Source organism: Nocardioides psychrotolerans (genome assembly GCF_943371775.1).
Lineage (GTDB): Bacteria > Actinomycetota > Actinomycetes > Propionibacteriales > Nocardioidaceae > Nocardioides > Nocardioides psychrotolerans_A.
In genome coordinates, this window is record NZ_CALRWD010000037.1 from 1 (window position 1) to 42,087 (window position 42,087).

Consider the following 42,087-nt stretch of genomic DNA (forward strand, 5'->3'; position numbering starts at 1 on the left):
GCGGCGCGGTCCGGGCCTCCGGCGAGCGCACCGACCTGTCGGCCCACCTGCCCCTGGGGTGAGGTCGGGGTGACTGGATAGGTTGGCGCTCATGACTGCAGAGATCCGTGCCCAGGTCACCGCCCTCCTCCCCGCGATCCGCCAGGACCTCGAGGACCTCGTCCGGATCGAGTCCGTCAGCGCCGACCCGGCGCGCGCCGGCGAGGTGCAGCGCAGCGCCGAGGCCGTGGCCGAGCTCTTCCGGGCCGAGGCGTTCGACTCCGTCGAGATCGTCTCCGCCGACGGCGGCGCCCCGGCCGTCATCGCGCACAAGAAGGGCCCGGAGGGGGCGCCGACCGTGCTGCTCTACGCGCACCACGACGTGCAGCCGGAGAACGATCACGCCGAGTGGGACTCACCGCCCTTCGAGCCGACCGAGCGCGACGGTCGCCTCTACGCCCGCGGTGCCGCCGACGACAAGGCCGGCATCGCCGCGCACCTCGGGGCGCTGCGCGTCTTCGGCGACGACCTGCCGGTCAGCGTCACGATGTTCATCGAGGGCGAGGAGGAGGTCGGCTCCGACACCCTCCCGGCCCTGCTGAAGGAGCACCACGACGCCCTGCGTGCCGACGTCATCGTCATCGCCGACTCCGGCAACTGGGACATCGGCGAGCCCGCCCTCACCACGAGCCTGCGCGGCCTGGTGCGCGTCGACGTCGAGGTCCGCACGCTCACCCACGCCGTCCACTCCGGCATGTGGGGCGGTCTCGCCCCCGACGCGCTGATCACCCTCAGTCGGCTCATCGCGAGCCTCCACGACGACACCGGCGACGTGGCGATCGCCGGGCTGCACGCGGGTCCCGCCGCCGACGTGACCTACCCCGAGGAGCGCCTGCGCGCCGAGTCCGGTGCCGTCCCCGGGCTCGAGTGGATCGGCACGGGATCGGCCGTCGAGCGCCTGTGGACCAAGCCCGCGCTCTCCATCACCGGGCTCGACGCCCCCAAGGTCGACGGCGCCAGCAACACCCTCGTCGCCTCGGCCCGTGCCAAGATCAGCCTGCGCATCGCCCCCGGCGACACCACCGCCAACGCGCTGGCCTGCCTCCAGCAGCACCTCGAGGCCAACGTCCCGTGGGGAGCCCAGCTCACCGTCACGGTCGTCGACACCGGCGAGGCCACGCAGATCGACGCCACCGGTCCGGCGTACGACGCGGCACGCGCGGCGTTCCAGGAGGCCTGGGACGGCACCGCCCCGGTCGACATGGGCGTCGGCGGGTCGATCCCCTTCATCGCGGAGTTCCTCGACGCGTTCCCGGAGGCCAGCGTGCTGGTGACAGGCGTCGAGGACCCCGACACCCGTGCCCACGGCGCCAACGAGGGCCTGCACCTGGCGGAGTTCGAGCGGGTGGTCCTGGCCGAGGCGCTGCTGCTCAAGAACCTCTCCGAGCTCTGAGCCCGAGCCCGTGCGCGCCGACACCCTCGCCTTCCTCGCCGAGCACCGGCGCGCCAGCCTCGACACCCTGACCGAGCGCCTCGTCGTCACGATCGAGGAGGACAACCCGGGCTACCGCGCGACCGGGCTGGTCCCGCGCACCGACCTGTGGCGCTCGTGCCACGACAACATCAGCCGCATCCTCGAGCTGCTCGCCGAGTCGCTGGAGCGCGACGCGCGGCACGGGCGTGCCGATGACAACCCCGCCTACGACGCGGCCCGGGCGACCGGTCGCCGGCGGGCCGAGCAGGGCCTGCCGCTCGACGTCGTGCTGCGCTCCTTCCGGATCGGCGGTCGGCTGATCTGGGACGACCTGGTCGCCGCGGGGGAGGAGGCGCTCGACGCCGTGGAGCTGCGCGAGATCGGCACCCTGCTGTGGGAGGTCGTCGACGAGACGTCGGCCCAGGTGGCGACGAGCTACCACCTCTACGAGCGGGCCGCCGTGCGTGCCGACGAGCAGCTGCGCGCCCAGCTCTGGGAGGGCCTGATCAACGGCCGCGCCAAGGAGCCGGGCTTCGCCCACGAGGTGTCGCGGCTGCTCGACCTCCCGGTGTCGGGCGACTACCTCGTCGTCGTCGCCGGTGTCGGCCTGGACCTAGCCGCGGTCGACCGGCACCTGGCGCCCCACGCCACCGGGTGGGTGCGTCGTGCGGGCGGCCTGGTGGGTCTCGTCGCCCTGCGCGACGACCGCCCCGACGAGGCGCTGGGTGCCCTGGCCGTGCTGGCGACGGCCGCCCGTGCGGCGCTCGGGGTCTCGGTGGTCGTGCACGGCCTGGCCGGGATCGACCAGGGCTACCGGCAGGCGTCGCTGGCGCTCCGGGTGCAGGAGGAGCGGCCGGGGCTGGCCTCCTTCGACCAGCAGCTTCCCGAGGTCCTGCTGCTCAGCTCGCCCGAGGTCGCGGCCCTGATCGTCTCGGTGTGGCTCGACCCGGTGCTCGCCCTGCCCGACGCCGAGGCCCGGATCCTGGTCGACACCCTGCGTGCCTGGGTGGCGCACGCAGGATCCGCGACCCGCACCGCCGAGGCCGCGCACTGCCACCGCAACACCGTCATCAACCGGCTGCGCCGCACGGAGGAGCTGATCGGGCGCTCCTTCGCCGACGGGGCGCCTCCGGTGGAGCTCGACCTGGCCCTGCGCGCCCTGCGTCTCGAGCCGCAGTGATTGTGCACTCTGCACAGGTGACGTGTCCCATTACTGGTGCTATGTCCCTTTCGTGACGAGGTGACGCCTGTCACGCTGGAGGCAAGCACGACGCACGTACCTCGGGGTCCACCTCGAGGCGTCGCGCACACATGGGGTGTACATGTCTCTCTCTTCGTCCGACCACGCGCACAGCACGCCCGACACCGCCGCCACTCCCGCCGGCCTCGGTCGTCGGTCGTTCCTGGGCTACGTCATGGCCGGCAGCACGCTCGTCGTGGCCGCCGACCTCAACCTCGCCCGCCCGGCCCGTGCCGCCATCCCGTCCGGCGTGCAGATCCCCGAGCTCTACGACCTCGAGGACCTCCAGACCGACTCCGCGCTGCCGACCTCGCAGCTGATCACGGTCACGATCAACCGTGACGGCACCGCGTCGTTCGCGCTGCCGCGCGCCGAGGTCGGCCAGGGCATCCTGACCTCGACCACGATGATCCTGGCCGAGGAGCTCGACCTGCCGATGAGCAAGGTCAAGGTCACGCTGGCCAAGGCCCGCCCCGAGCTGCTGCTCAACCAGCTGACCGGCGGCTCCAACTCGACGTTCTCCACCTACACACCCATCCGCGTGGCCGGCGCCCTCGCGCGCCAGCGACTCCTCGAGGCCGCCGCGATCCTGTTCGGCACGACCGCCGACCGGCTCACGACCACGGGCGGGGTCATCAGTGACGGTCTCGGCAACAACGCGACGTACGGCGACCTCGCCTCCGACGCCGCGAGCCAGGTCGTGGAGGCGGTCGAGGTGCTCCTGCGTCCCCCCAGCGACTTCAAGGTGATCGGCAAGCCGAAGGACCGTCTCGACGCGCGCGACGCGGTGACGGGCAAGAAGAAGTTCACGACCGACCTCGACGTGCCCGGTGCCCTGCCGACCATGGTGTGCCGCGCGCCCGAGCACCAGGGCACGCCCAAGCGGCTCAAGAACCGTGCCCGGATCCTGAAGATGGACGGCGTCACGCACGTGGCGATCGTCCCGACGGGCGTGGCTGTGCGGGCGCGCACCTTCGGGCAGTGCATCGACGCCATCCGCGCGATGGACGTCGAGTGGAACCCCGGCACGGCCTCGGGCGAGTCCGACAGCACGATCCTGGCCAAGCTGAGGGGCCAGGAGATCCCGCTGGTCGTCCCCAACGTGCCGATCCTGGCCGAGACGGTCGAGACCAACGTCGCATTCGCGTTCCGCAGCAGCGCCGCGCTCGAGCCCTACGCCGCCATCGCCGACGTCCGTGACGACAAGGCGACGATCTGGGCCGGTCTGAAGGTCCCGATCCTCGCCCAGCAGCGCGTCGCCGAGGCGGTCGGGCTGCGTCAGGACCAGGTCGAGGTCAACGTGATCACCTCGGGCGGGTCCTTCGGTCACAAGCTCTTCGGCGACCACGCCATCGAGGCCGCCACGATCTCCAAGGCGATGGGCAAGCCCGTCAAGCTGATGTGGCACCGCGCCGACGAGCCCCGCCAGGGACGCCTGCACCCGATGGCCACCACCCGGGTCCGCGCCACTGTCCTCAACGGACAGGTGCTCAGCTTCGAGCAGCGCCACACCAGCGTCACGACCGACTTCAGCCACGGCCTCGGCGAGATGATCACCTCGCAGGCCGACGAGCTCGACCCCTTGGGCCTCGGTGGGCTCGGCTTCGCCGAGTCGATCTTCACCCTCACCCAGGAGCTGCCCTACAACTTCGGGGTCCTGACCCAGCTCCTCAACGAGCCCCTGGAGTTCGAGGACCAGTTCAGCACCGGGTCGATGCGCAACATCTACTCGCCCGACGTGTGCACCTCCGCTGAGCTGACGATCGACCAGATCGCCAAGAAGGTCGGCAAGGACCCCTTGGAGTTCCGCCTGGAGTTCCTCAAGAACGAGCGGGTCAAGACGGCGCTGCGCAAGGTGGCCAAGGAGGGCAACTGGGGCCGCAAGATGCCCAAGGGCACGGCCCAGGGCATCGCGATCCACAAGGAGTACAAGGGCTGCACGGCCGTCCTCGTCGAGATCGACTGCCGCCCGCAGACCGTCAACCGCGACCTCGGCAAGGAGACCGTCACCGGCCCTCGCGTGACCAAGGTCGTCATCGCCGTCGACGCCGGCCTGGTCATCAACCCCCGTGGCCTCGAGGCGCAGATGCAGGGTGGCGCCATGGACGGCATCGCGATGACGCTGACCAGCTCCTGCCACCTGCGCGACGGCAAGTTCCTCGAGGCGAGCTGGGATAACTACTTCTACACCCGCCAGTGGAACGTCCCGAAGGACATGGAGATCCACATCATCAAGTCCGACTCCGACACCCCCGGTGGTGCCGGGGAGGCCGCCGTGGGCTCCACCGCCGCCGCCGTGGCCTGTGCCTACGTGCGGGCCACCGGCGAGATCCCGAAGTACTTCCCGATCAACCATGGCCAGATCTCGTTCAAGCCCAAGTCGTTCATCCCGCCGGTGCCGCCCTCGCCGACCAACGGCCTCAAGCTCACCCGCTGAGGAAGAAGAGAGACAGACATGCCCAAGCAGACCTTCATCCTCAACGGCAAGCCCGTGACCGTGAACGTCAACGACGACGTCCGTGTCCTGTGGGTCCTGCGTGACCTGCTCGGTGTCACCGGTCCCAAGTACGGCTGTGGCATCAACGTGTGCAAGGCGTGCACGTCCCACATCAACGGCAAGGCCTTCAACCCGTGCGCCGTGCGGGTGGGCGACCTCAAGCCCCAGGACCGGCTCACCACCATCGAGGGCCTCAACGAGACCGTCGGCAAGGACCTCCACCCGATGCAGAAGGCCTGGCTCGACCAGGACGTGTCGCAGTGCGGCTACTGCCAGCCCGGCCAGATCATGGCCGCGGTGGCGTTGGTCAAGAAGGTCCGTCGGGAGGGGCGTGAGATCCGGGACTCCGACCTCGACCAGATCCGCAACATCTGCCGCTGCGGGACCTACTTCCGCATCCGTGAGGCCATCGAGCAGGGCGCCCGCAACATGCGCTGACCCTCACGACCCGCTAAGCCGCCTGTTCGCCTTAAGTCACTAGAAACAGTAGACTTCACGGGTGGCTACCTCATCCTCGACCTCACCCACCGCTCCGCACGCGCCCGCGACCCGGGTCGCGGTGATCGGTGGGGGAGCGAGCGGGGTCCTCACCGCGATCAACCTGCTCACCACCCCCGGCGGTGAGCAGGTCGCGGTGACGATCCACGAGGCCAGCGGCATCATCGGTCGCGGTGTCGCCTACGGCACGTGCGACCCCCGGCACCTGCTCAACGTGCGGGCGCGGCACATGAGCGCGTGGCCCGACGTGCCCTCCGACCTGCTGGAGTGGGCGGCCCGCACGGGCCGCGACGTCGACCCGCAGGGCTTCCTGCCCCGGCGTGACTTCGCCGCCTACCTCCAGGACTCGCTGGCCTCGGTCGCCGACCACCGCCTCACCGTCCGTGCGGGGCGCGTCGACGACGTCGTCCCGCTCGAGGGCGGGGGCTACGAGATCCACGCCGCCGGCACCGTGTCGGTGGCCGACTCGGTGGTGCTGGCCTACGGCAACCAGGAGCCGCGCGCGCTGGTCGTGGACGGTGACGTGCTGCCGCCTGCCTCCTGGCACGTCGCCAACCCGTGGGACCTCGCCTCGCTGCACCTGCTGCCCGGTGACTCCACGGCCGTCGTCGTCGGCACCGGGCTGACGGCGATCGACACCGCGATCACCTTCCTCGAGGAGCACCCCGCGCGGCGTGTGGTGATGGTCAGCCGCCACGGCCTCCTGCCCGAGACCCACGTGGGTCAGCAGTCCACCGCGTGGGTGAGCCCGACGATCACGGGGCCGCTCTCCGCCGATGCCCTCGCCGACTTCTTCTCCGGGCAGGTCGCCGCGGCCGACGAGCAGGGGGTCGACTGGCGCGCCGTCGTCGACGGGCTGCGCCCCCAGGCACAGGCCGTCTGGCAGCTGCTCGACCTCGACGAGCGTCGGCGCTTCCTGGCGAAGCACGCCCGTCACTGGGAGGTCCGCCGGCACCGGATGGCGCCGGAGGTCGCAGCCCTGCTCGGGGGCTACCAGGCGGAGGGACGCCTCGCGGTCCTCGCGGGCGGCATCCACCGCGTGGTCGACCGCGGTGAGCGCTGCGAGGTGCACCTCGGCCGGGGACACGTGCCCGTCGTGGCCGACGCGCTGGTCAACTGCACCGGTCCCTCCACCGACATCACCCGCAGCGGGGACCCCCTGCTGCTCGCGCTCCGCGAGCGGGGTCTCGCCTCGCCGGACCCGCTGTGCCTCGGCCTGTCCACCACGACCGACGGCGTGCTCCTCGACCCGCACGGCCAGCCCGTGCCCGGGATGTACGCCGTGGGCCCGCCGCGCAAGGGCGTCCTGTGGGAGTCGACGGCCATCCCCGAGATCCGCACCCAGGCGGCCGAGGTGGCCCGGGCTCAGGTGGCCTCGGTGCCGCACGACGCGCTGGGAGTCGGTTGATCAGCCCTCTCGGGTTGCTGCCGGGAGCCGCACGACGAACGTGCTGCCCTCGCCGAGCGAGGAGGACACGCTGATCGACCCGTGGTGACGCTCGACGATCCTGGCCACGATCGCCAGCCCCAGCCCGGTGCCCGGCTGGGCGCGCGCGGCCGGATCGGCGGAGCGGAAGAACTCGCTGAAGAGCTGCTCCTGGTCCTCGGGGGAGATGCCGATGCCCTGGTCCCGGCAGGTGACGACGATCTGGTCGTCGTCGCGATGGACCGACAGGGAGACGGTCGTGTCCGCCGGGCTGTACTTGACGGCGTTGCTGAGCAGGTTGGTCAGCAGGCAGTCGATCTCCTCGGCGTCGCCGGCGGCCACCATCGGCTCGCGGGGCAGGTCGAGGTCGACCCGCACCCCCCCCACGACTGGCCGAGATGGCGGTGAGGTCGCGCACGTCCTCGACGATCGGCTGCAGGTGCACCGGCGCCGGGATGATGGGGTTGTCGGGGTCACCCACCTTGGAGAGCAGCAGCAGGTCCTCGATCACGCGCTGGAGCCGCAGCGCGCCCCGGCCGATCGCGGAGACGGAGCTGCGGCTCGCGGCGCTGAGCTCCGGGGCGGCATCGAGCAACTCGAGGTGGCCGACGATGGCCGTGAGCGGGTTCTTCAGCTCGTGCGACACCGTCGCGATCAGCTGGCCCTTGTAGACGTCGAGCGCGGTGAGCTCGGCCACGAGCCGGTGCTCGTGGGCGAAGGTGCGCGCGTTGAGGATGGCGCGGCCGAGGTCGTGGCCGATGTCGAGCGCCGCGTCGGCCTCGGTGGACGTCCAGGCCGGCTGGCCCTCGACCCGGGTCAGCACCAGGTTGCCGACACAGGTCGACCCCGCACCTAGCGGGACGAAGAGGAGGTAGTCGGCCCCGATGCGCTCCATGAACGCCGTGATCTCGTCGTACTGCTCCTGGGTCAGGACGCCGAGCGACGTGGGCTCGCGCTCCAGCACGGCCGACTGCTGCATCGCCCAGAGCTGGCGGGCGGCGACCTCGGCCATCTCGATCAGCTCCTCGGGGAGCCAGATGTCGGCTCCCTGGGCGCTGTGCAGCGCACCGGAGCCGCTCACCTCCTCGTCAAAGGTCTGGACCCAGCTCCCTCCGGCGCGGAAGCCGGCGGTGAGCGCCTCGCCGCACTGGGCCAGGAGGTCGTCGATGTGCAGCTGCACGCTGGCGTTGCGCACGATCTCGCGCGCCGCCGTGGCGAGGCGGATCTGCTCCGACAGGGCCTCGCGCTCCAGCGCGACCAGGACGGCGCGCTCCGCCTGCGCGGCATAGCGCTCCAGCAGCGTGCGCTGGTCGGTGTCGGGGCGCCGGCCGTTGACCGGCAGGTCGATCGAGAGCAGCCCGACGATCTCGTCGGAGGCGTTGTGGAGCGGCGCGACGAGCAGGTCCAGGGCCTGCCAGGAGTGGGGATCGTCGCTGGGCTCGAGCTCGGGCACCCAGCCCCACTCGGAGGTCTCGGCCGGTGCCCGCTCCGCGGGGACGAACTTGAAGCGCCCCCAGTCGTCGGCGACGGCGAGGTCCTGGTGGATGACCTCGATCGGGGTCACGGCACCCATGAGCTGGGCGCGGGCGGCCTCGCTGCCGGCGATCGCCACGGAGCGGAGCCCGTGCTCCTTCACGACGCTGATCGTCGCGACCTGGAAGCCGACCATCTCGGTGACGCCCTCGGCGATCAGCTGGAGGGCGTCGCGGGAGAGGGCATCGGCCCACTCCGTGCGGCCCTCGCGCACGGGGGCTTGCTGGGCCTCGAGAGCCATCTCACCTCTTAGGTCTTCTACCTACGTTCCAGCCACCTTACGACCGGCGTCGCCCGTCGGGGCCGGGATCTCCTAGAATCAGTGCGTGCCCTACCTCAGCAGCAGTGGCCAGAGACGCGGCGGTGACGGGCGCCTGACCGCGGCGCTCGACCCGCACGACCAGGGACCGCAGGACGCCTGCGGCGTCTTCGGGGTCTGGGCGCCTGGTGAGGACGTTGCCAAGCTCACCTACTTCGGGCTCTACGCGCTGCAGCACCGCGGCCAGGAGTCGGCCGGCATCGCGGTGAGCAACGGCCGCCAGATCCTGGTCTACAAGGACATGGGCCTGGTCTCGCAGGTCTTCGACGAGACCACCCTCGACTCCCTCAAGGGCCACCTCGCGATCGGCCACTCGCGCTACTCCACCACCGGGGCGAGCACCTGGCAGAACGCCCAGCCGACCTTCCGCCCCACGGTCGACGGCTCCATCGCCCTGGGTCACAACGGCAACCTGATCAACACCCACGACCTGCGCGAGCTGGTCGACGCGCTCCCCGCCGACCCCGGTGAGCTGGACCTCCACGCCCGCAACGTCGAGTCCTCCACCAACGACACCGGCCTGGTGACGGCGCTGCTGGCCCACCACCCCGACACGAGCCTCGAGCAGCGCGCGCTCGAGGTGCTGCCCCTGCTCCAGGGCGCCTTCTCCTTCGTCTGGATGAACGAGAACACCCTCTACGCCGCCCGCGACCCCCAGGGCATCCGGCCCCTGGTGCTCGGTCGTCTCGATCGCGGCTGGGTGGTCGCCTCCGAGGACGCCGCGCTCGCCACGATCGGCGCGAGCGTGGTGCGTGAGGTCGAGCCGGGCGAGATGCTCGTCATCGACGACCAGGGCCTGCGCTCGCACACCTTCGCCCAGCCCGACCCCAAGGGCTGCGTGTTCGAGTACGTCTACCTCGCCCGCCCCGACGCCACCATCGCCGGTCGCAGCGTCCACGAGTCGCGTGTCGAGATGGGTCGTGAGCTGGCCCGCCAGTTCCCCGTCGAGGCCGACCTGGTGATCCCGGTCCCCGAGTCGGGCACCCCGGCCGCCGCCGGCTACGCCGAGGAGAGCGGGATCCCCTTCGGTCAGGGCTTCGTCAAGAACGCCTACGTCGGCCGCACGTTCATCCAGCCCAGCCAGACCCTGCGTCAGCTCGGCATCCGGCTCAAGCTCAACGCGCTCGAGCACATGATCCGCGGCAAGAAGATCGTCGTGGTCGACGACTCGATCGTGCGCGGCAACACCCAGCGGGCCCAGGTGCGGATGCTGCGCGAGGCCGGCGCCCTGGAGGTCCACGTCCGGATCTCCAGCCCGCCCGTGAAGTGGCCGTGCTTCTACGGCATCGACTTCGCGACCCGGGCCGAGCTGATCGCCAACGGGCTGACGCCCGAGGAGATCGCCGCCAGCGTGGGGGCCGACAGCCTCGGCTACATCTCCCTCGACGGCATGATCGAGTCCACCAAGCAGGAGAAGACCAGGCTCTGCACCGCCTGCTTCACCGGCGACTACCCCATCGAGCTGCCCGACGAGAGCCTCCTCGGCAAGCACCTGCTCGAGGCGACGCTGCAGTCGCCGACGCTGGGCAAGGCGCTCCCCGTCCTCAACAACCCCTGATCGCGAGCCACCTGTGAGCCAGACCCCCTCCCCGTCCGGGAGCACCCACGTCGGCAACGCCTACGCCGAGGCCGGCGTCAGCATCGAGGCGGCGGACACCGCCATCGAGCTGATGAAGGGCTGGGTCGAGAAGGCCCGCCGGCCCGAGATGATCGGGGGGCTGGGCGGTTTCGCCGGGCTCTTCGACGCCAGCGCCCTCACGTCGTACAAACGGCCGCTGCTCGCGACCTCGACCGACGGCGTCGGCACCAAGGTCGCCATCGCGCAGGCGATGGACGTCCACGACACCATCGGCTACGACCTGGTCGGCATGGTGGTCGACGACCTGGTCGTGTGTGGCGCCGAGCCGCTCTTCATGACCGACTACATCGCGTGCGGACGCGTGGTCCCCGAGCGCATCGCGGCCATCGTCAAGGGCATCGCGGAGGCCTGCGTCGAGGCCGGCTGCGCCCTGATCGGCGGTGAGACCGCCGAGCACCCCGGGCTCCTCGACCCCGACGACTACGACGTCGCCGGTGCCACCACCGGTGTCGTGGAGGCCGACAAGCTGCTCGGTCCCGGTCGGGTCCGTCCCGGTGACGCCGTCATCGCGATGGAGGCCAGCGGGCTGCACTCCAACGGCTACTCGCTGGTGCGCCACGTGCTCCTCAACACAGCCGGCTGGCAGCTCGACCGCGACGTCCCCGAGCTCGGTCGCACCCTGGGTGCGGAGCTGTTGGAGCCGACCCGCATCTATGCCAAGGCCTGCCTGGAGCTCGCCGACCAGGTCGAGGTGCACGCCATGTCGCACGTGACCGGTGGCGGCCTCGCGGCCAACCTGGCCCGGGTCATGCCCGAGGAGCTCATGGCGACCCTCGAGCGGGGCACCTGGACGCCGCAGCCGATCTTCGACGTCGTGCGCCGGGTGGGCTCGCTGTCGCAGGCCGACCTCGAGATGACGCTCAACTGCGGCGTGGGCATGGTGGCGATCACCGCACCCGCCGCCATGGACCGCGCGATCGAGGTGCTGGCCGGCTTCGGGATCCGCGCCTGGGTGGTCGGGGAGGTCTCCGTCGACCCCGAGCAGCGGGGTCGGGTCGTCCTGGAAGGCCAGCACCCGGGCTGGTGAGGGCTGGTGATGGGTGATTTCGCCCAGGGCGTAGTCCAAATCGCCGCGACATTGACCCTCGGCGTGCGGGAACACCCAGCCAGCAGGTAGCGTTGCCCTCACGAGAAATCTTTGAGACAGCCCGGGAGCCATGGTGCCCCGGCCGACTTGCGAGGGGGCTGACCCTATGGGGCGCGGCCGAGCTAAAGCCAAGCAGACGAAGGTCGCTCGCGACCTGAAGTACCGGACGCACGACACGGACTTCGGGGCGCTGGCCAGCGAGCTGCACGGCGGTGACAACAGTCAGACCGAGGAAGTCGATCCCGAGGTGCTCGAGAAGTGGTCCGACGTCATCGAGCCGACACGGCGAGACTGACCCTCCACTGACACACGAAGGGCCCCCCGGCATGCCGGGGGACCCTCGTGTGCGTGTGGGCGGAGACGGGGCTCAGGCGTCGAGCCAGATCCCCCGGAGACGACCCACGTCGCGCATGCGTCGCTCGGCCAACCGGTCCGCGGCGATCGCCGGCGGCACGCCGTCGGAGGCCGCGAGCTCGAAGACGCGCAACGTCGTGTCGAAGATGCCCGTGGCGCGCTGCTCGGCGCGCTCGAAGACGAAGCCCTCGAGCTCGTCGGCGACCTGGATCAAGCCGCCGGCGTTGACGCAGTAGTCGGGGGCGTAGAGCACGCCGCGGTCCTCCAGCGCCTTCTCGATGCCGGGGTGCGCGAGCTGGTTGTTGGCGGCGCCGCAGACGATGCGGGCCGACAGCACGTCGAGCACGGCGTCGTCGAGCGCGCCACCCATGGCGCACGGGGCGTAGACGTCGAGCGCGCTGGCGACCAGGTCCTGGGTCGATCCGACGACGGTGACCCCGGGCAGCTCGTCGCGCACCCGCTCGAGCGCCGCGGCCGCGACGTCGGTCACGACGACCTGGGCGCCGTCCTCGACGAGGTGGCGCGCCAGGTGCCGGCCGACCTTGCCGACCCCGGCGATGCCGACGGTGCGACCGGCCAGCGAGTCGGTGCCCCACGCGACGGTGGCAGCGGCCCGCATGCCCTGGAACACGCCGTAGGCCGTGAGGACCGAGCTGTCGCCGGCCCCGCCGTGGGCGGTGGTGCGCCCCGTGACGTAGTCGCACTCGCGGGCGATGTCGTCCATGTCGGCCGAGAAGGTGCCGACGTCGCAGGCGGTGTAGTAGCGCCCGCCGAGCGACTGCACGAAGCGACCGTAGGCGCGCAGCAGGGCCTCGCCCTTGAGCGCGGAGGGGTCGCCGATGATGACGGCCTTGCCGCCGCCGAGGTCCAGGCCGGCGAGCGCGGCCTTGTAGGACATCCCGCGCGACAGGTCGAGCACGTCGCGGACGGCGTCGGCCGTGCTGGCGTAGGGGTAGAAGCGGGTGCCGCCGAGGGCGGGTCCGAGGGCCGTCGAGTGGATCGCGATGATCGCCTGGAGGCCGGTCGCGGCGTCGTTGGCGAAGACGACCTGCTCATGCTCGGAGCCGAGGTCGAACACGTCGACCGAGGGGGTTGCAGACATGGGTGATGTCCTCATTCGTGGGTGTCGCGGGCCGCGTGGGTGTGGCGGCCCTGGTCGGTGAGCCGCAGGGGTGGCGCGGCTCACACCCAGCCTAACGCCGCTCAGACCAGCGTGGTGACCACGTAGGCGATCCCGAAGGCCGCGATGAACGCGAGCAGGCTGATCAGCGCGGTCGTCCACGAGGGGCCGGGGCCGGAGGGGACCTGAGCGCGGGGACGGTCGGGGAGCTGCCAGAGCGTCAGCTGCTCGGCGCCGGCTGCCGCGGGGACGGCGGCGCGCAGCGCGGCGACGTACGACGCCACGTCGGTCCAGCGGTCCTCGGGGTCGGGCTCGAGGGCGCGGAGCAGCACGTCGTCGACCGCCGACGGCAGGTCGGCGAGCGAGGACGGCGCCGGGGGGAGCGTCGCGTGCATGAGCTCACCCATGGTGCCGGTGCGGACGAGTCGACCGGTGAGGAGCTGGTAGGTCACGGCCGCGAGGGCGTGGACGTCGGCGCGCACGTCGACCCCGATGCCGGTGGCCTGCTCGGGCGCCATGTAGGAGGGGGTCCCGACCACCTGGGTCAGCCCCGATGCGTGCAGCATCGCCTTGGCGACGCCGAGGTCGGCCACCAGGATCCTGTCGCCGGCGCTGCCGCCACTGCGGACCAGGAGGTTCTGCGGCTTGATGTCGCGGTGGACCACACCGTGCTCGTGCAGCACCGAGAGACCGGCGCCGGCCTGGCGCACCATGTCGACGGCGGCGGCCAGCGGGGGGAGGGCGTCGCGCTCGAGCACGTCACCGAGCGAGCCGAGGTCGGCGTAGGTCATGACGAAGTAGGGCGTGCCGTCGGCTTCGCCGACGTCGTAGACGCGCACGATGTGGTCGGAGTCGGCCCGGCGCAGGATCCGCGCCTCCTCCAGGAAGCGCTCGCGCACGTCGAGCCGCTGCGCCCAGTTCTCCGCGAGCGCCTTCACGGCGACGTCCGACTGGAGCTCCTCGTCGTGGTAGAGCCAGACCGTGGCGAACCCGCCCACCCCGAGCCGCCTCACCTGCTGGAGTCGTCCGAGCCGTTCCGGGAGGGCCATGAAAGGTAGTGTGCCGCAGGTGATCTCGGACGACGGGGGCCCCACGCTCGAGGAGCTGGCGACGCGAGCGGCGGCGGGTGACCGCGACGCCCTCGAGGAGCTCCTGGCGCAGATCCAGCCACGCGTACGACGGATCTGCGGGCGGATGCTCATCTACCCGGAGGACGCCGAGGAGGCCACGCAGGACGCGCTGCTCCTCGTGGCGACCAAGATCGGCGGGTTCGCCGGACGGAGCAAGTTCACCACCTGGCTGCACGCGGTCGCCTCCAACAGCGCCCGCTCGACTTACCGCACCCTCAAGCGACGGGCTGCGGAGCGACTCACCGACGAGCTGCCCGCCGCCCCCGACCCGCGCACCACGAGCGTCATCGCCGGCAGCCGGCTCGACCTGCTCGACGCGCTGGAGATCCTCGGGGCCGACCGCCCCGAGCTCGTGGAGCCACTGGTGCTGCGCGACGTGCAGCAGCTGGACTACAACGAGATCGCGCGACTGCTCGACGTGCCGCTCGGCACGGTCAAGTCGCGCATCCACACCGCCCGCCACGCGGTGCGACCGCTGCTGGCTGTCCACGACTGAGGCGCCGCGGGTCTGGGGCGACCCTCAGGACGGCGCCCGCGCGAACACGACCCGGCCGTGGCTGCCGTAGCCCACCAGCCGGCCGCCGTGCGGCCGCCCGTCGAAGCCGATCATCAGCCAGCCGTCGTCCTCCTCGAGGAGGGTGGGCCACGGGATGTTCGTGCCGTACGGCGCGTCCAGCGCGCCGACCTCGGCGAGACGTCGCTCCGGGGCCAGGTCGGGGCGCAGGTCGAGCACGGGGTAGCGCCGTCGCTGGCCGGGCCGACCGTCGCGGCCGTCGCTGGCGAGGACCCGCCACCCACCGTCGGCGCCGCCGATCCGGGCCAGGACCGGGCCCTCGGTGGCGCGCCGGTCGCCCGCGGCCCCCAGCAGCGTGAGGTCGTCGAGGGCGGGGCCTCCGGCCAGCACGGGGTGGAACCGGAAGAAGCGGCGGGCGCTGACGTAGGCGACCAGCCAGCCGTCGGTGGTGCGCACCAGGTGCGGGTCCCAGACCCCCACGGAGCGCAGCCCGGTGGTGGGCAGGGCCAGCGGTCGGGTGTCCAGCACGTGGCGGCCCCGAGTGAGGTCGGCACCGGACGCGGCGAGCGTGACCTCGACGGAGGCGTCGGGGGCGCGCTTGTCGAAGTCACCCCAGGTGCTGGTGGTGAGCAGCCAGGTGTCACCGTCGCGGAGCAGGTGGCTGGCGTGGTCGCCGAAGACCCCGGGCCGGTCGGGTCGTCGGAAGAACAGGTCGCTGCGGTGCTCCAGCGTGAGGCTGCACGGGTCGAGGGACCAGACCGAGGTGTGGGCGGTGTCGAAGAACCCGGGCCCGGCGCTGGTGGCGGTCAGCAGGACCCGCTCGCCGTCGGGTCCGGCCTCGCGCCACGGTGATCCGTCGGCGTGGCTGACCAGGCGCAGGTCGCGCAGCCCGAGCTGGCCGAAGGCCCCGGCGCGCACCTCGCCGACCGGGCCGGTGGTGCCGTGGGTCAGCCCGGCGAGCCAGGCCTCGTCGCGGGTGTCGACGCGCTCGAGGAGGTCCACCCGGCCCCGCACCGTCCAGCCTCCGGCAGGCCCGGCTGCCTCGCGGGTCAGGATCGACAGGTGGGTGCCCGTCAGGGCGAGACCCACGGTCGTCACGGCGGACTCCGGTCGTCCGCTGCGCCGGCTCTGGTGCCGCGTGGTCCGCGACCCGGTGGCGACCGTCAGGCCCAGCGTGCCGTCGTACGTGCCGGTGAGAGTGACGTCGCCGCTCACCAGGCTCAGGGTCACGGGACCGGCGTCCGTCACGTCCGCCTCCACCGCGACCGAGGGAACGAGCGGCGCGGTGAGGTCGGTGCCCGGCTGGACGAGCACGACGGGGCGCGCGTGGCCGACCGTCTCGAAGCGCTGCATCACCCGCCCATCCTGTCGGACCCGCCTGCGCCCGAGGGGCGTGACCGGTGACGCACCCCGTGCGCGCTTGCCGTCGGTGGTCTCCGGGCACCGGTCCGGTGGTCGCACGTGCGGCCGCGACGAACGGGGTGGGACATGCAGGTGCTCGTGACCGGAGCGACGGGCTTCGTGGGGTCGGCGCTGGTGCAGGCGCTGGTCGACGGGGGACACCGGGTGCGGGCCATGACGCGCCGCCCCGACGACTACGACGGCCCGGGCACGCCCGTGCAGGGCGACATGGGCGACGAGGCCAGCCTGCGCGAGGCCCTCGCGGGCGTCGACGTGGCCTACTACCTGATCCACTCGCTCTCCTCGAAGGACTTCGAGGAGGAGGACGCCGCCGGCGCCACCGCCTTCAGCGCCGCCGCTGCGGCGCAGGGCGTGGGACGGATCGTCTACCTCGGGGGACTCGGCGACGAGGCCGACGGGCTGTCCCCGCACCTGCGGTCGCGGCGCGAGGTCGAGTCGCTGCTGGGGAGCGACGGCGTGCCCGTCACCGTGCTGCGCGCCGCGGTCGTCGTCGGCCACGGCGGGATCTCGTGGGAGATGACGCGCCAGCTCGTCGACCGGCTGCCGCTGCTCGCCGCCCCGCCGTGGGCCAAGACGCGGACGCAGCCGATCGCCCTGGCCGACGCCGTCACCTACCTCGTCGGTGTGCTCGACGAACCCCGTGCGCGGTGGCGGGTGTTCGAGATCGGCGGTGCCGACGTGCTGACCTACGAGGACATGCTCGTGCGCGCGGCCAAGATCCAGAACGGCGAGGACGTGACCCTCGTGTCCGTGCCGCTGCCCCAGACCGACCTCGTGGACACCGCGGTGGCCCGGGCGTCCTCCCTCGGGCTGGCGGCGTTGACCGAGGTCGACGTCGACACGGCCAAGAACCTCGTCGAGTCGATGAGCACCGAGGTCGTCGTCTCCGACCAGTCGATCCGCGAGCTGGTCGACCTCGAGCCGATGGGCTACGACGAGATGGTCCGCGTCGCACTCGGCGACCGGCTGCGCGAGGGCGAGTCGGCCTGAGCCTGCTACATCTCTTCCTTCGGGCAGTCGGGGATCCCGGAGGTCGAGTGGTAGACGTGGCCGTAGGCGTGGCCGACCGCTCCGGCCGTGCAGAGGAGCGGCCCGAGGGTGTGCTGACAGGTGGGTGCTCTCATGGCGTGCCTCCGTGGGGGATCGTGCCCTTCCCATCGGCAGCCCTTCCCCGAGCCTGAGCCCTCGGGCTCGGGGATCAGCCGACCCGGACCTGCGCGACGGCGATCGGGTGGTCGGTGATGCGACGCACCTCGGAGTCCTCGAGGTAGCCGAAGCCGGTCCACGTCAGCGCCGGTGACCCGAAGATCCAGTCGATGCGGGCGCGCGGCGGGCGGCAGCCACCGACGACCGAGCCTCCGTTGGCCGCGGTGAGGCCGGTGTTGAGGGCGAGGTCGCAGAAGATCTCGCCCTTCTCGTTCATGTCGCCGGTGACGACCACGGGCAGGCCGGTGGTCTGGAGGTCGTGGATCTGCGCGATCAGCAGCGCCGTGGCCGCGTTGCGCTCGCCCTCCGCGTCGCGCTTCGGGCGTCGCGGCGACAGGTGCACGTTGATGAACCACACCTGCTGGCCCGAGGCCTTGTGCTGCAGCAGGACGACCGTCTGGGCGCGCTGCTGCCCGACGAAGGGGATGGTGAACGTCGTCGCCGCCAGGACGTCCCAGGTGTCGACGCGCCACATGATCGCCTGGGGCACCGAGGTCCCACGCTGGCCGAGGGGCGGGTACGACGTGAACGCGCCGCCCGTCGCCGCCATCACGGTCGCCAGCTGGTCGACCTGGATCTCCTGGAGACCGACCACGTCGAAGCCGCGCCGCACCACCAGCTCGCTGGCCCACCGGGCCCGGGTCACCCCGTCGGCCCAGCCGGAGCCGCGGGGGGTGTGGTTGGAGCCCAGCACGTTGAAGGACGCGACGGTGAAGTCGGCCGCCGCCGGCAGCGGTGACGGAGGGAGCGTCGGGAGGGATGCCGGCGGCGGGACGACCTGCTCGAGGAGTGGCTGCTCGACGGGCTCCACGGGTGGCACGACGGGCGGGGTCGGCGGGCTCGCCCGTCGGCCGGAGCGCGAGGTCTGCTCCGTGCGGTCGGCCTCCTCGGCCCTCGCTTCCTGCGCTGCCTGCTCCTGGGCGGGTCGAAGCGTCTTCCCCGTGCCTCCGGGCTCGACCGGGAGGCTGCCGGCGGTCGCGGCGGGGGTCCCCGCCACCGCGAGGACGAGCGCGAGGAGGCACCCGACCGTCGCCGCACGTCGCCCGGCCCCCAGCACAGCCACACCCACCACCATCGTCCTCGGAGCTCTCGTCAGGACAGCGATCGGCCGTGACGGTCGGCACCTGAGCACTCCGAGGTGGGAGAAGGGTGCACGCCGCTGGGGTCGGCGGGCTAGCGTCGGGGTCGCCGTGTCCGTCTGCCTGTCACGTCGCCGGTCCCGAGGAGGTGCCTGTGTCGCGTCGAGAGCCCCACGAGAACGTCGCCACCGTGCTGGTCGACCCGGCGGCGCTGCGCGACCTCGAGCTCGACCTGGTGACGCAGGACCTGTGGGTGTGGCCGGTCGCCACGGCGCCGGTCTACCCCGACGCGCCGCGCGCGGCCTTCCAGCTGCGTCGCCGCATGGTCGAGGCCCGTCGTGGTGCCTGGGACCTGGCCGCCGACTGGACCCCGGTGTGGATCTCGTTCGGTGACGGCTGGCGCCGCGGGGACGACCCGCTGCCCTGGGCCGCGCACGTCGCGCTCTACGACACCCTCGAGCACCACGCCGCCCACGTCCGCTACCGCCGCGGCCTCGGCGGCGTCCCCCGCCTCTCGGTCGCCCGCGAGACCGAGCCTCGCTAGTGGACCCCGACGTGGGCGACGCTCCGGCCCCCGACCGTCCCCTCAACCTGCGCCCCAGCCGTCGTCCGGCCCTGGTGCGGGTGCTCCTGGCGCTGCTGCTCGGCGGCGGCATCCTGGTGGTGCTGGGCGCACCGGTCTGGTTCTTCATGCACTCCTCCGCCACGGGCTGGCAGGAGGACCGTCGCGTCGTCGCCTCGGTCGCTGACGACACCCGGTGTCGCGTCGGGCCGCCCCCGGGCGAGCCGACGACCTGCGCGGGCACCTGGTCCGGCGGAGCCGGTGACGTCAGCAACCGCTACGGCGGTCCGCCGCCCGTGCCCGGCGGGCGGATCGACGCCCGCGAGGTCGGGGACGACCTGGCCCTCACCGGCTACCACCCGGTGCTGCTCGGCTGGGCCCTCGTGGCGCCCTACCTCGCCCTGGTGGGCGCCGGGTCCGCCGCCGTGGCGGTCGTGGGCCTGCGGGTGCTGGACCCGCGTTGGTGGACCTTGCGGACCGACCTGCCCTCAGCCTGATGGGACGGGTCAGGGGGCGGGTCAGGCCGCGCCGGGCGCCGGCGGTGAGCGACCTGTGGGACCGGGGGCGTGATGCGGCCCGCTACGGTCGAGGACGTCGCGACCCACCCGTCCCACCGCTCCTGGAGGCCCCGTGCCCGACCGTCGTGCCCCACGCGGGGTCCGCTCCCTGCCCAGCGCGCTGAGCCGCGGCCGCGAGCGCGTGACCGGAGTCTTCGGGCAGCGCTTCCCGACGGTCGCGGTCACGGGGATGACCGGGGTGGGCAAGACCGAGCTGGTCGACCACCTGTGCGGCCGTCCGTCCGAGAGCGGCACGCCGGAGGCCGGCTCCGCGGTGCTCGAGCGGCGCGTACGCCGAGGTGCCCGCCTGACCGGCTTCCGCTTCCGGGTCGTGCCGGGCGACAACGCCGCAACCCGGCTCGGTGCGCTCGACGACGTCTTCCACGACGACCCCGTCGACGGGGTGCTGCACGTGGTGGCCAACGGTCACGCCACGGGGCGTCGACCGGCCGGCACCAGCGGGCGCGCCGACGTCACCCGCGAGCAGCAGCTGGCCGCCGAGCTCGAGGACTGGACGGTCACGGCCCACCGGATCGCCTCGATGGCCGTGCGCCGGTCGCGGCCCACGTGGCTGGTCGTGGTCGTCACCAAGGTCGACCTCTACGCCGACGACATCGACGCGGTCGTGCGCTCCTACTCACCGGGCAGCGGCACGCCGTTCGGTGACCGGCTCGACGAGCTCCGGGCGCTGGCCGGCGGTGCCAACCTCTCCATCGACGTGCTGCCCGCGTGCAGCCATCTCGACAGCGACGCGGGCGGGGTCACCCGCAAGGACCGCGATCGCTACCTCGCCGCCCTCGAGGCGCGGATGGCGCAGCTGTCCGGGCACGTCTGACGGGGTCGGGCGGCGGTCCGCGCGCGCAGCCTCAGACCTTGGTCGGGATGGCGGTGACGGTGCCGCCGTCGACGACGAACTCCGCGCCGGTGGCGAACGACGACTCGTCGCTGGCGAGGAAGAGCACGAAGGCCGCGACCTCCTCGGGCAGGCCGGGTCGGCCGAGGGGGATCGGGATCAGGTCGACGGGCATCGCGTCGGTGGCCGGGGTGCTGATCCGGCCCGGGTGCAGGGAGTTGACCCGGATGCCGTGCGGGGCCAGCTCGAGCGCCGTGGACTTGGTCAGGCCGGTCAGGCCCCACTTGGAGGCGACGTAGCCATGCGCCCACGGGGTGCCGCGCAGGCCCTCGATGGAGGAGGTGTTGATGATCGAGCCGCCACCTGAGGCGATCATCGCGTCGGCCGCGGCGCGCGTGCCGAGGAACGGGCCGGTGAGGTTGACGTCCAGCATCTGCTGCCAGAGCTCCTGCTGGTAGCGCTGGAGCATCCCGCCGTTGAAGATGCCGGCGTTGTTGAAGAGCACGTCGAGCCGACCGTGCTCCGCGACCGTGAGGGCGACCGCGCTGCGCCAGTCGGCGTCGGAGGTCACGTCGAGGTGCACGTAGCGGGCCGCGTCGCTGCCGTGCGCCGCGCACAGCTCGTCGGCCAGGGCGGCGCCCTCCTCGTCGAGGAGGTCGCCGATGACGACCTTGGCGCCCTCGGCGACCAGCAGCCGGGCGCTGGCGCCACCGATGTTGCGCGCGCCGCCACTGATCAGGGCGACCTTGCCGTCCACACGTCCCATGGCGGGGAAGATAACACCGTTCCGACCAAAAGTAGAACAGGTTACAGTTTCGCGCATGACGATCCGTGTCGCCCAGGTCGCCACCGGCAACGCCGGACGGCTGACGCTGCGCCAGCTCATCACCGACGACCGGTTCGACCTCGTCGCCGTCAGCGTCTCCGACCCCGCCAAGGTCGGTGAGGACGCCGGCACGCTCGCCGGCCTCCAGGTCACGACCGGGATCGCGGCCGTGGCCGACCTCGACGCCGTGATCGCAGCAGCGCCCCAGTGCGTCGTCTACTGCGCGATGGGCGACACGCGCCCGGTCGAGGCCACCAACGACGTACGACGGATCCTCGAGGCCGGCATCGACGTGGTCGGCTCCGCTCCCGGGACGCTGCAGTTCCCCTGGGGCACGATGCCGCAGAAGGTGATCGACAAGGTCGAGGCCTCAGCCCAGGCGGGTGGCGCGAGCGTCTACGTCACCGGCGTCGACCCCGGCTTCGCCAGCGACCTGGTCCCCCTCGCCCTGGCCAGCACCTGCCAACGCATCGAGCAGGTGAAGTGCTACGAGCTCGCCGACTACGCGACCTACGACGGCGCCGAGGTGATGTTCGACCTGATGGGCTTCGGCAAGCCCCTCACCGACACCCCGCTGCTCTTCCTCCCCGGCGTGCTCGGCCTCGCCTGGGGGACCGCGATCCGGATGATGGCCGAGGGGCTCGGCATCGAGGTCGACGAGATCGTCGAGCACTGGGAGGCCGAGCCGGCACCCGAGGGCTACGACATCGCGGCCGGGCGCATCGAGAAGGGCACGATCGCCGCCCTGAAGTTCTCCATCAGCGGCCTGGTCGCCGGCCATCCCGCGATCGTCGTCGAGCACGTCACCCGCACCCGCGACGACCTGCGACCCGACTGGGCCCGCCCCGCTGCGGGCGGCGGCTCCTACCGGGTCGAGATCACCGGCGAGCCGAGCTATGTCGTCGACATCGTGCCCAGCAGCGAGCACGGCGACCACAACCACGCCGCCATCGTCGCCGCCTGCGGCCGCATCGTGAACGCGATCCCCGACGTCCTCGCCGCGCCTCCCGGCATCCGCTCCACCCTCGACCTCCCGCTCCCCACCGGTCGCGGGACGTACGTCGGTCCGCGCCAGGCCTGAGCCTGCTGGGGGACCGGCTCGCTCAGACCGCCTCGCGGTGGTCGAGTGCCCACGCCTGGACCAGCGCGAGGTACTCCTGCGGCGCCTCCATCATCAGCGCGTGGCGCCGGTCGTCGAGCACGTGGCCGCTCCAGTCGCGCCGCCGGGCCAGCACCTGGCGCAGCACCTTGGCGGGCACGAGCGCGTCGGCGGTGCCGCCGAGGATCAGGGTCGGGGCCTCGACGGCGTCGATCGCGCGCAGCACCCGACCGGGCGCGGCCCACAGGGCGGCGATGGAGCGCAGCGCGCTGAGCAGTGCCTTGCGGCGTGACGCGACGACCACCTCGTCGTCGTCGGCGTACTCCTGCGCCATCAGGTCGATGAGCTCCGGGCGCACGCCGTCGGGCTCGGAGAAGATCAGCCGCATCAGGTGCCGGTTGCGTCGCTCGTCGAGCAGCCCACCGGCGCCGACGACGCCCAGCGCGGCTGCCGACACCGACGAGACGGCGATCGGCACCATGCCCTCGAGCGTCGCGCGGGCCGGCACGAGCAGCTTCAGCGGCGAGGTGGGCGGGAGGGCGGGGGAGACCAGCACCAGGCGCGAGACCCGCTCGGGCTGCTGCGCCGCGAGGAGCGTCGCGATCAGTCCGCCCATGGAGTTGCCGTGCAGGGCGAAGGTCGTCCAGCCGAGCGCGTCCGCGACGTCGAGCACGAAGCGCACGTAGCCGGCCACGGTCAGCGGCTCGTCGTCCAGGGCGGTCGTCCGGCCGAAGCCGGGCAGGTCGACGGCCACGACGGGGCCGGTGGCGCTGAGCCCGGTCATCACCTCGACCCAGGTCACGGCCGAGGCGCCGAGCCCGTGCACGAGGAGCTGTGGCTCGCCGGCGGCCACCTCCGGGGTGCCCGCGGCTCGCAGGACGCGCACCTCCCGGCCGCGCACCTCCAGGACGTCGTCGAGCACACCGGGGAAGGCGGGCCCGAGCCCCGCGACAGGTTCCATACCCTCAGTATGCGTACGGGTGCCCTGCCCGACCCCACCCGCGGGGGTGTGGGCGGGCGCGTCGGCCCTCAGTTGCTCAGTCGGGCGCGCAGCAACGACGTGATCGGCCAGGCGCCTGCCGACCAGTTCGAGAGGACCGTCCAGGTGAGCGAGGACGAGGGCTGGTGCAGGCTCACGAACGACACCCCCGCGTCGGCGCCCTCGAGCCACACCGCGTCGCTCGTCTCGTGCAGGTGGAAGCCCAGGCCGTAGCGCTCGGACGCCTCGGGCCAGTCGCTGTGCGGTCGCACCATCTCGGCCACCACGTCCGGGGACACGATCCGGCCGGCGAACAGCGAGCCCCAGAAGGCGCTGAGGTCGGCCGCGGTCGAGTAGAGGCCGCCGTCGCCGCTGCCGACCACCGGGAGGTGCAGCACGTTGGTCCTCAGGCCGTCGCGGTGGAGGTAGCCGACGGCCGCGTGTCCCGGGAGCTCGTCGGAGCGCAGGAACGCACTGTCGCCCATGCCTGCGGGCTCGCAGACGAGCTCACCGACGAGGCGGTGGAAGTCGGTGCCGGTCGACCGCTCGGCCAGCAGTGCGAGGAGCACGTAGCCGCCGTTGTTGTAGGTGAAGCGCTCGCCGGCGCGGGACACGGTGTCGTGCCCGTCCAGCACCGAGAGGTACTGCTCGGTGGTGGCCAGCCGGTGCACAGGGACCGGCATGAGGTAGTCGGTGATGCTGTCGATCGCGTCCTCGTCGAGGTAGTCGCCGATCCCGGACCGGTGCGCCAGCAGGTGTCCGACGGTGACGTCGTCGGCGACCAGGGGCAGGTCGTCGCCGAGCAGGGAGCGAGCGGTCGTCCCGAGCGCGAGCGCCCCGCGCTCGACCAGGGCCATCACGGTCAGGGCCGTCAGGCTCTTGGTCCCGCTCGCGATCCCGAGCTGGGTGTCGAGCGTGTGGGGGATGCGATGGGCCCGGTCGGCGAGGCCGTAGGCGGTGGCGAGCTCGGTCGTGCCGGCGCGGTCGACGCGGACCACGCCGGAGAACCCGGTGCGGCTCGCCGCCTCGTCCACCGACGCCTGGAGGTCCATCGCGCGAGCCTAGCGAGGCTCGGCCCCCGCGGGAGGGTGCGGCCCAGGACGGCGAAGGCCCCCGCCGGAGTGCGGCGGGGGCCTTCTCGCAGGTCGGGGACCTGCGGTGCTTGTGGGCAGGGGCGGGGTCGAACCGCCGACCTATCACTTTTCAGGCGATCGCTCGTACCAACTGAGCTACCTGCCCAAGCGACGCACACCCTACAGGAGCGTCAGGGGACCCACGAAAGCGAGGTCATGACGTGATGCGCGTCACTTCTTGGCCCGTGGAGCGTTGAGCCTGTCATGAGCCAACCGCGCGGGCGCCTCACGACGCTGCTCCCTGTCCTCATGCTCCTCCTGGTGGGCGTCCTGGCCGCCTGCGGTTCTCGGATGAGCCCCGAGACCGTCGCGCAGCTGGAGGGGGGATCCGCCGCACTGCCTGGGCAGGCCGAGGGTGGGACCGTGGTCGGTGCCGCGGGCGCCGACACCACTGGAGGGACGGGAACCTCGCCGCTCCCGGGCGCCCCCGGGTCCGTGCCGGAGGCCGGAGCGCCGGTGGGTGGGACCGACCGCACCGGAGGCGGGGCGAGCGCCGACGGTGGGGCGGCCGCCCCCACGGAGGAGAACGCCCCCGGTGGCGGGGGTGAGGCCGGAGGCTGCGAGGGCTTCACCAACCAGACCGGGATCACCGACAAGACCATCACCATCGCCAACGCCTCCGACATCTCCGGGCCCGTGCCGGGCCTGATGCAGGCCGGCCAGGATGCGGTGCGTGCCTACGCGGCCTACTTCAACTCCACCTCCGACATCTGCGGGCGCAAGCTCGAGGTGCTGCTCCTCGACAGCCGCACCGACGCGGCGGCCGACCAGCTCGCCTACACCAAGGCCTGCGACCAGGCCTTCGCCGCCGTCGGCTCGATGTCGGCCTTCGACTCCGGGGGTGCCGCGACCGCCCAGGCGTGCGGCCTGCCGGACCTCCGTGCCGCCTCGGCCTCCCTCGAGCGCTCGAAGTGCACGACGTGCTTCGGAGCGATGTCGCTCAAGGCCAACGAGTTCGAGAACGCCGTGCCCGACTGGGTCAAGGCGAACTATCCCGACGCCGCGAGGAAGGCGGCCTACGTCTGGATCAACGCCGGTGCCGTGCCCGCCAACGCCAACTACCAGGCCGACGCCATGGAGCAGCGCGGCCTGGACTTCATCGTGCGCCAGGGCATCGACATCTCGGAGTTCAACTACGCGCCCTACGTGCAGGAGCTCAAGGACGCGGGCGTCGAGTACGTCCAGTTCCTCGGCTCCTCGTCGCACTCCGTGCGGATGGCGCAGGCCATGCAGCAGCAGGGCTACAAGCCCGACCTCTTCATGATGTCGCAGCCGATGTACGAGCAGGGCTACATCGCGCAGGCCGGCGCCGCCGCCGAGGACACCCACATCTTCATCACCCACGTGCCCTTCGAGGAGGCCTCGAGCAGCCCCGAGGTCTCGCTCTACCTGGCGTGGCTCCAGCAGGTCGACCCCGGCGCCGAGCCCACGTCGTACGGCCTCTTCGCCTGGTCCGCAGCCCGGCTCTTCGTCGAGCAGGCCACCGCCCTGGGCGGCAAGCTGACCAGGCCCGCGCTGATCGCGAGCCTCAAGCAGGTGACGGACTGGACCGCCAACGACGCCCACGGCCCGCAGAACGTCGGGGCCAAGCGCACCGGGGAGTGCTGGCGCTTCATCAAGGTCGACGGCGGCCGCTGGACGGCGGCAGGCGCACGCGACTACTCCTGCCGCGGCACGACCGTCGTGCCCGAGTGATCCGGCTTTGGAGGCCGCTCGCGCGCGGCCCTATGCTGTCCCGGCAGTCTGGCCCCCATCGTCTAGCGGCCTAGGACGTCGCCCTTTCACGGCGGTAGCACGGGTTCGAATCCCGTTGGGGGTGCTTCACCCGCTCGAAGTCCCTCGATCCGATCCCGGATTGGGAGGTGCCGAGGGGGATGGGTTAGAGTTCCAGCGCTCCGGCAGTGCCGGGCAAATTGCATCATCAAGGCCCCGTAGCGCAGTTGGTTAGCGCGCCGCCCTGTCACGGCGGAGGCCGCGGGTTCGAGTCCCGTCGGGGTCGCAAGAGCAGCAGAGCCAGCACGTCCCGGACCACCAGGTCCGGGACGTGCTGTCATTTCCGGCCGTCGCCCGGGGCCGGGCACAATGACCGGATGCCGATCGAGATGGACCCCGAGCGCTTCGACGCGCTGGTCGACCGCGCGCTCGACGGGATCCCCGAGGAGCTGGCCGCGCTGGTCCACAACGTCGTCGTCCTCGTCGAGGACGAGCCTCCGGCGGACGAGCCGTCCGACCTCCTGGGCCTCTACGACGGCGTCGCGCTGACCGAGCGCGACCACACGATGGGGGTCGAGCTCCCCGACCGGATCTTCATCTTCCGCGGACCCCTGCTCGACATGTGCGCCGACGAGGCCGAGCTCGTCGAGGAGGTGCGCATCACCGTGGTGCACGAGGTCGCCCACCACTTCGGCATCGACGACGAGCGGTTGCACCAGCTCGGCTACGCCTGACCCACCCAGAAGCCGAGCGCGCACGCGCCGAGCGCCACCACGACCGTCAGGGCGGCATAGAGCGCCCCGCGACGCCCCCGGGCGTGCGTCTGCACGGCGAAGGCGCTGTAGGTCGTCAGGCCGCCGCAGAAGCCCGTCCCCAGCAGCGCCAGCAGCTGCTCGTCGAGCGACAGGGCGGTGAAGAGGCCCAGCAGGAACGAGCCGACGACGTTGACCGCGAAGGTGCCGACGGGGAGGTCGCGGTCGAGCAGGTGGCCCAGCAGGAAGCGCAGGGCGGCACCGACGGCGCCGCCGACGGCCACCAGCAGCGCGGTCACCGGTCGCCCTCCTCGGCCGCGAACGCGGCCTGCTCCTCCGGGCGCGACCAGTGCGACGCGACCGTCACGGCCGCGAGCGCGGTCAGGAGCGTCCCCAGCAGGTACGCCGCGGCGAGGGCGGGGCGTCCCTGGTCCAGCAGGCTGCGTCCCTGCTCGGAGGTCGCGGAGAGGGTCGTCCAGCCACCGAGGACGCCCGGCCCGAGGGCGACCGCGAGCGTCCGGGACCGTCGTACGGCAGCGAGGGCGGGGAGCAGGGCCAGCGCGAAGGCCCCGGAGACGTTGATGGCGAAGGTCGTCCACGGGAAGCCGCTGCCGTCGGGGACCGCCTCGCCCACGGCATGGCGCAGCACGGCGCCGACGGCCCCGCCGAGCGCCACCGCCGCGAGAAGGCGCGGCAGCGGGGGAGTCACGAGACGCTAGTCTGCCGGACCTGCTGCGGAGCGGGGTCGCGCCACGGCACGGGGTCCTCGCCGCCGGTCTGACGGACGAACTCACCCAGGAACCACTCCTGGAAGCGCTGCTGCTCGGGGGTGCGGGCCAGCGAGAGCAGGCGCTCCTCGCGGCAGAAGGCGTCGGCGAGGTCGAGCAGCTCGATGAAGCGGCCCACCGTCGTCGCGGCCTCGGTGTCCATCACGACGTGGACGTCGGTGCTGGTCTGGCCGGCCGCGAGGGCGGCCTCGATCTGTCCGGCGCCCATGCCGTCACGCAGGGGCTGCTCCAGGCTGCCGAAGAGGTCGGAGAGATTCTTGGCCAACGGGTAGTCGGACTCGTGAGCCAACGCCAGCAGCCGCACCTCGCGGCGCAGCTCGCGGTAGTGACGCTGGAAGGCGATGTAGGAGGTGAGCGGGACGTCGCGGATGTCGAACTCGATGAGGTCCTGGCCCTCGAGCTGCTCGCGGGGCCCCTCGAGGATGCCGGTGATGGTGCCCTCGGCGCCGTCGCCGTCGGCGAAACCGCTCGCGGGGTTGAACCACACGACCTTGCCGTCGTCCTCGATCTCGGCGCCCCAGGCGTCGGCGCTGCGGGCCACGATGCTCAGGCCACGCCCGAAGGTCAGCAGCAGGTCGTCCTCGTCGATCGGCTCCGCGTTGGACGGAAGCGTCGGCGGTGTCGTGGAGCCGTCACGGACCTCGACGCGCGGGTGCTCCTGGGTGCCGCGCACGCGGACCTGGATCGGGGACGCCCCGTGGAGGAGGGCGTTGGTGACGAGCTCGGAGACGCCGAGCTCGGCGCACTCGACGAGGTCCTCACGGCCGATGTCGACGCACGTCTCGACCACCCAGCGGCGTGCATCTTGCACACCCCTGGGCCCAGTGCCCAAGGACAGGGCTGGCCGGTTCAGCGGCAACGAATTCTCCGACGTCAACAGGACAGGGTGGAGCCATTGTCGGCTGATTACCCCGGGGGTCGCGGCACCAAACCTGATGTCGTTGAAATTTCTTCACTTCGCCCCAGTGGTCCAGCCCTGTGACAGAGACGACGGAAGCCGGGATTGGTCAGCGTTGTTAGGTCACTGGACAATGAACGCGAGGACCCACCGAGCACGGGAGCAGACCATGAGCACCGAGACCAGCAGCGCACGCCACCAGGTCGTGGTGATCGGGTCGGGCTTCGGCGGCCTGTTCGGCACGAAGGCCCTCCGCCGCACCGACGTGGACGTCACGATGGTCGCCAAGACCACCCACCACCTCTTCCAGCCGCTCCTCTACCAGGTTGCCACGGGCATCCTCTCCGAGGGCGAGATCGCACCCCCGACGCGCGAGGTCCTCAGCAGCCAGAAGAACGTCCAGGTCCTCCTGGGCGAGGTCACCGGCATCGACCTCGAGAAGCGCGTGGTGACCTCCCACGTCCTCGGTCGGGAGAACGTTCACCACTACGACTCGCTGATCGTCGCCGCGGGCGCGGGCCAGTCCTACTTCGGCAACGACCAGTTCGCTGAGTACGCCCCCGGCATGAAGAGCATCGATGACGCCCTCGAGCTGCGCGGTCGCATCTTCGGCGCCTTCGAGATGGCCGAGCTCGGCGCCAAGCGCGGCGACAACGTCGACCACCTGCTGACCTTCGTGGTCGTCGGTGCCGGCCCGACCGGTGTGGAGATGGCCGGCCAGATCGCCGAGCTCGCGCACCGCACCCTCAAGCGCGACTTCCGGGCCATCAACACGCGCACCGCCCGCGTCGTGCTCCTCGACGCCGCGCCCCAGGTGCTGCCGCCGTTCGGCAAGAAGCTCGGCGACTGGACCGCGCGCGAGCTCGAGAAGCTCGGCGTCGAGGTGCAGCTCGGTGCCATGGTGACCGACGTCGACGAGCGCGGTCTCGAGGTGAAGTACAAGGACGGCCGCGTCGAGCGGATCAACACCGTCACCAAGATCTGGGCCGCGGGCGTCCAGGCCAGCTCGCTGGGCGCGACCTTGGCCGAGCAGACCGGCGCCCCGCTCGACCGCGCCGGTCGCATCGGCGTCAACCCCGACCTCACGCTGCCCGGCCACCCCGAGGTCTTCGTCGTCGGCGACATGATCGCCCTCGACAACCTCCCCGGGGTCGCGCAGGTCGCCATCCAGGGCGCCAAGTACGCCGCCAAGGAGATCGACAACCGGCTCAAGGGCAAGCCCGCGCAGCCGCCGTTCCGCTACTTCGACAAGGGCTCCATGGCCATCATCAGCCGCTTCCGCGCGGTGGCGATGGTCGGCAAGCTGCGCCTCACCGGAGTCATCGCCTGGCTGATGTGGCTCGCGGTGCACCTCGTCTACATCACGGGCTTCAAGAACCGCGTCACCGCGGTCCTGCACTGGTTCGTCTCCTTCCTGGGACGGGGCCGCTCCGAGCGCACCACGACCGAGCAGCAGATCTTCGCCCGTGCCGCTCTCGGCCGGCTGCGCCGCGGCGCCACCGACCTGGTCTCGGCTCCCGGTGCCTACGACGCCGCACGTGAGATGCTCGACGAGAGTCGTCGCCACGAGCTGGAGATGCAGGCCCTCGAGGAGGCCAGGCTGACCGACGCCGGCGAGCGCGGCGTCAAGACCGGCGAGCGGGTCTGAGTCCCGCCCCGACCGTGGCCTACTCGAAGTAGCTCGGGGTCGGTGCTTCCGGGTCGCGCCCCTCGAGGGCGGCGCGCGCCCAGCGAGGCAGGATGAAGACGCCCTCGGCCTCCACGGTCACGCCCTCGGGGCCGATGATGTGGCCCTTGGCCCAGGTCTTGATGCCCTCGCTGCGGTCGATCCAGGCCTCGGCCCGCAGGTCGCCCAGCGGCGTTCCCTGGCGGTAGGTCAGGGTGAGGGTGCCGGTCATGCCGGGCTTGCCGCCGGCGCCGGCCGCCTCCCCGAGAAGCTGGTCCAGCAGCAGCGCCGAGACGCCGCCGTGCACGAGCCCGGGTGGACCCTCGTAGGCCGCCCCGAGGTGAAAGTCCGACCAGGCCCGTCCGGTGTCGTCGTGGTCGATCACCAGTGGGGGAGCCGCGCCGTTGCGCAGTCCGACGACCGTGTTGCCCCACGGCCGCCCTCGGCCCTCGGCGCCGAACCGCACGCCGTAGGGCCCGTCCAGCTGGCTGGTGCGCAGGCGCGCCACGATCGCCTCGATCTCGCCCTGCGCCCGCCGGATCTCGTCGTCGTCGACCGTGGTGCGGATGGCGGCGTCCACCAGCTCGCGCACCGACTGGGCGAAGGGGCCGTAGAGCGCCTTCTGGCGCTCCACCTCCGCGAGGTCGAGGTCGTCCTTGACGTATCCGCTCACGCCGGCAGTCTAGAACACGTTCCAGTTTCGTGGAGGCACAGAACTCGGTGGCTCGGGACGTCGCCGGTCTGATGGGATGGGGCCATGACGCAGCTCGTCGTCCCCGATGTCCGCTGGCACGCCTCCTGGGCGGCCGCCATGCTCGAGTTCGGCACCGACTACCCGCACGGTTCCGGCCTGGGCGACCCCGCGCCGGCCTACGACGAGCAGGGGTGCGCCGCCTACGCTGCATGGCTGCGCTCGGCGGCCCACACCCCGATCCGCGAGGACTGGGTGCCCTGCTCGTTCTTCTGGATCACCGACGGGACCGAGGTGGTCGGCTTCCTGGCGCTGCGCCACGTGCTCAACGACTGGCTGCTCCAGGAGGGCGGCCACATCGGCTACTCCGTGCGGCCGTCGCGACGTCGCGAGGGCCATGCCTCCCGGGCGCTGGCGCTCTCGCTGGGAGAGGCGGCCGCGATCGGCATCGAGCAGGCGCTGGTGACCTGCGACGAGGACAACGCGGGCTCGCGGGGGACCATCGAGGGCGCCGGCGGGGTCCTCGAGGACTCCCGCAACGGCAAGCGGCGCTACTGGATCGGGACCGGCGAGGTCAGTCGGTCCGCTCCGGCCGGTGACGTCGCAGCACGGTCATGAACTCCGTCGGGTCGACCATGGAGGAGTCGACCACGAACGGCGACATGCCGCGGCGCAGGAAGAGCACCTTCCAACCGCGGCTGCCGGCGGCGCCGACCACCTCGATCGGGGTGTAGGGGCTGTCCAGGTCGAAGACGAAGCGCCCGGCGGAGCCGAGCACCTCGAGCTGACCGCTGGTGACGCTGAGGCGCGGAGCCGACGAACCGGCCCGCAGCGCCCACAGGACCAGGCTGAGCGCGCCGAGGGTGGCCGCGACAGCGACGGTGTTGGTCGTGCGCAGGTCGTAGGCCTCGTAGCCGGCGTAGGCCGTCGCGGCCAGTGAGGCGAGCAGGAGCAGGCCGACCAGGCGTCGGGCGCCGGTGCGGGGCTTGAACACCACCGTGCCGTTGCCGTGCACGGCCGCGTCCGGCGTCCCGGCGTTCACCGGGGCTGCCTGGTTCGCGGGCCGGTTCGCGGGCTGGTTCGCTGGCTGGGTCGTGGGCTGGGGCGTGGCCGGCGGCGCGGGCGACGCCGGGGGGCTGCTGGATCGCACGAGCGTCACCCGGGGCGGGGCGGTCGGCTCCTCGGTGGTGGTCGCCGGCGCCACCGGGCGCAGGCGTCGGGCCAGGCGGGACAGCGGCGAGCTGCTCGACCAGCTCAGCCGCTCCTCCTCCGGTGCTGCGGGGGCCGGTGCGGGAGGTTCCTCGAGGACGACCGAGCCGGCGGGCGCGGTGGTGGCCAGGTGTGCCTCGCGGGCCTCCTCGGCGAGCCGCACGGCCAGGGCCACCTGCTCCGCCTCCAGCGCTGCGTCCGGGGTGGCCGGACCGACGGCCGGCCGGGTCTCGGTGGTCGCACCCTCGCGGTGGGACAGCCACCGGTCGAACAGCTCGCCGGCAGGCTCGCTGCTCGACGGCGTGGGGTCCTCCATGGCAGTCAAAACTACGCCTCCGATCCTGTTCGCGAGGGACTTTGCGCAGGTCGGAGGGGTGGGCGGGCCCAGCGGGTGCTCCGGGTGAGGGTGCTCCGACATGCGACGAGCCCCGGCCTCGGGCCGGGGCTCGTCGTGGGTCGAAGGGCGATCAGCTGGTGTAGTCCTTGACGCACTGGTCGAACTTGTCGTCGCTCTTGAGGATGTTGTCGATGTAGCCGTCGAGGGTGCACTGCACGATCGCCTGGGCGAGGGTGAGGATGTCGTCGACGGGCTCGACCTGGGTCGAGGGCAGCGGAGGGATGGTGACCGAGGGCAGCGGGATCGGGTTCTCCTCGGGGATCGGGAGTCCGCCGCCGTTGCCGCCGCTGTCGCCACCTCCGCCGGTGTCGCCGCCGCCGTTGTCGGGCTCGGGGTCGGTGGTCTCGGGCGCGGTGGGCGTGGTGGACCCGCCGGAGGGCTCGGGCTTGATGTCGGCCTTGGGGCCGTCACCCTGGCCGCCGGAGGCGGGCGGGGTGTAGCCGGGGTCGGGCACGATGTAGCCGGCCGCGGTGGTGGAGTTGGGCACCGAGGTGTAGTCGCCGGACATGTAGTTCTCCATGATGGAGAGCACGAGGTCGACGTAGGACTGGGAGTGGTTGTAGCGGTAGACCGAGGCGCGCTGGCCGGTCAGGGTCGCGAGGTCGTCGTTGCCGGAGCAGAGGTAGACCGCGGTCGCCAGGGCTGCGTCGTCGATGTCCTGGGGGTTGCGCTGGGCGTCGCCGTCGGCGTCGACCCCGACGACCGACCAGGTCGAGGGGATGAACTGCATGGGGCCCACGGCGCGGTCGAAGACCTGGTCGTTGTCGTAGAGGCCGGCGTCGGTGTCGCGGATGACGGCGGTGTTGTTCTTGCCGTTGAGCGCGATGCCGTAGATGCCGGGGGTGGCGATGCCGTCGTTGTCGAGCGCGTTGCCGGCGTAGCGACCGTGGTCGGACTCGACGCGGCCGATGGCGGCAACGAGCTGCCAGGACAGGTTGCAGGTCTTGTCTGCGGAGTTGATCACCGTCTCCGCGCGCTGGTAGGCCGCGAGGGCCGCCGAGGGGATGCCGTTGGTCGAGGAGGTCGCGATGATCTGCGCGGTGTTGCCACCCACGCCGCCGCCGAGCTCGCCACCACTCACGGAGGCCGGTGCCTCGATGGCCTCGGTCGGCACGCTCGTGCCATCGGGCAGCGAGGTGGACTCGGTGGTGGTCGGTGCGGACACCGCAGTGGTCGGACCGACGCCGGCGAGGCTGGCGGTCCAGGCGGCCGACAGCAGCGCGAGCGGCAGAATCGCCGTCGCTTTCTGCGTGCGACCGAAGCGCTTGGCGGACATGGACATCTCCCCTTGAGTTGCAGCCATGCTTCCCACCAGCCGGCTGTGCTAACCCAACGAATCGTGTCACAGCCAAGTTACGGCCGGAGGGGAAAACGTCGCGAAGGAGCGGGGAGGTGGTAGGCGTTACCCATGGTACGCGACCGTGGTGTCCGTCACACGATCCCGCTCAATCGGCGGGCGCGGATGCTGCTCGCTGGGGTCCCTCGGCGACAATGAAACGGTGACCACGGCCGATCCTGCCCCCACGTCCGGCGCTCTCTTCGCGAGGGCCAGGGCCGTCACGCCCGGAGGGGTCAACTCCCCGGTCCGGGCCTTCAACGCGGTCGGTGGCACCCCGCGCTTCATCCGCTCCGCGAGCGGCGCCTGGCTGACCGACGTCGACGGCGTCGACTACGTCGACCTCATCTGCTCGTGGGGTCCGATGCTCCTGGGCCACGCGCACCCCGAGGTCCTGGCGGCCGTGACGGCCGCGGTTGCTCGGGGCACGTCGTACGGCACCCCGACGGAGCCCGAGGTCCTCCTGGCCGAGGAGATCGTCGACCGTACCCCGATCGACAAGGTCCGCTTCGTCTCCTCGGGCACCGAGGCCACCATGTCGGCGATCCGGCTGGCGCGCGGCTTCACCGGTCGCGACGTCGTGGTGAAGTTCGCCGGCTGCTACCACGGGCACGTCGACTCCCTCCTGGCGTCGGCCGGCTCCGGCCTGGCGACGTTCGCGGTGCCAGGGACGCCCGGGGTGCCGGAGTCCTCGACCGCGCTCACGCTGGTCCTGCCCTACAACGACCGGGCGGCCGTCGAGGCCGCCTTCGCCGAGCACGGCGACCGGATCGCCTGCCTGATCACCGAGGCGGCTGCCGGCAACATGGGCGTCGTCCCGCCCGAGCCCGGCTTCAACGGCTTCCTCGCCGACATCTGCACCCGCCACGGCGCGCTCTTCGTCACCGACGAGGTCATGACCGGCTTCCGGGCCTCGCGCACCGGCTACTGGGGCATCGACGGGGCGGTCGAGGGCTGGACCCCCGACCTGATGACCTTCGGCAAGGTGATGGGCGGCGGCTTCCCGGCCGCGGCCTTCGGTGGTCGCGCCGACGTCATGGCCCACCTGGCGCCCGAGGGCCCCGTCTACCAGGCCGGCACCCTCTCCGGGAACCCGATCGCCACCACGGCCGGGCTCACGACGCTGCGCCTGGCCACCGACGAGGTCTACGCCCACATCACGAGCGCGGGCGACGTCATCAAGCAGGCGACCACCGACGCGCTGACCGCCGCCGGCGTGCCGCACGTCGTGCAGGCCGCGGGCACGATGTTCTCCGTCTTCTTCACCGACCCCGCCGACGGCCCTGTCCGGGACTTCGCCGCCGCCTCGCGCACCGACAGCGCGGCCTACGCCGCCTTCTTCCACGCGATGCTGGAGCGACACGTCTACCTCCCGCCATCGGCGTACGAGGCATGGTTCCTGTCCTCCGCCCACGACGACCGGGCGGTCCAGACCGTCCTGGACGCCCTGCCCGACGCCGCGAGCGCGGCCGCAGCCGCCGCCGGAGGAGCCCGATGAGCCAGACCCCCGACACGATCGTCCACCTCATGCGCCACGGCGAGGTGCACAACCCCGACGGCGTGCTCTACGGCCGCCGCGACGGCTTCCACCTCTCCGAGCTCGGCAAGCAGATGGCCGAGAAGGTCGCCGACGCCGTCAAGGACCGCGACATCGTGCACCTGCGGGTCTCGCCCCTGGAGCGCGCGCAGGAGACCGCGGCGCCGCTGGCGCTCGTGCGTGGCCTCGACATCACGACCGACGAGCGCATCATCGAGTCGACCAACGTCTTCGAGGGCAAGCGCTTCGGCCAGGGCGACGGCACGCTGAAGAAGCCGAAGAACTGGAAGTACCTCTACAACCCGTGGAAGCCGTCGTGGGGAGAGCCCTACGCCGACATCGTCGCCCGGATGATGGCCGCGGTCCACGACGCCCGCATCGCGGCGACCGGCCACGAGGCCGTGCTGGTCTCGCACCAGCTGCCGATCTGGACCGCCCGCCTGCACGTCGAGAAGCGCTCCTTCCTCCACGACCCCCGCAAGCGCCAGTGCACCCTGACCTCGCTCACCTCCTTCCACTTCGTGGGCGAGCGGCTGACCCAGGTCTCCTACAGCGAGCCCGCGGGCGACCTGATCCCGACCGGGGACAAGAAGGCGCCGTTCTCCGCCGGGGGAGCCCCCGAGGAGAAGCGGCCCTGACATGACCGCCCCCGCTCCCGTGCCCGCCCGCGCCGCGCGCCCCGTCGTACGACGGGCGGCGATGCTGGCCGTCGTCCTGCTGGTGGTCTCGGGTTGCTCGAGCCTGCGCGGGACCGGTGACGGCGGCTATGTCGAGCAGCCGGGCAGCATCGCGCAGATCGCGGTCGAGGACCGCGACGAGCCGATCGAGCTGGCCGGTGACACGCTCGAGGGCGAGCCGCTCGACGTGGCCGACCTGCGCGGCGAGGTCGTCGTCCTCAACGTGTGGGGATCGTGGTGCCCGCCGTGCCGCACGGAGGTGCCGTTCCTCGTCGAGGCGGACGCCGAGCTCGACGTGCCGTTCGTCGGGGTCAACATCCGCGAGGAGGTCGCGCCGGCGCTGGCCTTCGAGCGGAAGTCGGGCATCGACTACCCCTCGATCCACGACCAGGCGAGCGAGGCGCTGCTGGGCCTGGGCCGCTACGCGCCGCGCTCCCCGCCGGTGACCATCGTGCTCGACCGGGAGGGGCGCGTGGCCGCGGTCGTCTCGGGCGCGCTGACCTCCGCCCTGACGCTGACCGAGCTGGTCGAGGAGGTGCTCGCCGAGGATGGGTGACTGGTTCCAGACCCAGGCCGCGAGCGGCTCCCTCGCCCTGGCCCTGCCCGTCGCGCTGGTCGCGGGGCTGGTGTCGTTCTTCTCGCCGTGCGTGATCCCGCTGCTGCCCGGCTACCTCTCCTACGCCACCGGGCTCTCCGGCGCCGACCTCGCGTCCGGTGAGGGCGAGTCGCACCGCGGCCGGATGTTCGTCGGGTCGGTGCTGTTCGTGCTCGGCTTCGCGCTGGTCTTCGTCAGCATCGGTGCCGCCACGGGGGCGGTCGGCTTCTGGCTGCGCACCTGGCAGCGCGAGATCACCGTCGTGCTGGGGGTGCTCACCATCGTCTTCGGCCTGGCGTTCGCCGGGCTCATCCCGTTCCTCCAGCGCGAGTGGCGGGTGCACAAGGTCCCGGCCGTGGGGCTGGCCGCCGCGCCCTTCCTCGGCATCCTCTTCGGCCTCGGGTGGACGCCCTGCATCGGCCCCACCCTGGGCGCGATCAGCACCCTCTCCATCAACGAGGCGACCGCCGGCCGCGGGGCGCTGCTGGCCGGGGTCTACGCGCTCGGCCTGGGTCTGCCCTTCGTGGTGCTGGGCCTGGCCTACACCCGGGCCCTGGGCGCGATCGCGTTCGTCCGTCGCCACCAGGCCTGGGTCACCCGCATCGGCGGGCTCATGCTGGTCGTGGTCGGCCTCCTGCTCGTGAGCGGGCTCTGGGACAGCGCCGTGACCTGGATCCAGGTCCGGCTGATCAGCGACTTCGAGGTGAGCGTGTGACGACCCGGACCTCGGCTCCCGTCGAGCCACCTCCCGAGACGCCCGAGCGCCGCCTCGGCGAGCTCAACCCGCGCGAGCTCGGACGCTGGCTGTGGCGCCAGCTGACCTCGATGCGCACCGCGCTGATCCTGCTGCTGCTGCTCGCGCTGGCGGCCGTGCCAGGCTCGGTCATCCCGCAGGAGGGCGTCGACTCCCTCAAGACCTCCCGCTGGCAGGCCGACCACCCGACGCTGACGCCGATCTACGAGAAGCTCAGCCTCTTCTCGGTCTACGACTCCCCGTGGTTCAGCGCGATCTACATCCTGCTGATGATCTCGCTGGTCGGCTGCATCATCCCGCGCACGTTCGTCTACCTCCGCGCGATCCGGACGCCCCCGCCGACGGCGCCCCGCAACCTGACCCGCCTGCCCGACCACGCGTCGTACGGCAGCGGCGAGAGCGTCGACGAGGTGCTCCAGCGGGCCCGTGAGGTGCTCCAGGAGCGCGGTTACCGGCTGCGACCTGCTCAGGACGGTGACGACTTCGTCAGCGCCGAGCGCGGCTACCTGCGCGAGGTCGGCAACCTGGTCTTCCACCTCTCGGTCGTGGTGGTGCTGGTGGGCTTCGCGCTCGGCAGCCTTTTCGGCTTCCGCGGCGGCGCGGTGATCGCTGAGGGCTCGACCTTCGCCAACACCATCAGCCAGTACGACGACTTCGAGCCGGGCTCCCTCTTCTCGGCCGACCAGATGGACCCGTTCGTCTTCTCCTTCGACACCTTCGACGTGGAGTGGCAGCGCACCAACCGTGGCGTGCTGGCGCGGGCCTTCAACGCCGGGCTGACCTACACCGACCAGCCCGGCAGCGACGAGCGGTCCTACGACCTGCGGGTCAACCACCCCCTGACCATCGGCGACACCGATGTCTTCCTCATCGGCCACGGCTATGCCCCGGTCATCACGGTGACCGACGGCGAGGGCAACGAGGTCTACAGCGGGCCCACGCCGTTCCTGCCCCAGGACCAGAGCTTCCTGTCCTTCGGCGTCGTGAAGTCGCCCGACGCGCAGCCCGGTCAGATCGGCCTCGAGGGGCTCTTCTACCCGACCTTCGAGCTGGTCGAGGGCAACCCGTTGACGATCTATCCCGACGACCTCAACCCGCTGCTGTCGATGTCGGTCTACACCGGCGACCTCGGCCTCGACGTGCCGACGTCGCAGTCGGTCTACGTGCTCGACAAGGCCAACGCGACGCAGGTGCTCAACGACGAGGGCCAGCCCCTGCGGCTGGACCTGTCGATCGGCGAGACCGCGACGCTCCCCGACGGTCTCGGGACCGTCACCTTCGAGAGCGTCCAGCCGTGGACGCGCATCCAGTTCAGCCAGACGCCCGGCAAGGAGCTCACGTTGCTCGGTGTCGTGCTGGCGCTGATCGGGATGTGCGGCTCGCTGTTCATCCGCCCGCGACGCGTGTGGGTGCGGGCACGGGCCGGCTCCGATGAGGACGGCAGTGCCACCATGGTCGAGGTCGCAGCCCTCGACCGCTCCGGCGGGGGCGACGTCGCCCCGGTGCTGGAGGAGATCGGGGACGAGCGGCGCGCCGCACCACCCCGAGCCGAGGAGAAGCAATGAGCAACACCGCGTGGGAGACCCTCAGCGACCAGGCGATCGCGGTCAGCGGGATCGTCTACTTCCTGGCCCTGCTCGCCCACCTCGTCGAGTGGTCGGCGCTGCGCGGCACCGTGCCGGTCGAGGTGGCGGCCGCCACGGCGTCCACCCGCGCGCGCTCGTCGGAGGGCTCCGTCGCGGTGGCGACGGGCCCGGAGGACGAGGCGGGCGCCGGCACCGGCACCGCCGAGTCCCGGCAGCGCGTCGCCCTCTTCGGTCGCCTGGGGCTGCTGCTCACGATGATCGCGGCCGTGGTGCACCTGACCTCCCTCGTCGGGCGCGGCATGGCCGCCGACCCCAACCGGGTGCCCTGGGGCAACATGTACGAGTTCACCATCTCGGGCACGTTCGTCGTGACCCTGATGTATCTCGTGCTCTACCGCCGATTCTCGCTCGCGTGGATGGCCCCCATCGTCGTCGCCTTCGTGCTCTCGATGCTGATGGTCGCGGTGATCTGGCTGCACAGCGAGGTCACCCCGCTGACCGAGGCGCTCAACTCCTACTGGCTGGTGATCCACGTGGTCTCGGCCGTCATCGCGACCGGCGCGTTCACGCTGGGCGGCATGACCTCGGCGATGTGGCTGCTCAAGAACCGCAAGGGCGACATCGCGACCGGCCCGCTCGCCCGGGTGCCCTCGCTGGCGACCCTGGACCGGGTCTCCTACCGGATCCACGCCTTCGGCTTCCCGGTCTGGACCTTCGCGGTGCTCATCACCGGCCCGATCTGGGCGCACGAGGCCTGGTCGTCCTACTGGAACTGGGACCCCAAGGAGGTGTGGGCCTTCATCACCTGGGTCGTCTACGCCGCCTACCTGCACGCGCGCTCGACCGCGGGGTGGAAGGGCAAGAACGCCGCCATCCTCGCCCTCGTCGGCCTGGCCACCTTGTGGTTCAACTTCATCGGGATCAACTTCTTCTCCACGACCAGCCAGCACTCCTACGCCGAGAGCGCCCCGGCGATCGTGCAGCCGGTCGAGGCGTCGACGCCGAGCCTGTCTGCTCGCTAGCGCCCGTCCTTCGGGGCGAGCCGGCGGGCCGCCTGCCGCGCTACGGCCACGGGGTTGCTCCCGGGGTCGAGCGGCACGGTCAGGTGGTCGAGCAGGATGCCGTTGACCAGGTGGTGCAGCAGCAGGACCAGGTCGGCCCCGCCCGGCAGGCCGCGGGCCTCGTGGAAGGCCACGTCGTCGCGGAGCCCCTGCCGCAGGAAAGGGGTCAGGACCGCCGCGACGTCGGGTGAGCGCGAGGCCTCGAGACGCAGCTCGACGAGCGCCCGTGCGAGGTCCGGCTGGAGGGTCAGTCGCTCGACGACGTACGCCGCGTAGGCCTCCAGCGCCTCCCCGGCCGTGGCCTGCTCGAGCTCGGTCAGGCGGGCAGGGTCGGGGGCGAGCTGCTCGAATGCGCCCTGGGCCATGGCTAGCAGGAGCGCGGCGCGGCTCGGGAAGTAGTTGGAGCAGGTCCCCGGGGGCACCTCGGCCAGCGCGTCGACGGCACGGTGGGTGAGTGCCCGGCTGCCGTGGCGGCCGAGGATCTCCAGCGCCGCTCTCGTGACGTCCGCCCTGCGGCGTGGGTTGGCGACCATGACGCCGATGCTAGGGCAACCACTACGGCTGTTGTACATTGCGTGGGACCCAGAGACCTCACGACGGGAGAAATCAGTGCGCGAGCTCGTCTACTACGTCGCCACCTCGCTCGACGGCTTCATCGCCGACGCGTCCGGCGACTTCTCAACGTTCCCCCAGGACCCGGAGACCCTGGCGGCGCTGTTCGACCGCTATCCCGAGACCTGCCCCGCGCACCTGCGCGAGGCGCTCGGAGTCACGGGTCCAGCGCGTCGCTTCGACACCGTCGTGATGGGGCGCCGCACCCACGCCCCGGCCCTCGACGCGGGGCTCGTGGGCGGGGCCTATCCGCACCTGCGCCAGGTCGTGGTCACGCACCGGGACCTCCCGGCCCCCTCGGGCGTGGAGGTGGTCGCGGGCGACGTCCTCGCCCGGGTCGCCGAGCTGAAGGCCGAGCCCGGCAAGGACGTCTGGCTCTGCGGTGGGGCCGACCTCGCGGGTCAGCTCCTCGACCTGGTGGACGAGATCCAGGTCAAGGTCAACCCGGTCCTGCTCGGGGACGGGATCCCGCTCTTCCGCGGCCTCGGCAGGCCCCGTGAGGTGCGCGCAGTGGCCGTCGAGCCACTGCCGGGCGGGGTCACGCTCGCGACCTACCGGACCGGACGACGCGGCTGAGGCTCAGGCGCCGGTCGGCTCCGGGTCGTCGGGGTCCTTGCGCTTCTCGTTGCGCCGGCGCTTGCGCTCGATCTCGCGCAGGAAGTCCTCGTCGTCGTCGGGCGCGACCATGCGCGGCGGCGGCTGGGGGCGACGCGGACGCTTCACCTGCGGTCGCCCGCCACCGCCCCCGGCGCTGCGCTGCTGCAGGAGGCGGACGACGTAGTAGGTCGCCAAGGCGAACACGACGACGAAGAGCAGGAACTTGAGCACCCCTCCAGAGTAGGCGCTCACTGGTCACGAACTACCCTGATGGGGTGAAGGAGTTCCTCATCTACACCGGCCTGCGCCTCGCCCTCTTCGTCGGATCGTTCGCGATCGTCTTCGGGGTGTGGGCAGCACTGTCCGACCAGGTCAACGTCACGTGGGTCGTCGTGATCGCGTTCGTCGTCAGCGGCATCGGCTCCTACTTCCTCCTCAACCGTCAGCGCGAGGCCTTCGCGCGACGTGTCGAGGTCCGTGCGCGCGCCGCGTCGGCCCGGCTCGAGGAGATGAAGGCGCGCGAGGACGTGGAGGACGCCCAGGACGAGGCGTCCCGCTGATCAGCCGCTGATCAGCCGCTGACGACGAGGGCCGCGGCGACCAGCGCCGCCCAGACCAGCTCGGCGAGACCGGTCTGCTGGAGCACCGGGATGAGCCCGGGACCGGTGGCGCCGCCCATCACGGTGCGCACC

General features: G+C 72.0%; 45 protein-coding genes and 3 tRNA genes. 30 read left to right on the forward strand and 18 right to left on the reverse strand.

The window, feature by feature from the left end; translation table 11 throughout:
• Positions 1-91 precede the first annotated feature (91 nt).
• The 5 genes from AAG827_RS11920 (at position 92) to AAG827_RS11940 (ending at position 7,096) form a co-directional block, all read left to right on the forward strand.
• Entirely contained in the window at positions 92-1,432 is a 1,341-nt protein-coding gene (locus tag AAG827_RS11920; RefSeq protein ID WP_341926217.1) for a dipeptidase, read from the forward strand.
• Positions 1,433-1,442: 10 nt separating this feature from the next.
• Positions 1,443-2,633 (forward strand): helix-turn-helix domain-containing protein, encoded by a 1,191-nt coding sequence (locus AAG827_RS11925; RefSeq protein WP_341926219.1) that lies wholly within the window; start codon positions 1,443-1,445, stop codon positions 2,631-2,633.
• Between the two features lie 142 nt (positions 2,634-2,775).
• On the forward strand, positions 2,776-5,130 hold the full coding sequence (locus AAG827_RS11930) for a molybdopterin cofactor-binding domain-containing protein (protein ID WP_341926221.1): 2,355 nt from the start codon (positions 2,776-2,778) through the stop codon (positions 5,128-5,130).
• 18 nt (positions 5,131-5,148) lie between these two features.
• On the forward strand, positions 5,149-5,628 hold the full coding sequence (locus tag AAG827_RS11935) for a 2Fe-2S iron-sulfur cluster-binding protein (RefSeq protein WP_309649009.1): 480 nt from the start codon (positions 5,149-5,151) through the stop codon (positions 5,626-5,628).
• Between the two features lie 61 nt (positions 5,629-5,689).
• A complete protein-coding gene (locus AAG827_RS11940) occupies positions 5,690-7,096 on the forward strand; it encodes an FAD/NAD(P)-binding protein (protein ID WP_341926222.1) in 1,407 nt (468 codons plus the stop codon).
• Here AAG827_RS11940 and AAG827_RS11945 read toward each other — a convergent pair whose 3' ends face one another.
• On the reverse strand, positions 7,097-7,492 hold the full coding sequence (locus AAG827_RS11945; protein ID WP_341926223.1) for an ATP-binding protein: 396 nt from the start codon (positions 7,490-7,492) through the stop codon (positions 7,097-7,099). It abuts the gene before it with no gap.
• 61 nt (positions 7,493-7,553) lie between these two features.
• On the opposite strand from AAG827_RS11945, the gene AAG827_RS11950 reads away from it, so the two are divergent.
• The 5 genes from AAG827_RS11950 (at position 7,554) to AAG827_RS11970 (ending at position 11,987) form a co-directional block, all read left to right on the forward strand.
• Positions 7,554-7,970 carry a hypothetical protein gene (locus tag AAG827_RS11950; protein ID WP_341926224.1) on the forward strand — a complete coding sequence of 139 codons (417 nt, stop codon included), beginning with the start codon at positions 7,554-7,556 and terminating at the stop codon, positions 7,968-7,970.
• A 201-nt stretch (positions 7,971-8,171) separates the two neighbouring features.
• A complete protein-coding gene (locus tag AAG827_RS11955; RefSeq protein WP_341926225.1) occupies positions 8,172-8,900 on the forward strand; it encodes a hypothetical protein in 729 nt (242 codons plus the stop codon).
• A 73-nt stretch (positions 8,901-8,973) separates the two neighbouring features.
• The gene (gene purF / locus AAG827_RS11960; RefSeq protein ID WP_341926226.1) at positions 8,974-10,524 is read left to right on the forward strand and encodes an amidophosphoribosyltransferase; all 1,551 of its coding nucleotides are present in this window, start codon (positions 8,974-8,976) and stop codon (positions 10,522-10,524) included.
• A gap of 13 nt (positions 10,525-10,537) precedes the next feature.
• The gene (gene purM, locus AAG827_RS11965; RefSeq protein ID WP_341926228.1) at positions 10,538-11,632 is read left to right on the forward strand and encodes a phosphoribosylformylglycinamidine cyclo-ligase; all 1,095 of its coding nucleotides are present in this window, start codon (positions 10,538-10,540) and stop codon (positions 11,630-11,632) included.
• A gap of 166 nt (positions 11,633-11,798) precedes the next feature.
• Positions 11,799-11,987 (forward strand): DUF3073 domain-containing protein, encoded by a 189-nt coding sequence (locus tag AAG827_RS11970; RefSeq protein WP_309649004.1) that lies wholly within the window; start codon positions 11,799-11,801, stop codon positions 11,985-11,987.
• A gap of 72 nt (positions 11,988-12,059) precedes the next feature.
• On the opposite strand, the gene AAG827_RS11975 is transcribed toward AAG827_RS11970, so the two are convergent.
• Both AAG827_RS11975 and AAG827_RS11980 read right to left on the reverse strand, forming a co-directional pair.
• Complete coding sequence (locus AAG827_RS11975) at positions 12,060-13,148, reverse strand: Glu/Leu/Phe/Val dehydrogenase dimerization domain-containing protein (protein ID WP_341926229.1); 1,089 nt, start codon at positions 13,146-13,148, stop codon at positions 12,060-12,062.
• Between the two features lie 101 nt (positions 13,149-13,249).
• Positions 13,250-14,215, reverse strand: coding sequence for a serine/threonine-protein kinase (locus tag AAG827_RS11980; RefSeq protein WP_341926230.1), 966 nt, complete (start codon positions 14,213-14,215; stop codon positions 13,250-13,252).
• A 19-nt stretch (positions 14,216-14,234) separates the two neighbouring features.
• Between AAG827_RS11980 and AAG827_RS11985 the strand changes: the two genes are divergently transcribed.
• On the forward strand, positions 14,235-14,792 hold the full coding sequence (locus AAG827_RS11985; RefSeq protein WP_341926231.1) for an RNA polymerase sigma factor: 558 nt from the start codon (positions 14,235-14,237) through the stop codon (positions 14,790-14,792).
• 24 nt (positions 14,793-14,816) lie between these two features.
• Here AAG827_RS11985 and AAG827_RS11990 read toward each other — a convergent pair whose 3' ends face one another.
• A complete protein-coding gene (locus AAG827_RS11990; protein WP_341926265.1) occupies positions 14,817-16,163 on the reverse strand; it encodes a hypothetical protein in 1,347 nt (448 codons plus the stop codon).
• Between the two features lie 135 nt (positions 16,164-16,298).
• Here AAG827_RS11990 and AAG827_RS11995 point away from each other — a divergent pair, with 135 nt between their 5' ends.
• Complete coding sequence (locus tag AAG827_RS11995; protein ID WP_341926232.1) at positions 16,299-17,222, forward strand: NAD(P)H-binding protein; 924 nt, start codon at positions 16,299-16,301, stop codon at positions 17,220-17,222.
• A gap of 5 nt (positions 17,223-17,227) precedes the next feature.
• Here the strand turns inward: AAG827_RS11995 and AAG827_RS12000 are convergent, their stop codons facing one another.
• Both AAG827_RS12000 and AAG827_RS12005 read right to left on the reverse strand, forming a co-directional pair.
• Positions 17,228-17,356: a hypothetical protein gene (locus tag AAG827_RS12000; protein WP_341926233.1), complete on the reverse strand. Its 129-nt coding sequence runs from the start codon at positions 17,354-17,356 to the stop codon at positions 17,228-17,230.
• Positions 17,357-17,430: 74 nt separating this feature from the next.
• Positions 17,431-18,501: an endonuclease/exonuclease/phosphatase family protein gene (locus AAG827_RS12005; protein ID WP_341926234.1), complete on the reverse strand. Its 1,071-nt coding sequence runs from the start codon at positions 18,499-18,501 to the stop codon at positions 17,431-17,433.
• A gap of 170 nt (positions 18,502-18,671) precedes the next feature.
• On the opposite strand from AAG827_RS12005, the gene AAG827_RS12010 reads away from it, so the two are divergent.
• The 3 genes from AAG827_RS12010 (at position 18,672) to AAG827_RS12020 (ending at position 20,471) form a co-directional block, all read left to right on the forward strand.
• Positions 18,672-19,061 (forward strand): hypothetical protein, encoded by a 390-nt coding sequence (locus AAG827_RS12010; protein ID WP_341926235.1) that lies wholly within the window; start codon positions 18,672-18,674, stop codon positions 19,059-19,061.
• Between the two features lie 11 nt (positions 19,062-19,072).
• Complete coding sequence (locus AAG827_RS12015; RefSeq protein WP_341926236.1) at positions 19,073-19,576, forward strand: hypothetical protein; 504 nt, start codon at positions 19,073-19,075, stop codon at positions 19,574-19,576.
• A gap of 133 nt (positions 19,577-19,709) precedes the next feature.
• Positions 19,710-20,471 (forward strand): GTPase domain-containing protein, encoded by a 762-nt coding sequence (locus AAG827_RS12020; protein ID WP_341926238.1) that lies wholly within the window; start codon positions 19,710-19,712, stop codon positions 20,469-20,471.
• Positions 20,472-20,502: 31 nt separating this feature from the next.
• Here AAG827_RS12020 and AAG827_RS12025 read toward each other — a convergent pair whose 3' ends face one another.
• Entirely contained in the window at positions 20,503-21,255 is a 753-nt protein-coding gene (locus AAG827_RS12025; RefSeq protein ID WP_341926239.1) for an SDR family oxidoreductase, read from the reverse strand.
• Between the two features lie 55 nt (positions 21,256-21,310).
• On the opposite strand from AAG827_RS12025, the gene AAG827_RS12030 reads away from it, so the two are divergent.
• Positions 21,311-22,396, forward strand: coding sequence for a diacylglycerol kinase (locus AAG827_RS12030; RefSeq protein ID WP_341926240.1), 1,086 nt, complete (start codon positions 21,311-21,313; stop codon positions 22,394-22,396).
• 22 nt (positions 22,397-22,418) lie between these two features.
• Here AAG827_RS12030 and AAG827_RS12035 read toward each other — a convergent pair whose 3' ends face one another.
• The 3 genes from AAG827_RS12035 to AAG827_RS12045 form a co-directional block, all read right to left on the reverse strand.
• A complete protein-coding gene (locus tag AAG827_RS12035; RefSeq protein WP_341926242.1) occupies positions 22,419-23,375 on the reverse strand; it encodes an alpha/beta hydrolase in 957 nt (318 codons plus the stop codon).
• Between the two features lie 68 nt (positions 23,376-23,443).
• Positions 23,444-24,445 (reverse strand): serine hydrolase domain-containing protein, encoded by a 1,002-nt coding sequence (locus tag AAG827_RS12040; protein WP_341926244.1) that lies wholly within the window; start codon positions 24,443-24,445, stop codon positions 23,444-23,446.
• Positions 24,446-24,558: 113 nt separating this feature from the next.
• Positions 24,559-24,632: transfer RNA gene (locus tag AAG827_RS12045), tRNA-Phe, on the reverse strand.
• Positions 24,633-24,730: 98 nt separating this feature from the next.
• On the opposite strand from AAG827_RS12045, the gene AAG827_RS12050 reads away from it, so the two are divergent.
• The 4 genes from AAG827_RS12050 to AAG827_RS12065 all read left to right on the forward strand — a co-directional run bounded on the left by AAG827_RS12050 (position 24,731) and on the right by AAG827_RS12065 (position 26,973).
• Positions 24,731-26,221 carry an ABC transporter substrate-binding protein gene (locus AAG827_RS12050; protein WP_341926245.1) on the forward strand — a complete coding sequence of 497 codons (1,491 nt, stop codon included), beginning with the start codon at positions 24,731-24,733 and terminating at the stop codon, positions 26,219-26,221.
• Positions 26,222-26,272: 51 nt separating this feature from the next.
• Positions 26,273-26,345, forward strand: a tRNA-Glu gene (locus tag AAG827_RS12055).
• Positions 26,346-26,451: 106 nt separating this feature from the next.
• Positions 26,452-26,525: transfer RNA gene (locus tag AAG827_RS12060), tRNA-Asp, on the forward strand.
• A gap of 91 nt (positions 26,526-26,616) precedes the next feature.
• Positions 26,617-26,973, forward strand: coding sequence for a metallopeptidase family protein (locus AAG827_RS12065; RefSeq protein ID WP_341926246.1), 357 nt, complete (start codon positions 26,617-26,619; stop codon positions 26,971-26,973).
• Here AAG827_RS12065 and AAG827_RS12070 read toward each other — a convergent pair.
• Genes AAG827_RS12070 through AAG827_RS12080 form a run of 3 tightly spaced genes read right to left on the reverse strand, consistent with a single transcriptional unit; the run spans position 26,964 to position 28,569 of the window.
• Positions 26,964-27,290 (reverse strand): CrcB family protein, encoded by a 327-nt coding sequence (locus tag AAG827_RS12070; protein ID WP_341926247.1) that lies wholly within the window; start codon positions 27,288-27,290, stop codon positions 26,964-26,966. The two genes, AAG827_RS12065 and AAG827_RS12070, sit on opposite strands and share 10 nt — an antisense overlap.
• Positions 27,287-27,700, reverse strand: coding sequence for a CrcB family protein (locus tag AAG827_RS12075; protein WP_341926248.1), 414 nt, complete (start codon positions 27,698-27,700; stop codon positions 27,287-27,289). Before AAG827_RS12075 ends, AAG827_RS12070 begins: the two co-directional genes overlap by 4 nt.
• Positions 27,697-28,569 (reverse strand): ATP-binding protein, encoded by an 873-nt coding sequence (locus tag AAG827_RS12080; RefSeq protein WP_341926249.1) that lies wholly within the window; start codon positions 28,567-28,569, stop codon positions 27,697-27,699. Before AAG827_RS12080 ends, AAG827_RS12075 begins: the two co-directional genes overlap by 4 nt.
• 277 nt (positions 28,570-28,846) lie before the next feature.
• On the opposite strand from AAG827_RS12080, the gene AAG827_RS12085 reads away from it, so the two are divergent.
• Entirely contained in the window at positions 28,847-30,325 is a 1,479-nt protein-coding gene (locus AAG827_RS12085; RefSeq protein WP_341926250.1) for an NAD(P)/FAD-dependent oxidoreductase, read from the forward strand.
• 19 nt (positions 30,326-30,344) lie between these two features.
• Here the strand turns inward: AAG827_RS12085 and AAG827_RS12090 are convergent, their stop codons facing one another.
• Entirely contained in the window at positions 30,345-31,016 is a 672-nt protein-coding gene (locus tag AAG827_RS12090) for a PaaI family thioesterase (protein ID WP_341926251.1), read from the reverse strand.
• 84 nt (positions 31,017-31,100) lie between these two features.
• On the opposite strand from AAG827_RS12090, the gene AAG827_RS12095 reads away from it, so the two are divergent.
• Positions 31,101-31,652, forward strand: coding sequence for a GNAT family N-acetyltransferase (locus AAG827_RS12095; RefSeq protein ID WP_341926252.1), 552 nt, complete (start codon positions 31,101-31,103; stop codon positions 31,650-31,652).
• On the opposite strand, the gene AAG827_RS12100 is transcribed toward AAG827_RS12095, so the two are convergent.
• Complete coding sequence (locus AAG827_RS12100) at positions 31,609-32,559, reverse strand: hypothetical protein (RefSeq protein WP_341926253.1); 951 nt, start codon at positions 32,557-32,559, stop codon at positions 31,609-31,611. The genes AAG827_RS12095 and AAG827_RS12100 overlap by 44 nt on opposite strands.
• A 151-nt stretch (positions 32,560-32,710) precedes the next feature.
• Entirely contained in the window at positions 32,711-33,916 is a 1,206-nt protein-coding gene (locus tag AAG827_RS12105) for a lytic transglycosylase domain-containing protein (protein ID WP_341926254.1), read from the reverse strand.
• Between the two features lie 223 nt (positions 33,917-34,139).
• Between AAG827_RS12105 and hemL the strand changes: the two genes are divergently transcribed.
• Genes hemL through ccsB form a run of 6 tightly spaced genes read left to right on the forward strand, consistent with a single transcriptional unit; the run spans position 34,140 to position 40,147 of the window.
• On the forward strand, positions 34,140-35,474 hold the full coding sequence (gene hemL, locus AAG827_RS12110; protein ID WP_341926255.1) for a glutamate-1-semialdehyde 2,1-aminomutase: 1,335 nt from the start codon (positions 34,140-34,142) through the stop codon (positions 35,472-35,474).
• A complete protein-coding gene (locus tag AAG827_RS12115; RefSeq protein ID WP_341926256.1) occupies positions 35,471-36,151 on the forward strand; it encodes a histidine phosphatase family protein in 681 nt (226 codons plus the stop codon). Before hemL ends, AAG827_RS12115 begins: the two co-directional genes overlap by 4 nt.
• Before the next feature lies 1 nt (position 36,152).
• The gene (locus tag AAG827_RS12120) at positions 36,153-36,746 is read left to right on the forward strand and encodes a TlpA disulfide reductase family protein (protein WP_341926257.1); all 594 of its coding nucleotides are present in this window, start codon (positions 36,153-36,155) and stop codon (positions 36,744-36,746) included.
• The gene (locus tag AAG827_RS12125; protein ID WP_341926258.1) at positions 36,739-37,500 is read left to right on the forward strand and encodes a cytochrome c biogenesis protein CcdA; all 762 of its coding nucleotides are present in this window, start codon (positions 36,739-36,741) and stop codon (positions 37,498-37,500) included. The genes AAG827_RS12120 and AAG827_RS12125 overlap by 8 nt, the downstream gene beginning before the upstream one ends.
• On the forward strand, positions 37,497-39,104 hold the full coding sequence (locus AAG827_RS12130; protein ID WP_341926259.1) for a cytochrome c biogenesis protein ResB: 1,608 nt from the start codon (positions 37,497-37,499) through the stop codon (positions 39,102-39,104). The genes AAG827_RS12125 and AAG827_RS12130 overlap by 4 nt, the downstream gene beginning before the upstream one ends.
• Positions 39,101-40,147: a c-type cytochrome biogenesis protein CcsB gene (gene ccsB / locus AAG827_RS12135; protein WP_341926260.1), complete on the forward strand. Its 1,047-nt coding sequence runs from the start codon at positions 39,101-39,103 to the stop codon at positions 40,145-40,147. Before AAG827_RS12130 ends, ccsB begins: the two co-directional genes overlap by 4 nt.
• Here ccsB and AAG827_RS12140 read toward each other — a convergent pair.
• Positions 40,144-40,719, reverse strand: coding sequence for a TetR family transcriptional regulator (locus AAG827_RS12140; RefSeq protein ID WP_341926261.1), 576 nt, complete (start codon positions 40,717-40,719; stop codon positions 40,144-40,146). The two genes, ccsB and AAG827_RS12140, sit on opposite strands and share 4 nt — an antisense overlap.
• A 76-nt stretch (positions 40,720-40,795) precedes the next feature.
• Here AAG827_RS12140 and AAG827_RS12145 point away from each other — a divergent pair, with 76 nt between their 5' ends.
• Complete coding sequence (locus AAG827_RS12145) at positions 40,796-41,374, forward strand: dihydrofolate reductase family protein (protein WP_341926262.1); 579 nt, start codon at positions 40,796-40,798, stop codon at positions 41,372-41,374.
• A 3-nt stretch (positions 41,375-41,377) separates the two neighbouring features.
• Here the strand turns inward: AAG827_RS12145 and AAG827_RS12150 are convergent, their stop codons facing one another.
• Positions 41,378-41,626 carry a hypothetical protein gene (locus AAG827_RS12150; RefSeq protein WP_341926263.1) on the reverse strand — a complete coding sequence of 83 codons (249 nt, stop codon included), beginning with the start codon at positions 41,624-41,626 and terminating at the stop codon, positions 41,378-41,380.
• Between the two features lie 44 nt (positions 41,627-41,670).
• Between AAG827_RS12150 and AAG827_RS12155 the strand changes: the two genes are divergently transcribed.
• Entirely contained in the window at positions 41,671-41,955 is a 285-nt protein-coding gene (locus tag AAG827_RS12155) for a DUF4229 domain-containing protein (protein ID WP_341926264.1), read from the forward strand.
• Positions 41,956-42,087 lie beyond the last annotated feature (132 nt).

Bases quoted from the DNA above. Each gene is read 5' to 3' on its own strand.
- ccsB (WP_341926260.1), top strand. From the start codon at position 39,101: ATGAGCAACACCGCGTGGGAGACCCTCAGCGACCAGGCGATCGCGGTC.
- AAG827_RS12025 (WP_341926239.1), bottom strand. From the start codon at position 21,255: ATGGGACGTGTGGACGGCAAGGTCGCCCTGATCAGTGGCGGCGCGCGC.
- AAG827_RS12125 (WP_341926258.1), top strand. From the start codon at position 36,739: ATGGGTGACTGGTTCCAGACCCAGGCCGCGAGCGGCTCCCTCGCCCTG.
- AAG827_RS12030 (WP_341926240.1), top strand. From the start codon at position 21,311: ATGACGATCCGTGTCGCCCAGGTCGCCACCGGCAACGCCGGACGGCTG.
- AAG827_RS12000 (WP_341926233.1), bottom strand. From the start codon at position 17,356: ATGAGAGCACCCACCTGTCAGCACACCCTCGGGCCGCTCCTCTGCACG.
- AAG827_RS12050 (WP_341926245.1), top strand. From the start codon at position 24,731: ATGAGCCAACCGCGCGGGCGCCTCACGACGCTGCTCCCTGTCCTCATG.
- AAG827_RS12100 (WP_341926253.1), bottom strand. From the start codon at position 32,559: ATGGAGGACCCCACGCCGTCGAGCAGCGAGCCTGCCGGCGAGCTGTTC.
- AAG827_RS12105 (WP_341926254.1), bottom strand. From the start codon at position 33,916: ATGTCCGCCAAGCGCTTCGGTCGCACGCAGAAAGCGACGGCGATTCTG.
- AAG827_RS11930 (WP_341926221.1), top strand. From the start codon at position 2,776: ATGTCTCTCTCTTCGTCCGACCACGCGCACAGCACGCCCGACACCGCC.
- AAG827_RS11995 (WP_341926232.1), top strand. From the start codon at position 16,299: ATGCAGGTGCTCGTGACCGGAGCGACGGGCTTCGTGGGGTCGGCGCTG.
- AAG827_RS11980 (WP_341926230.1), bottom strand. From the start codon at position 14,215: ATGGCCCTCCCGGAACGGCTCGGACGACTCCAGCAGGTGAGGCGGCTC.
- AAG827_RS12035 (WP_341926242.1), bottom strand. From the start codon at position 23,375: ATGGAACCTGTCGCGGGGCTCGGGCCCGCCTTCCCCGGTGTGCTCGAC.
- AAG827_RS12040 (WP_341926244.1), bottom strand. From the start codon at position 24,445: ATGGACCTCCAGGCGTCGGTGGACGAGGCGGCGAGCCGCACCGGGTTC.
- AAG827_RS12065 (WP_341926246.1), top strand. From the start codon at position 26,617: ATGCCGATCGAGATGGACCCCGAGCGCTTCGACGCGCTGGTCGACCGC.
- AAG827_RS12140 (WP_341926261.1), bottom strand. From the start codon at position 40,719: ATGGTCGCCAACCCACGCCGCAGGGCGGACGTCACGAGAGCGGCGCTG.
- AAG827_RS12085 (WP_341926250.1), top strand. From the start codon at position 28,847: ATGAGCACCGAGACCAGCAGCGCACGCCACCAGGTCGTGGTGATCGGG.
- AAG827_RS11990 (WP_341926265.1), bottom strand. From the start codon at position 16,163: ATGCAGCGCTTCGAGACGGTCGGCCACGCGCGCCCCGTCGTGCTCGTC.
- AAG827_RS12120 (WP_341926257.1), top strand. From the start codon at position 36,153: ATGACCGCCCCCGCTCCCGTGCCCGCCCGCGCCGCGCGCCCCGTCGTA.
- AAG827_RS11975 (WP_341926229.1), bottom strand. From the start codon at position 13,148: ATGTCTGCAACCCCCTCGGTCGACGTGTTCGACCTCGGCTCCGAGCAT.
- AAG827_RS12095 (WP_341926252.1), top strand. From the start codon at position 31,101: ATGACGCAGCTCGTCGTCCCCGATGTCCGCTGGCACGCCTCCTGGGCG.
- AAG827_RS11970 (WP_309649004.1), top strand. From the start codon at position 11,799: ATGGGGCGCGGCCGAGCTAAAGCCAAGCAGACGAAGGTCGCTCGCGAC.
- AAG827_RS11920 (WP_341926217.1), top strand. From the start codon at position 92: ATGACTGCAGAGATCCGTGCCCAGGTCACCGCCCTCCTCCCCGCGATC.
- AAG827_RS12115 (WP_341926256.1), top strand. From the start codon at position 35,471: ATGAGCCAGACCCCCGACACGATCGTCCACCTCATGCGCCACGGCGAG.
- AAG827_RS11935 (WP_309649009.1), top strand. From the start codon at position 5,149: ATGCCCAAGCAGACCTTCATCCTCAACGGCAAGCCCGTGACCGTGAAC.